Annotated in this window: 49 protein-coding genes, 1 tRNA gene and 1 pseudogene; 22 read left to right on the top strand and 29 right to left on the bottom strand. The window is 73.1% G+C overall.

Annotated elements, in window-relative coordinates; translation table 11 throughout:
* The first annotated feature begins 200 nt into the window (after positions 1-200).
* From ACIPYS_RS35290 to ACIPYS_RS35280, 3 genes are all read left to right on the top strand, one after another.
* Entirely contained in the window at positions 201-3,167 is a 2,967-nt protein-coding gene (locus ACIPYS_RS35290; RefSeq protein ID WP_400753998.1) for an AfsR/SARP family transcriptional regulator, read from the top strand.
* Positions 3,168-3,814: 647 nt separating this feature from the next.
* A complete protein-coding gene (locus ACIPYS_RS35285) occupies positions 3,815-4,543 on the top strand; it encodes a class I SAM-dependent methyltransferase (RefSeq protein WP_400754034.1) in 729 nt (242 codons plus the stop codon).
* 110 nt (positions 4,544-4,653) lie between these two features.
* The gene (locus tag ACIPYS_RS35280; protein WP_093860721.1) at positions 4,654-6,531 is read left to right on the top strand and encodes a SpoIIE family protein phosphatase; all 1,878 of its coding nucleotides are present in this window, start codon (positions 4,654-4,656) and stop codon (positions 6,529-6,531) included.
* A 57-nt stretch (positions 6,532-6,588) separates the two neighbouring features.
* On the opposite strand, the gene ACIPYS_RS35275 is transcribed toward ACIPYS_RS35280, so the two are convergent.
* Positions 6,589-8,793, bottom strand: a complete 2,205-nt coding sequence (locus ACIPYS_RS35275; protein ID WP_400753994.1) for an MMPL family transporter — start codon at positions 8,791-8,793, stop codon at positions 6,589-6,591.
* Positions 8,794-8,953: 160 nt separating this feature from the next.
* On the opposite strand from ACIPYS_RS35275, the gene ACIPYS_RS35270 reads away from it, so the two are divergent.
* The gene (locus ACIPYS_RS35270) at positions 8,954-9,577 is read left to right on the top strand and encodes a TetR/AcrR family transcriptional regulator (protein ID WP_400753991.1); all 624 of its coding nucleotides are present in this window, start codon (positions 8,954-8,956) and stop codon (positions 9,575-9,577) included.
* A gap of 61 nt (positions 9,578-9,638) precedes the next feature.
* Here ACIPYS_RS35270 and ACIPYS_RS35265 read toward each other — a convergent pair whose 3' ends face one another.
* Positions 9,639-10,592, bottom strand: coding sequence for a LysR substrate-binding domain-containing protein (locus ACIPYS_RS35265; protein ID WP_093860724.1), 954 nt, complete (start codon positions 10,590-10,592; stop codon positions 9,639-9,641).
* Between the two features lie 192 nt (positions 10,593-10,784).
* Here ACIPYS_RS35265 and ACIPYS_RS35260 point away from each other — a divergent pair, with 192 nt between their 5' ends.
* Entirely contained in the window at positions 10,785-11,336 is a 552-nt protein-coding gene (locus tag ACIPYS_RS35260) for a peroxiredoxin (RefSeq protein ID WP_030397082.1), read from the top strand.
* Between the two features lie 3 nt (positions 11,337-11,339).
* Positions 11,340-11,882: an alkyl hydroperoxide reductase gene (locus ACIPYS_RS35255; protein ID WP_093860725.1), complete on the top strand. Its 543-nt coding sequence runs from the start codon at positions 11,340-11,342 to the stop codon at positions 11,880-11,882.
* A 75-nt stretch (positions 11,883-11,957) separates the two neighbouring features.
* On the opposite strand, the gene ACIPYS_RS35250 is transcribed toward ACIPYS_RS35255, so the two are convergent.
* From ACIPYS_RS35250 to ACIPYS_RS35235, 4 genes are all read right to left on the bottom strand, one after another.
* Entirely contained in the window at positions 11,958-13,415 is a 1,458-nt protein-coding gene (locus ACIPYS_RS35250) for an AI-2E family transporter (protein WP_093860726.1), read from the bottom strand.
* A gap of 465 nt (positions 13,416-13,880) precedes the next feature.
* The gene (locus ACIPYS_RS35245; protein WP_093860727.1) at positions 13,881-14,651 is read right to left on the bottom strand and encodes a transglycosylase SLT domain-containing protein; all 771 of its coding nucleotides are present in this window, start codon (positions 14,649-14,651) and stop codon (positions 13,881-13,883) included.
* A 465-nt stretch (positions 14,652-15,116) separates the two neighbouring features.
* On the bottom strand, positions 15,117-16,451 hold the full coding sequence (locus ACIPYS_RS35240) for a PhoH family protein (RefSeq protein WP_093860728.1): 1,335 nt from the start codon (positions 16,449-16,451) through the stop codon (positions 15,117-15,119).
* 271 nt (positions 16,452-16,722) lie between these two features.
* Entirely contained in the window at positions 16,723-17,517 is a 795-nt protein-coding gene (locus ACIPYS_RS35235) for an isoprenyl transferase (protein WP_078880489.1), read from the bottom strand.
* Positions 17,518-17,935: 418 nt separating this feature from the next.
* Here ACIPYS_RS35235 and ACIPYS_RS35230 point away from each other — a divergent pair, with 418 nt between their 5' ends.
* Positions 17,936-19,549 (top strand): chitinase, encoded by a 1,614-nt coding sequence (locus ACIPYS_RS35230; RefSeq protein WP_400753982.1) that lies wholly within the window; start codon positions 17,936-17,938, stop codon positions 19,547-19,549.
* 132 nt (positions 19,550-19,681) lie between these two features.
* Here ACIPYS_RS35230 and ACIPYS_RS35225 read toward each other — a convergent pair whose 3' ends face one another.
* Positions 19,682-20,401 (bottom strand): prepilin peptidase, encoded by a 720-nt coding sequence (locus ACIPYS_RS35225; RefSeq protein WP_093860730.1) that lies wholly within the window; start codon positions 20,399-20,401, stop codon positions 19,682-19,684.
* Positions 20,402-20,552: 151 nt separating this feature from the next.
* Between ACIPYS_RS35225 and ACIPYS_RS35220 the strand changes: the two genes are divergently transcribed.
* Both ACIPYS_RS35220 and ACIPYS_RS35215 read left to right on the top strand, forming a co-directional pair.
* Positions 20,553-21,323 carry a hypothetical protein gene (locus ACIPYS_RS35220; RefSeq protein ID WP_400753978.1) on the top strand — a complete coding sequence of 257 codons (771 nt, stop codon included), beginning with the start codon at positions 20,553-20,555 and terminating at the stop codon, positions 21,321-21,323.
* A 111-nt stretch (positions 21,324-21,434) separates the two neighbouring features.
* Entirely contained in the window at positions 21,435-22,649 is a 1,215-nt protein-coding gene (locus ACIPYS_RS35215) for a pyridoxal phosphate-dependent aminotransferase (protein WP_093860732.1), read from the top strand.
* 181 nt (positions 22,650-22,830) lie between these two features.
* Here the strand turns inward: ACIPYS_RS35215 and ACIPYS_RS35210 are convergent, their stop codons facing one another.
* Positions 22,831-24,657, bottom strand: coding sequence for a phosphoenolpyruvate carboxykinase (GTP) (locus ACIPYS_RS35210; protein ID WP_093860733.1), 1,827 nt, complete (start codon positions 24,655-24,657; stop codon positions 22,831-22,833).
* A 284-nt stretch (positions 24,658-24,941) separates the two neighbouring features.
* Between ACIPYS_RS35210 and ACIPYS_RS35205 the strand changes: the two genes are divergently transcribed.
* Positions 24,942-25,616: a hemolysin III family protein gene (locus tag ACIPYS_RS35205; protein WP_400753973.1), complete on the top strand. Its 675-nt coding sequence runs from the start codon at positions 24,942-24,944 to the stop codon at positions 25,614-25,616.
* On the opposite strand, the gene ACIPYS_RS35200 is transcribed toward ACIPYS_RS35205, so the two are convergent.
* The gene (locus tag ACIPYS_RS35200; RefSeq protein WP_093860735.1) at positions 25,587-26,126 is read right to left on the bottom strand and encodes a hypothetical protein; all 540 of its coding nucleotides are present in this window, start codon (positions 26,124-26,126) and stop codon (positions 25,587-25,589) included. The genes ACIPYS_RS35205 and ACIPYS_RS35200 overlap by 30 nt on opposite strands.
* Positions 26,127-26,434: 308 nt before the next feature.
* Here ACIPYS_RS35200 and ACIPYS_RS35195 point away from each other — a divergent pair, with 308 nt between their 5' ends.
* Positions 26,435-28,090 (top strand): MFS transporter, encoded by a 1,656-nt coding sequence (locus ACIPYS_RS35195; RefSeq protein WP_400753969.1) that lies wholly within the window; start codon positions 26,435-26,437, stop codon positions 28,088-28,090.
* An 8-nt stretch (positions 28,091-28,098) separates the two neighbouring features.
* A complete protein-coding gene (locus tag ACIPYS_RS35190) occupies positions 28,099-28,755 on the top strand; it encodes a TetR/AcrR family transcriptional regulator (protein ID WP_400753966.1) in 657 nt (218 codons plus the stop codon).
* Between the two features lie 64 nt (positions 28,756-28,819).
* Here the strand turns inward: ACIPYS_RS35190 and ACIPYS_RS35185 are convergent, their stop codons facing one another.
* Complete coding sequence (locus tag ACIPYS_RS35185) at positions 28,820-29,692, bottom strand: hypothetical protein (protein ID WP_093860737.1); 873 nt, start codon at positions 29,690-29,692, stop codon at positions 28,820-28,822.
* 8 nt (positions 29,693-29,700) lie between these two features.
* On the bottom strand, positions 29,701-30,369 hold the full coding sequence (locus ACIPYS_RS35180; RefSeq protein WP_093860738.1) for a papain-like cysteine protease family protein: 669 nt from the start codon (positions 30,367-30,369) through the stop codon (positions 29,701-29,703).
* Positions 30,370-30,632: 263 nt separating this feature from the next.
* On the opposite strand from ACIPYS_RS35180, the gene ACIPYS_RS35175 reads away from it, so the two are divergent.
* Positions 30,633-31,565 carry a hypothetical protein gene (locus ACIPYS_RS35175; protein WP_093860739.1) on the top strand — a complete coding sequence of 311 codons (933 nt, stop codon included), beginning with the start codon at positions 30,633-30,635 and terminating at the stop codon, positions 31,563-31,565.
* Positions 31,566-31,611: 46 nt separating this feature from the next.
* Here ACIPYS_RS35175 and ACIPYS_RS35170 read toward each other — a convergent pair whose 3' ends face one another.
* From ACIPYS_RS35170 to mca, 5 genes are all read right to left on the bottom strand, one after another.
* Complete coding sequence (locus tag ACIPYS_RS35170; protein WP_197698766.1) at positions 31,612-32,376, bottom strand: sterol desaturase family protein; 765 nt, start codon at positions 32,374-32,376, stop codon at positions 31,612-31,614.
* A 120-nt stretch (positions 32,377-32,496) separates the two neighbouring features.
* Positions 32,497-33,369 (bottom strand): GNAT family N-acetyltransferase, encoded by an 873-nt coding sequence (locus tag ACIPYS_RS35165; protein ID WP_400753961.1) that lies wholly within the window; start codon positions 33,367-33,369, stop codon positions 32,497-32,499.
* 71 nt (positions 33,370-33,440) lie between these two features.
* Positions 33,441-35,507, bottom strand: a complete 2,067-nt coding sequence (locus tag ACIPYS_RS35160) for a thioredoxin domain-containing protein (protein ID WP_400753958.1) — start codon at positions 35,505-35,507, stop codon at positions 33,441-33,443.
* Positions 35,508-35,550: 43 nt separating this feature from the next.
* Positions 35,551-35,742 carry a hypothetical protein gene (locus tag ACIPYS_RS35155; RefSeq protein ID WP_030307612.1) on the bottom strand — a complete coding sequence of 64 codons (192 nt, stop codon included), beginning with the start codon at positions 35,740-35,742 and terminating at the stop codon, positions 35,551-35,553.
* 49 nt (positions 35,743-35,791) lie between these two features.
* Positions 35,792-36,697, bottom strand: coding sequence for a mycothiol conjugate amidase Mca (gene mca / locus ACIPYS_RS35150; protein WP_093860742.1), 906 nt, complete (start codon positions 36,695-36,697; stop codon positions 35,792-35,794).
* A 239-nt stretch (positions 36,698-36,936) separates the two neighbouring features.
* Between mca and ACIPYS_RS35145 the strand changes: the two genes are divergently transcribed.
* Together ACIPYS_RS35145 and greA are read left to right on the top strand one after the other, a co-directional pair.
* Positions 36,937-37,347 carry a DUF4307 domain-containing protein gene (locus ACIPYS_RS35145; protein ID WP_093860743.1) on the top strand — a complete coding sequence of 137 codons (411 nt, stop codon included), beginning with the start codon at positions 36,937-36,939 and terminating at the stop codon, positions 37,345-37,347.
* Positions 37,348-37,650: 303 nt separating this feature from the next.
* Entirely contained in the window at positions 37,651-38,151 is a 501-nt protein-coding gene (gene greA, locus ACIPYS_RS35140; protein WP_093860744.1) for a transcription elongation factor GreA, read from the top strand.
* A gap of 137 nt (positions 38,152-38,288) precedes the next feature.
* Here the strand turns inward: greA and ACIPYS_RS35135 are convergent, their stop codons facing one another.
* The 3 genes from ACIPYS_RS35135 to ilvA form a co-directional block, all read right to left on the bottom strand.
* A complete protein-coding gene (locus tag ACIPYS_RS35135; protein ID WP_093860745.1) occupies positions 38,289-39,146 on the bottom strand; it encodes an ABC transporter permease in 858 nt (285 codons plus the stop codon).
* Between the two features lies 1 nt (position 39,147).
* Positions 39,148-40,173 carry an ATP-binding cassette domain-containing protein gene (locus tag ACIPYS_RS35130; protein WP_231978602.1) on the bottom strand — a complete coding sequence of 342 codons (1,026 nt, stop codon included), beginning with the start codon at positions 40,171-40,173 and terminating at the stop codon, positions 39,148-39,150.
* A 120-nt stretch (positions 40,174-40,293) separates the two neighbouring features.
* Positions 40,294-41,505, bottom strand: coding sequence for a threonine ammonia-lyase (ilvA, locus tag ACIPYS_RS35125; protein ID WP_400753951.1), 1,212 nt, complete (start codon positions 41,503-41,505; stop codon positions 40,294-40,296).
* A 122-nt stretch (positions 41,506-41,627) separates the two neighbouring features.
* Here ilvA and ACIPYS_RS35120 point away from each other — a divergent pair, with 122 nt between their 5' ends.
* On the top strand, positions 41,628-42,107 hold the full coding sequence (locus ACIPYS_RS35120) for a MarR family winged helix-turn-helix transcriptional regulator (protein ID WP_400753948.1): 480 nt from the start codon (positions 41,628-41,630) through the stop codon (positions 42,105-42,107).
* A gap of 65 nt (positions 42,108-42,172) precedes the next feature.
* Here ACIPYS_RS35120 and ACIPYS_RS35115 read toward each other — a convergent pair whose 3' ends face one another.
* Positions 42,173-43,330, bottom strand: a complete 1,158-nt coding sequence (locus ACIPYS_RS35115) for a cystathionine gamma-synthase (protein ID WP_093860748.1) — start codon at positions 43,328-43,330, stop codon at positions 42,173-42,175.
* A gap of 132 nt (positions 43,331-43,462) precedes the next feature.
* On the opposite strand from ACIPYS_RS35115, the gene msrA reads away from it, so the two are divergent.
* Both msrA and ACIPYS_RS35105 read left to right on the top strand, forming a co-directional pair.
* Positions 43,463-44,134, top strand: a complete 672-nt coding sequence (gene msrA / locus ACIPYS_RS35110; RefSeq protein WP_400753944.1) for a peptide-methionine (S)-S-oxide reductase MsrA — start codon at positions 43,463-43,465, stop codon at positions 44,132-44,134.
* Positions 44,135-44,266: 132 nt separating this feature from the next.
* Complete coding sequence (locus ACIPYS_RS35105) at positions 44,267-44,635, top strand: cupin domain-containing protein (protein ID WP_400753941.1); 369 nt, start codon at positions 44,267-44,269, stop codon at positions 44,633-44,635.
* A 75-nt stretch (positions 44,636-44,710) separates the two neighbouring features.
* Here the strand turns inward: ACIPYS_RS35105 and ACIPYS_RS35100 are convergent, their stop codons facing one another.
* From ACIPYS_RS35100 to ACIPYS_RS35075, 6 genes are all read right to left on the bottom strand, one after another.
* Entirely contained in the window at positions 44,711-45,226 is a 516-nt protein-coding gene (locus tag ACIPYS_RS35100) for a DUF1203 domain-containing protein (RefSeq protein ID WP_400753938.1), read from the bottom strand.
* Between the two features lie 122 nt (positions 45,227-45,348).
* Positions 45,349-46,185, bottom strand: a complete 837-nt coding sequence (locus ACIPYS_RS35095; RefSeq protein ID WP_400753935.1) for a hypothetical protein — start codon at positions 46,183-46,185, stop codon at positions 45,349-45,351.
* Positions 46,182-46,742, bottom strand: coding sequence for a SigE family RNA polymerase sigma factor (locus ACIPYS_RS35090; RefSeq protein WP_400753932.1), 561 nt, complete (start codon positions 46,740-46,742; stop codon positions 46,182-46,184). Before ACIPYS_RS35090 ends, ACIPYS_RS35095 begins: the two co-directional genes overlap by 4 nt.
* Before the next feature lie 143 nt (positions 46,743-46,885).
* Positions 46,886-48,202, bottom strand: a complete 1,317-nt coding sequence (locus ACIPYS_RS35085) for an Ig-like domain-containing protein (protein ID WP_400753929.1) — start codon at positions 48,200-48,202, stop codon at positions 46,886-46,888.
* Positions 48,203-48,375: 173 nt separating this feature from the next.
* On the bottom strand, positions 48,376-48,714 hold the full coding sequence (locus tag ACIPYS_RS35080; protein WP_093860752.1) for a hypothetical protein: 339 nt from the start codon (positions 48,712-48,714) through the stop codon (positions 48,376-48,378).
* A gap of 504 nt (positions 48,715-49,218) precedes the next feature.
* A complete protein-coding gene (locus ACIPYS_RS35075; protein WP_093860753.1) occupies positions 49,219-50,622 on the bottom strand; it encodes a cystathionine beta-synthase in 1,404 nt (467 codons plus the stop codon).
* Between the two features lie 219 nt (positions 50,623-50,841).
* Here ACIPYS_RS35075 and ACIPYS_RS35070 point away from each other — a divergent pair, with 219 nt between their 5' ends.
* From ACIPYS_RS35070 to ACIPYS_RS35060, 3 genes are all read left to right on the top strand, one after another.
* Positions 50,842-51,963 carry an SGNH/GDSL hydrolase family protein gene (locus ACIPYS_RS35070; protein WP_093860754.1) on the top strand — a complete coding sequence of 374 codons (1,122 nt, stop codon included), beginning with the start codon at positions 50,842-50,844 and terminating at the stop codon, positions 51,961-51,963.
* 62 nt (positions 51,964-52,025) lie between these two features.
* A complete protein-coding gene (locus ACIPYS_RS35065; protein ID WP_093860755.1) occupies positions 52,026-53,246 on the top strand; it encodes an acetyl-CoA C-acetyltransferase in 1,221 nt (406 codons plus the stop codon).
* Positions 53,247-53,537: 291 nt separating this feature from the next.
* Positions 53,538-54,503 carry a hypothetical protein gene (locus ACIPYS_RS35060; protein ID WP_400753923.1) on the top strand — a complete coding sequence of 322 codons (966 nt, stop codon included), beginning with the start codon at positions 53,538-53,540 and terminating at the stop codon, positions 54,501-54,503.
* 194 nt (positions 54,504-54,697) lie between these two features.
* On the opposite strand, the gene ACIPYS_RS35055 is transcribed toward ACIPYS_RS35060, so the two are convergent.
* The 3 genes from ACIPYS_RS35055 to ACIPYS_RS35045 all read right to left on the bottom strand — a co-directional run bounded on the left by ACIPYS_RS35055 (position 54,698) and on the right by ACIPYS_RS35045 (position 56,337).
* On the bottom strand, positions 54,698-55,102 hold the full coding sequence (locus ACIPYS_RS35055; RefSeq protein WP_093860757.1) for a hypothetical protein: 405 nt from the start codon (positions 55,100-55,102) through the stop codon (positions 54,698-54,700).
* A gap of 103 nt (positions 55,103-55,205) precedes the next feature.
* Positions 55,206-56,117, bottom strand: coding sequence for a Bax inhibitor-1/YccA family protein (locus tag ACIPYS_RS35050; protein WP_093860758.1), 912 nt, complete (start codon positions 56,115-56,117; stop codon positions 55,206-55,208).
* A gap of 138 nt (positions 56,118-56,255) precedes the next feature.
* Positions 56,256-56,337, bottom strand: a tRNA-Leu gene (locus ACIPYS_RS35045).
* Positions 56,338-56,638: 301 nt separating this feature from the next.
* Here ACIPYS_RS35045 and ACIPYS_RS35040 point away from each other — a divergent pair.
* Positions 56,639-56,842: pseudogene (locus ACIPYS_RS35040) on the top strand (hypothetical protein); the annotation flags it as partial.

Below are 56,842 nucleotides of genomic sequence, written 5' to 3'. Positions count from 1 at the left end.
GTCATCAAATGTCGTGTGCCCCACCGGTTCGGCGCGGGCACGGAGTCAGTATCGTAGGGTTGATTAAATGTCCGATAAACATCGTGCGGCTGACCGTGCCGTCCGGCAGAGTCGGCCCCCCGCCTAAGCTGAAGCCACCACAACGGCGGAACCGCCGAGCGCCCTACCGGGAAATCGACACCAGGCCATCGGGGGACTACATGGAGTTTCGGGAGACGCCGCCTGCTCCGGCGCTGCGCTTCCAGGTACTCGGTCCGGTCCAGGCCTGGCTCGACGGCAGGCAACTCGCCCTCGGCTCCCCGCAGCAGCAGGCCGTCCTGACCATGCTCCTGCTGCACGCCGGCCGCCCGGTCACCACCCAGGACCTCGTCGACGGGCTCTGGGGCGACCGGCCGCCCACCCAGGCCGTCGCCGCACTGCGGACCTACGTCTCCCGGCTGCGCACGGTCATCGAGCCCCGCCGCGAGGTGCGCCGGCCCGCCGAGTTCCTGGTCTCGGTCGCCGACGGCTACGCCCTGCACATCCCGGCCGAGGCCCTCGACGTCATCGTCTTCGAGAACCTCGCCGTCGAGGCCGCGACCGCCCGCGGCGCAGGGGACCTCGACAACGCCCACCAGTTGCTGGTGCGCTCGCTGGCGCTGTTCGCCGGCCGGCCGCTCACCGGTGTCCCCGGCCCGTACGCGGACTCCCAGCGGCTGCGGCTCGCCGAGCGCCAGGTCTCGGTGGCCGAGGAGCGCTGCGCGGTCGCGCTCGACATCGGCCTGCACGCCGAGGTGGTCGGCGAGCTGAACGCGCTCACCGCCGAACACCCGCTGCGCGAGCGGCTGCGCGAACTGCTGATGCTCGCGCTGTACCGCTGCGGCCGGCAGGCGGAGGCGCTCGGCGTCTACACCGACACCCGGAAGCTGCTGATCGACGAGCTGGGCGTCGAACCGGGCACCGGCCTCTCCGCGATGCACTCCCGGATCCTCGCCGCGGACCCGGCGCTGGTGCTCCCGGCAGCCCCCGCGCCGACGCCCACCGCCCGGGAGGAGAACCCGGCGCCCCCGCCGGCACCGGCCCAACTCCCGGCCGACGTCTCCGACTTCAGCGGCCGGGCGGAGATGGTGGCCGACCTGTCGGCCGTCCTGATGAGCGCCACCGGCCAGGCCGTGGTGGTCACTTCGCTGGCCGGCATCGGTGGCGTCGGCAAGACGACCCTCGCCGTGCACGTCGCCCACCGGGTCCGCACGGAGTTCCCGGACGGGCAGCTCTACGTCGACCTCCGCGGCGCGGGCGCCTCACCGGCCGACCCGGCCGTGGTGCTCGGCGACTTCCTGCACGCGCTCGGCGTCACCGAGAACCCCGACTCGCTGGAGCAGCGCGCCGCCCTCTACCGGTCGCTGCTCGCCAGCCGGCGGATGCTGATCCTGCTCGACAACGCCCAGGACGCCGAGCAGATCCGTCCGCTGATCCCCGGGGTCTCCAGTTGCGCGGTGCTCGCCACCAGCCGCTCCCGGCTGGCCGGCATCCCCGGCGCGCACCTGGTGGACGTCGAGGAGCTGACCCCGGAGGAGGCGCTGGCCCTCTTCTCCACGATCGTCGGCGAGCAGCGGATCGCCGCCGAGCCCGAGGCCGCCATGGCCGTGGTGACGGCCTGCGGCTTCCTGCCGCTGGCGGTCCGCATCGCCGCCGCCCGGCTCGCCAGCCGCCCCCGGTGGAGCGTCTCGGACCTGGCCCGTCGGTTAGCCGATCAACGGCGGCGCCTGGACGAGCTCCAGCTCGGCAACCTCGCCGTGGAGACCACCATCGGACTCGGGTACGGACAGCTGTCCCCCACCGAGGCCCGGGCCTTCCGCCTGCTCGCGCTGATCGATTCGCCCGACTTCCCGCTGGCCGCGGCCGCCGCGCTGCTGGGCACCGACGAGCGGACGGCCGAGGACGTCGCCGAGGCGCTCGTCGAGGCCAACATGCTGGAGTGCTTCACCCCGGGCCGCTACCGGTACCACGACCTGCTGCGGCTCTACGCGCAGCGCCGGAACGAACGGGCCGGCGACACGGAGCAGCAGCACGCCGCGGTGCGGCGGCTGCTGAACCTGCTGCTGCCCACCATGTACAACGCCGCCCGGGCGATCGAACCCGACGACCAGCTGCCCGAGCCGCTGAGTCCGCCGGACGGTCCCGGACTTCCCCTGCCGACCAGCGACGCCGCCCGGGAGTGGCTCCGGACCGAGAACGCCGTCCTGCTCAGCTCGGTGGAGACCGCGGTCTGCGGGCCGAGCGAGCTGCGACGGCCCGCGGTGGACCTGTTGATCCTGCTGTACAGCCTCGGTGCCGACCCCACCCAGGGGCCCCGGGTCCGCTCGATCCTGGAAGTGGCGGACCGCAACGCCCAGGCGACCGAGGACACCGCCGGACTCGCGCGGGTGCACTTCGCGATCGGCACCCTGCAGTCCGTCACCAACGACTTCCAGGGCGCGGAGCGTTCGCTGCGGCGGAGCCTGGAGTTCCAGACCAGCGGCGACATGACGGTCCTCCGTTCCGCCGCCACCAACACCCTCGGCATCATCCTGAGCATCGGCAACCGCCCCGCCGAGGCGCTGCCGTTCTTCGAGCAGGCGCTCGCGATCAGCCGGGTGGTCGGCGCGCCGATCGGCGAGGCCAGACTCATCAGCAACATCGCCCGCGTCCAGCAGCGGCTGGGGATGACCGAGGTCGCCGTCAGCTCCGCCAGTGAGGCGGTGGCGGCCGCGCGGGCCTCCAAGAACGGCCCGTGCCTGGCCGACACGCTCTACCAGCTCGGTGTCGTCCTCGCGTCCGGCGAGGCGGTCGACCATCTGCGGGAAGCGCACAAGCTGTACCAGGCCCAGCAGAACCCGCTCTGGGAGGGCTACACCCTCGCCCGGCTGTCCTCCTCCCTGCTCTCCGCCGGCCAGCAGGCCGAGGCGGCGGAGACGGCCGAGGAGTCGCTGGCGATCGGGCTGGAGATGGACTCCGCCTACTGCCAGGGCCTGGCGAACGCCGCACTGGGCGAGGCGCTGCTCGGCCTCGCCCAGCCGGCACGCGGACTGGCGTGCCTGCGCGAGGCGCACGCCGTCTTCACGCGGCTCGGTGTGCCCGAGGCCTCCCCCGTGGCGGACCTCATCTCCCAGCAGCACACCGAGCCCTTCCCTCCCCCCGCGCCGTAGGGCCCCGTTCCCCCGTACTTCCCCCCTGGGGTCCTCCCCGTGAGCGTTCGGTGCTCCCGCAGCCCCCCGGCTGCGGGAGCACCTTCAACGCTTCCCCGGCGCTGGACTCCACTGTGCACCGGACCGATTGACGTTCGATAAACGTCGGATTGTCGGCCCTCGGGCCGACGTTCTCGCAGGTCAGCGGGGTCGCATCGGCGCGCCGCGCGGCGTGCGCGCCCCGGACGCACCCCCTCCGCCCGCGCCGCGTGCTTCCGGGGAGGGGGGTCCTGTCGGCCAACCGCCACGAGTTGGCCGAAAACGGACCCCACGGCGGAGTGATCACGCATATTCTCGGATTCCAGTACACACACAAGTGCACTTCTCCGGTGGAGCATCCGGCAAAAGGCAGCGCGGCGGCGCTCCCGCAGTGCAGAGTGTCCCTGTGCAAAGAGTCTGTGCAAAGTGTCAGAGTGCAGTCAGCGTGGCAATGCAGTCAGTGTGACGCGGGGAGCGTGACGTACCGCCACCGGCAGCGGGCCGGCGGGGCAGCGCGGGCGCCGGGAGGAGACGGCGGTCCTGCCTCGCGCCTCGACCGGCCGACCGGAGGCCCGGCCGAAAGGTGCCTCTCAATCGTGACGACCGGACAGATATCGGATCCGTTCCCCATCGACGAGGACGCGGGCGGCGGTCCCGACGTCCTGCGCCGCCGGGCCGCACGCGCCCTGCAGGCGGTCGCCTTCGACACGATCGGCACCGGTTACGCGGAGGCGTTCCCCTCCAAGCACGGTCAGCTGGCCTGCGGGCGCCGGCTGCTGGCCCGGCTGGAGCCGGGTGCCCGGGTGCTGGACGTCGGCTGCGGCAGCGGCGAACCGACCGTCCGCCAGCTGGTCGCGGCCGGGACACGGGTCACCGCCGTCGACCTGTCGGACGTCATGCTGACCCTGGCCCGGGAGGCCCACCACCCCGGCCCGCACCCCCCGGCCCTGCACCGGATCGACATGTACGACCTCGCGACCGAACGCGCCGACTCGGCCTGGAACCTGCCGGAGCTCGGGCCCGCCGGGCGGGGCACCTTCGACGCCGTCACCGCGTTCTTCTCCCTGATCCTCCTCCCCCAGGACGAGATCCCGACCGTGCTGGCCCGGCTGCGCGCCCTGCTGCGTCCCGGCGGACTGCTGGCGCTGGGTATGGTCGAGGCGGACCTGGACCACGTTCCGCTGCCCTTCCTCGGGCGGGAGCTGCGGATCAGCGGGTACCTGCGGGAGGATCTCGAACGGGTCCTGCTGGACGCCGGGTTCGTGATCGAGGAGCAGGAGGGGCGTCCGTACGCGCCGGCCAGCACCACCCTGCCGCCGGAGGAGCAGCTCTTCCTCCGCTGTCGGCGGGTCGGCTGACGGCCGGTCGGCACCCGCCGGACCCCGGCGGCGCCGGCGGACCGGAGCACGACCGCACACCACAGAGCAGCAACAGGCCCCAGACCGTACCGATCCCAGGACAGGCACCCGTGCGCGACCAGCTCAAACCCGAGGCCGGACAGCCGCCTGCCCTGCCCATCCCGCGCCGACCGCCGTCACCCCCGCCACCACCGGCCCCGGCCGGCGGCCGGCAGCCGGAGCAGTTGCCCGGGCCGCCGGACCGGGTCGCCGAGCGCCTCGCCTACCTCGACTCCGCGACCCGGCGGATCAACAGCGCGCTCGACCTGGCCGCCACCCTGCGCAACGTCGGTCGGGTCCTGGTCCCCGCCCTCGCCGACGCCGCCGTCGTCCATCTGCGCGACCCGCTGCCCAACGTCGAACGCGAGCCCGGCTTCCCCGAGCAACTGCGGATCCACCACAGCCAGGGCACCCGGCTGGGCCGACGCGGCCGCCCGGCAGGCGACGACCAGCGCGACCGCTACGGGGACCGCTACGGCAGCCGGTACGGCGCGCGTTCCACCGCCGACCCCGGCCCGGCCACCCCGGTCACCCGCGGCGGCGCGCTCGCGCACACCCTGCTCAGCCGACGCCCCGCCGAACCGTTCGTGCTCGGATCCGCCGAGGACAGCGGCAGCGCCCGCACCACCGAGCTGCTGCGCGAGCTGTACGGCGCCCGGGGCCTGGCCAGGCTCAGCCCCGGCACCTCGGTGCTCGCCCTGCCGCTGCGCGGCCGCAAGGCCGTGCTCGGCCTGCTGGTGCTGATCCGGCGCCCGCAGGACAAGAGCGGCCGGCCGGGCTTCGACGCCGCCGACACCGCCACCGCCACCCACCTCGCCACCCAGGCCGGGCTGGCCGTGGACACCGCGCTGAGGTACGCCCGCGAGTGGGAGATAGCCAACGAGCTCCAGCGCAGCATGCTGCCGCTGCGCCTGCCCCAGCCGCACGGCGTCCGGCTCGCCCAGCGCTACCTGCCCGGGGAGCGCGGCGCCCAGGTCGGCGGCGACTGGTACGACGCGGTACCGCTGCCCGGCAACCGGGTGGCGCTGATCGTCGGCGACGTGATGGGCCACTCGCTCACCTCGGCCGCCATCATGGGCCAGCTGCGCACCAGCGCGCAGACCCTGGCCGCGCTCGACCTGCCGCCGCACGAGGTGCTCTACCACCTGGACGAGCAGGCCCAGCGGCTCGGCCGGGAACAGCACCTGGCGACCTGCGTCTACGCCGTCTACGACCCGATCGCCAACCGGGTGGTGCTCGCCAACGCCGGCCACGTGCCACCGGTGCTCGTCCAGCCGGACGGCACGGCCGAACTGCTCGACCTGGAGGCCGGGGCGCCGATCGGCGTCGGCGGGGTGGACTTCTCCTCCGTCGAACTGCCCGCGCCGCCGGGTTCGGCCCTGCTGCTGTTCACCGACGGTCTGGTGGAGACCCGCAGCCGGCCGCTCAGCGACGGTCTGGAACTGCTCCGCGCCCGGCTGTCGGGCACCCTGCGGCACGCACCCGAGCACCTCTGCCAGGAGGCGCTGCGGATCCTGCCGCCGGGGGACCGCGGCGACGACATCGCCCTGCTGGCCGCCTGCTTCGACGGCATCCCGGCCGGGGACGTCGCGCACTGGTACCTCCAGCCGCGCAACGAGACGCCGGGGCGGGCACGCAGGCTCGCCGCGCACACCCTGCGCCGCTGGGGGCTGGAGGAACTCACCGAGGCGACCGAGCTGATGGTCAGCGAGCTGGTCACCAACGCCGTCCAGCACGCCACCCGCCCGGTGACGCTGAGCCTGGTCCGCACCACCCGGCTGCGCTGCGAGGTCGGGGACGACAGCCCGCTGCTGCCCCGGCCGCGCCGGACCGGGCCGGAGGACGAGCGCGGACGGGGCCTGCAGATCGTGGCCCGGTGCGCCGAACGCTGGGGAGCGACCCGGCTGGGCACCGGCAAGGTGGTCTGGTTCGAGCAGCGGCTGCCGTGACGGACGGGGGCCGCCCCGGCAGCACCCTGCCGTGGCGGCCCCCGGTCCGTCGGACGCTCAGACCCGCTCGGGCTGCTTCGCCCCCGGGTCGGCGGCGGCCGCGCCGGCCGCCGGCTCCAGCCGGGCCATCAGCTGTTCGCCCTCCATGTCCACCCGCGGCACCACTCGGTCCAGACTCTTCGGGAACCACCAGGCGGCCCGCCCGAACAGCGTCATCGCGGCCGGCACCAGGGCCATCCGGACCACGAAGGCGTCCACCAGCACCCCCACCGCGAGCGCGAACCCGATCGGCTGCACGATCGGGTCGTGGCCGAAGACGAACGAGCCGAACACCGCGACCATGATCAGCGCGGCCGCCGTGACCACCCTGGCGCCGTTCCGCACCCCGGCCACCACCGCCTCGCGCGGCTCCGTGCCGTGCACGTGGTGCTCCTTCATCCCCGAGACCAGGAACAGCTCGTAGTCCATCGCGAGCCCGAACAGCACACCGATCAGCAGGATCGGCACGAAGCTGACCACCGGGCCGACCTTCGGCACGTCGATCAGCCCGTCCAGCCAGCCCCACTGGTAGACCGCGACGACGGCGCCGAGCGAGGCCGTGATGGAGAGCAGGAAGCCGGCCACCGCCTTCAGCGGCACCAGGATCGAACGGAAGGCCAGCGCCAGCAGCACCAGCGCGATGCCCACGATCACCGCGACGAACGGCGGCAGCGCGTCGCTCAGCTTCGCGGAGACGTCGATGTTGGCCGCCGTGGTGCCGGTGACGTCGATCCGCGCGCCGGTCTCCGCCCGGAGGGCGTCGCGCTGGTCGCGGATGTCGGTGACCAGCTGCCGGGTGTCGGCGTGGTCCGGGCCGGTGTTCGGGATGACCGGGACGAGCGCGGTGCGGCTCGGCCCGTCCATCTGCGGCGGGAGCAGTGTCCGGACACCGGGCAGCGCGCCGAGCCGCCCGGCCACGTCCTGGACCGCCTGCTCCGGCTGCGCCGCCCCGGCGGCGTCGACCACCACGACCAGCGGCGCGTTGAAGCCGGGGCCGAAGCTGTGGTCCACGAGGTCGTACGCGGTTCGGGCGTCGGTGCCCTTGGCCTGCGAACCGCCGCCCGGAAGGCCGAGGGTGAGGCTCGCGGCGGGCACGGCCAGCGCGAGCAGGGCGGTGAGACCCACCAGCAGTACGGCGAGCGGACGGCGCACCACGAAGCCCGCCCAGCGCTCGCCGAGCGTCGTGCGCCCGGTGGTCCGCAACGCGCGCCGCCACACCGGCAGCCGGTCGATGCCCCGGCCGGCGAAACCGAGCACGGCGGGCAGCAGCGTGATCGCCACCAGCACCGCGACCACCACGGCAGCCGAGGCGGCCAGGCCCATCACGGTCAGGAACGGCACCCCGGCGACGGCCAGCCCGGCCAGCGCGGCGACGACGGTGAGACCGGCGAACACCACCGCGCTGCCGGCGGTCGCGTTGGCGCGGGCGGCGGCCTCCTCCGGCTCCAGGCCCTCGGCGAGGTGGCGCCGGTGCCGGGACACGATGAACAGGGCGTAGTCGATGCCGACCGCCAGGCCGACCATCAGCGCCAGCACGGGCGCGGTCGAGATGACCTCGAAGGAGCCGGCCACGGTGAACACCCCGGCCATCGCGATCCCGACCCCGACCAGCGCGGTGACCAGCGGGAGCCCGGCCGCGACCAGCGACCCCAGGGTGACCACCAGCACCAGCCCGGCCACGATCAGGCCGATCACCTCGCCGCCGTCGACCTGGGCCATCTTGTTGTAGGCGTCGCCGCCGAAGGCCACCGTGACGCCCGCCGCGCGCGCCGGGTCGGCCGCCGCCCTGACGGCGTCGCGCTGCTGGTCGGTGATGTCGCCGAGCTTGCTGTCGAAGGAGACCAGGCCGAGCGCGACCGTGCCGTCCGGGGAGATCGCGCCGGTGGCGTACGGGTCGGGGATGCCCGCGACACCTGGCACGGCGGCGATCCGGGCGACCGCCTCGCCCACGGCCCGGGCGTTCCCGGGGGCGGCGATGCCGCCGGCCGCGTCGCTGCGGAAGACCACCTGGGCGGAGCCGTGGCCCTGCGCCGGGAAGGTGTCCTTGATCCGGTCCAGAGTGGCCTGGGCCTCGGTCCCGGGGACCTTGAACTCCTCGGTGGTGCTGCCGCCGAAGGCCGCGGCGCCGCCGCCGATCGCGATCAGCAGGGCGAGCCAGACGGCGAGGACGGTTCGCCTCCGGCGGAAGCAGAGGCGGCCCAGGCGGTACAGGTACGTGGCCATGCGTGCACCTTCGATCGGGTCGTGCGGGCAGGCGGGAGTGCGGTGCTCGGTCGTCCCGCTCACCGTACGCGCAACTTTGTCGCATGACAAAGTCGACCGACGCGAACATGCGACGAGATCATTCGATCCGGTTGTCCGAACATGGCGATACCCTGGCCCAATGGCTCATGTCCCGGCCGCCGAGCGGCGCCCCCAACTGATCCAGGCCGCGATCGACCTGATGGCCCGCGAGGGGATCGCCGCGGGCAGCACCCGCGCGATCGCGGCGGAGCTGGGCGTGGCACAGGCGACGGTGCACTACACCTTCGGCACCAAGAAGGACCTCTACCGGGCCGTGGTCGAGCAGCTGACCGCCGAGTTCATCGGCCAGGTCCGGGCCTCGGCACCCGAGGAGGGCCCGTTCGGCGAGCAGGTCAGGACGATGGTCCACGCCCTCTGGGACAGCGCCGTCGGCGAGGACGGCAAGTGCGCGCTGATCACCGAGTTCTCCGCGATGGCACTGCGCGACCCGGACCTGCAGGAGACCATGCGGGCGCTCCAGCACGAGATCGAGGACACCGCCGCCGCGCTGCTCACCGCGCTCGCTGCCGCGCACGGGCTGGCGCTGCCGGTGCCCGCCCGGGAGGTCGCGGTGTACTTCCTGGCCGGCTTCAACGGCCTGAGCGACCGCTACCTCGTCCTCAAGGCCGCCGGCGAGGACCCCGAGGCGGAGTCGCGCCGGGCGCTCGACCTGCTCGTCGCCACCACCGTCGGCCTCTGCCTCGGCGCGCCCGCGCGGTCCTGAGCATCCTCGCGGCCCTGAATCGCGGCGCGCCCTCGCGACCCCGACCCCGGCCCCGTCCCCGTCAGGACTGGACGATCCGGACCGGCAGTTCGGCCAGCACCTCCCGCAACGAGGCCGCGAAGCGGTCGTACTCGCCGCTGCGGGCCGAGCCCGGCCGGGCGGCGAGCCCGATCCGGCGGCCCGGCGCGGGCGCGGCGAAGCGGACGGCGGCCAGCCGGTCGGCGCGCCCCGCCTCGACGTCCAGCGCGGTGGCGGGCAGCAGGGTCACCCCGAGGCCGCCGGCCACCAGCTGCACCAGGGTGGACAGACCGGCCGCCCTGGTGGTCGAGCCGCCGGGGTCGACGCCGACCTCCCGGCAGATGTCGAGGGCCTGGTCCCGCAGGCAGTGGCCCTCCTCCAGCAGCAGCACGTCCAGGTCGAGCAGGACGTCCCGGGCAACGTCCACCCGGCCGGCGAGCTCGTGCTCGGGCGGGGTGACCAGGACGAAGTCCTCGTCGAACAGCGGGATGTCCCGGGTCGGCGAGGCGCCGCCGGCCGGCAGCGCGAGCAGCAGGACGTCCAGCCGCCCCGCGGCCAGGCCCTCCAGCAGCGAGGGCGTCCGCTCCTCGTGGACGTGCAGTTCCAGTTCCGGGTAGCGGTCGCGGACCAGTCGCAGCACGGTCGGCAGCAGGTACGGGGCGACGGTCGGGATGACGCCCAGGTGCAGCGGCCCGGTGAAGGGCCGGCGGGCGGCGTCCACCTCTTCGGTGAGCGCCTGCACGGAGGCGAGCACCCGGCGCGCGTGCTCCAGTACGCGCTCACCCAGTGGAGTGATCATGACCCGGCGCGTCGTACGCTCGACGAGCTGCGCGCCCAGTGACTCCTCCAGCGCCGCGACCGCCCCGGAGAGCGCCGGCTGGCTCGTACCGGTGGCCGCCGCGGCCTCCCGGAAGTGCCGGTGCTCGGCCACCGCGACGAAGGCCCTGAGCTGGGCGACCGTCGGCGAGCGGGGGCCGCGCGAGGTGGCGTTCCCCACAGTGGCGTCGGGTTTACGGGTGGGGGCCCCGCGACGGACGGGGCGGGAGGGGGGTGTGGGACTGTTGATAACTCTCTCCGATCAGTCACATCGAGTGTAGCTATTTCCCTGATCAGTCCACGATGTGGAATGGTGGAGACCGTTCCGCAAAACGGACAAACTCCCCTCGTCTCAACTTCAGGAGAAGCGAACGTGCTCACGATCGGTGACAAGTTCCCCGAGTTCGAACTCAACGCCTGCGTCGACCTGGACGCCGCGAACGCCTTCGCCGAGATCAACCACAAGTCCTACGAGGGCAAGTGGAAGATCGTCTTCTTCTGGCCGATGGACTTCACCTTCGTCTGCCCGACCGAGATCGCCGCGTTCGGCAAGCTGAACGACGAGTTCGCCGACCGCGACGCCCAGATCCTCGGCGTCTCCGGCGACTCCGAGTTCGTGCACCACGCCTGGCGCAAGGACCACAAGGACCTCCGCGACCTGCCGTTCCCGATGCTGGCCGACGTCAAGCACGACCTGATGCGCGCCTGCGGCGTCGAGGCCGCGGACGGCACCGCCCAGCGCGCCGTCTTCATCGTCGACCCGAACAACGAGATCCAGTTCGTCATGGTGACCGCCGGCTCCGTCGGCCGTAACCCCAAGGAGGTCCTGCGGGTGCTGGACGCCCTGCAGACCGACGAGCTGTGCCCCTGCAACTGGACCAAGGGCGAGGACACCCTCGACGCCCAGGCCCTGCTGGCCGGCTGACCCATGGCCCTCGACGACCTGAAGTCCGCCCTCCCGGACTACGCCAAGGACCTCAAGCTCAACCTGGGCTCGGTCATCGGCAACTCCGACCTCCCGGCCCAGCAGCTGTGGGGCACCGTGCTCTCCTGCGCGATGGCCACCCGCAGCCCCGCCGTGCTGCGCGAGCTGGAGCCCGAGGCCAAGGCCAACCTCTCCCCGGAGGCGTACAACGCCGCCAAGGGCGCGGCCGCGGTCATGGGGATGAACAACGTCTACTACCGGACGCTGCACCTGCTCTCCGACAAGGAGTACAGCAGCATGCGGGCCGGTCTGCGGATGAACATCATCGGCACTCCCGGCGTCGAGAAGGTCGACTTCGAGCTCTGGTGCTTCGCGGTCTCCGCGATCAACGGCTGCGGCCAGTGCCTCGACTCGCACGAGGCCGTCCTCCGCAAGGCCGGCGTCGACCGCGAGGTCGTCCAGGCCTCGATGAAGATCGCCGCCGTGCTCCAGGCCGTCGCCGGCGTCCTCGACTCCGAGGCCGCCCTGGCGGGCATCGACGCCTGACCCGGCACCACCACGAAACGGGCCCCTCGCCCGCGGACTCCGGTCCGCGGCGCGAGGGGCCCGTTTCGTGGTCGGTCAGGGGGTGGGGGGATGGGGGCGGGTGGCGGCTTCGCGGGCGGCTTCGATGGCGGTGAAGACCGCCTGGCCGGCCTCGTTGCGGCGGCGGAGGTGGGTGACCACGGTGTTGGTGACCGCGATCAGGGGGACGGCGACGATGGCGCCGCCGATGCCGCCGATGATCGATCCCGCCGCCACCCCGAGGACGACGCCGAGCGGGTGGACCCGGACGGCCCGGCCGAGGATCAGCGGCTGGAGGACGTGGCCCTCGATCTGCTGGACGGCGATCAGGACCACCAGCACCATCAGCGCCGTCCACGGTGTCGTGGTGACGAGCGCGATCAGGACCGCGACGGTGCCGGTGACCAGCGCGCCGACCAGCGGGACGAAGGCGCCGAGGAAGATGATCACGGCGAGCGGCAGCGCCATCGGCACACCGAGCAGCTGGATCCCGACGCCGATGCAGACCGCGTCGATGAACGCCACGCAGACGGTGCCGCGGACGTAGGCGGTGAGCGTGGCCCAGGCCTTGGGGCCGGCGCCGGCCATCGCGTAGCGGGAGTGCCTGGGCAGGCCGCGCAGCGCCCAGTTCCAGATCCGCTCGCCGTCGTAGAGCAGGAAGAAGGTGGTGAAGAACGCCAGCAGCACGGCGGTCAGCACCTCGACCGCGATCTGCGCGCCGGTGATGCTGGCCGAGGTGATCTGCTCGCTGTTGGTGCTGATCGCCTTGGTGATCTGGTTGGCGAAGTCGGTGATCTGCTGCTCGGTCAGGTGCAGCGGCCCGGTGATCAGCCAGTCCCGCAGCTGGTCGACACCGGCCTTGACCTTGCTGGTGACGGTCTCGAGATTGGTGGTCACCTGCCAGACCACGAACCAGCCGACCAGGCCGATGCCGGCCAGTCCGCTCATGAACACCCCGCCGGCGGCCAGTGAGCGCGGGACCCCGTGCCGGCGCAGCCAGGAGACGGTGGGCTCCAGCAGCGCGGAGATCAGCAGCGAGGCGAGCACCGCGAAGGCGACCAGTCGCAGCATGTCGACGATGTAGAAGACGACGTAGAGCGCGGCGCCGAGCAGCAGCAGCCGCCAGGTGGACTCGGCGGCGACCCGCAGGCCCCAGGGCACCGCCTCGGCGGGGGTGGCGGGCCGGCCGAAGTGGCCGTGCGGGGGCAGCGGGGCGGCGGGGGCAGGCGCGGGGGCCGCGGCGGCGGCGGGCGGTGCTGCCACCGGGACGGCCGCGGCGGGCGTACCGGACGGCCCGGCCGGTACGACGGCCGCCGCCGCCGCGGGCACAGCGGCCTCCCGCGGACCGGGCAGCGGACGGACGGCCGGAGCCGCCACCGGATCCACCGGGTGGAGGGTCTCGTGGAAGTCGGCCGCCATCGCGGCCCGTCGGCGCCGTTCGATGACGGCGGCCGCGCTCGCCACCACGGCCATGCCCTTGGCCACGGCCTTGAAGGCCTTTCCGCCCCGCGCCATGCTCGCTACCACTTCTCCCCGCCGGAGCCGCCCGGTGCGGCGGCACGCCGTGGGTCCCGCCACGGCCGTCAGGGATAGACGCTACCCGGCCGCGGTGCGGTGAGTCCGCCCGGCGAGCGCGATCCGCCCGGGTTCTTGCGGCGGGAGCCGCTCGGACGGGGGACGATTCCGGGGCAAACCATCATGTCCCCGGTGGTTTCAGGCACGGGACAGCGGGGAGGAGTCGGGCGGGAACCAGGAGCCGACTGTCGGCGGACCGGCCGGGCGGAGAGTCACCAGGACCCCTCCCCGTCCCCGCGTCCGCACCAGGACCGCACCGCCCGTGGCGCCATGGTCAGCGCCACCCGGGCGGCGCGGCCCGCTCCCCGGCCCGACCGGGCAACCGGGCCGGCAGACCCGCGGGTCCGGAAAAGCGAAACACCGCGGCCTCCCCGATCGTGATCGGGGAGGCCGCGGCGGGCGTTCCTAGTACCAGTGGTGCGACTGCCAGAACGACCAGGCGCCACAGGGGCTGCCGTAGCGGCTGTTCATGTAGCCGAGACCCCACTGGATCTGGGTGGCCGGGTTGGTGCGCCAGTCGGCACCGGCCGAAGCCATCTTGGAGCCGGGCAGCGCCTGGACCAGGCCGTACGCGCCGGAGCTCTTGTTGGTGGCGGTGTAGTTCCAGCCGCTCTCGCGCTTCACGATCTGGCTGAAGCACTGGAACTGCGAGTCGCTGCCGATGATCTGCTGGGCCAGCTCCTGCACCGAACCGGGGCTGACCGAGACCGGCGGAGTCGACGGGGCACTGTCGGTGGCGGCCATCGCCGAACGCGCCTTGGAGCGGTTGGCGGCGGCCTCGTCGGCCTTCCGCTTCTCCTCGGCGGCCTTCGCGGCCTTCTCCGCCTCGGCCTTGGCGGCAGCGTCGGCGGCCTCCTTGGCGGCGGCGTCGGCCTTGGCCTGCGCCTCGGCGGCGGCCTGCTGGCGCGCTGCCTCCTCGGCGGCCTTCTGCTCGGCGGCGGCCTTGGCCGCGGCGTCGGCGGCGGCCTGCTGGGCGGACGCCTGCGAGCCGATGTTGTCGCTGATGGTCTGCGCCTGGGCGCCGGAGGGGACTTCGGCAAGCAGCGTCGCGCCGGCGACGTCGACCGTCTGCGTCGTCTTCGCCTCGCTGCCCGCGCCCATACCGACCACGGCACCGACAGCGGTGACGGCGGTGGCGGAGGCGACGGCGACTCCCCGGACCGAGATCCGAGTCACATGGATTCCTTCCAGCATCGCCCACGCGTGACCGTACAGGCGCAACATGCCCCTTGGCGCTGCCCTCCGTACGGTGCTGGTCACGGGAGGTACTGACCCGGCGTCCGGTCGAGGTGAGGCGACCGGGCGTTGTGATCGGGCGGCGTACGGCTCAGGTCTTCAATTGTGCGTCCACTGACCGGAGTTGGTGGACCGTCCGGGCCGGACTCCCGGTCTCCCGGAAGCCCTGCCATGCCGTACGCGGGGCCTGACAGAACCCTCACCATGCCGCACCGGGCACTGTCGACGCAATTCCCTGTTGCGTGGCGGATGTCACATTCACCGTACTGGCGTTCACCGGACAGAAAGCACGCGATGTGATGAAAGGGACAAGGGCCCGCTCCCTCAAGAGCGGGCCCTATACCGGGAATTGACTGTTTCGTCCCTAACTGCCCATTGGATTCCGGTAAGTCCGGAAAGTCCGGATCAGGGCTGAACGTCCTCCAGCATCTCGGTCACCAGCGCCGCGATCGGCGAGCGCTCGGAGCGGGTGAGGGTGATGTGGGCGAACAGCGGGTGGCCCTTGAGCTTCTCGACCACGGCCACCACGCCGTCGTAGCGGCCGACACGGAGGTTGTCGCGCTGGGCGACGTCGTGGGTGAGGACCACCCGCGAGCCCTGGCCGATCCGGGACAGCACCGTCAGCAGGACGTTGCGCTCCAGCGACTGCGCCTCGTCCACGATCACGAAGGCGTCGTGCAGGGAACGCCCCCGGATGTGGGTCAGCGGCAGGACCTCCAGCATCCCCCGGGAGATGACCTCCTCGATCACGTCCGGCGTGGTGACGGCCGACAGGGTGTCGAAGACCGCCTGCGCCCAGGGGCTCATCTTCTCCGACTCGGAACCCGGCAGATAGCCGAGCTCCTGCCCGCCGACCGCGTACAGCGGCCGGAACACCATCACCTTGCGGTGCTGCTGGCGCTCCAGGACCGCCTCCAGCCCCGCGCACAGCGCCAGCGCCGACTTGCCGGTACCGGCCCGGCCGCCCAGCGAGACGATCCCGACCTCCGGGTCCAGCAACAGGTCCAGCGCGACCCGCTGCTCGGCGCTGCGCCCGCGCAGGCCGAAGGCCTCGCGCTCGCCGCGCACCAGGCGGACCCGGCCGTCGCCGGTGACCCGGCCGAGGGCCTTGCCGCGCTCGGAGGTGAGCACGAGCCCGGTGTGCACGGGCAGCTCGTCGGCGCCGGGGACGTCGACGCCGGCGTCGTGGCCGGCCGCGAACAGCGCGTCCACGTCGTCGGCGGCGGCGTGGAGCTCGGCCATGCCGGTCCAGCCGGAGGTGATCGCGAGTTCGGCGCGGTACTCCTCGGCGAGCAGGCCCACCGAGGACGCCTTGATGCGCAGCGGGAGGTCCTTGGACACGACGGTGACGTCGTAGCCCTCGGCCTGCAGGTTGCGTGCCACCGCCAGGATCCGGGTGTCGGCCTCGCCGCCGCCGGCCCGGTAGCCGACCGGCAGTATCGAGGTGTCCGAGTGGTTGAGCTCGACCCGGATGGAGCCGCCGAGCTCGCCGACCGGGATCGGCTCGTCCAGACGCCCGAACCGGATCCGGAAGTCGTCGAGCAGCCGCAGCGCCTGGCGGGCGAAATAGCCCAGCTCCGGGTGGTGCCGCTTGGCCTCGAGCTCGGTGACCACGACCACGGGGAGGACGACCTCGTGCTCCTCGAAACGGGTCATCGCCAGCGGGTCCGCCAGCAGCACACTGGTGTCGAGAACGTACGTGCGCCGGTCTGGTGTCCGGCGGCTCTTGGAACTGACCACTAGGCCTCCAGGGCGGATGACCCTGCGTCATCCGCGGCAAGCCGGCCCCGCTGCCCCGGTGGCCTCGGAGCCGGTCTGATCGGAGTATTCCCAGGCGGGGGGCGGTGCATTCGCGCCCCCGGAGAACTGACGGATCATTGCGGATGAACGTTTGGCCTCGCCCTGCCACCGGGTAGGCCAGCTCTTACGGCGGTCAATCCCGACGCCCGGCGGGCAGCGCTCCCGGTCCCCGGCGGACGGCGCCCCGACGCCCCGGCGGACGCCGCTCCCGTCAGAGCCCCAGCCGCCGGTTGCGCTGCTCGAAGGCGCGCAGCGCCCGCAGGAAGTCCACCTTGCGGAAGGCCGGCCAGTACGCCTCGCAGAAGTAGAACTCGCTGTGCGCGCTCTGCCAGAGCAGGAAGCCGGACAGCCGCTGCTCGCCCGAGGTGCGGATGACCAGGTCCGGGTCGGGCTGCCCCTTGGTGTACAGGTGCTCGGCGATGTGCTCGACGTCCAGGACCTCGGCCAGCTCCTCGATCGAGGTGCCCCGGCCGGCGTGCTCCTGGAGCAGCGAGCGGACGGCGTCGGCGATCTCGTGCCGCCCCCCGTAACCGACCGCCACGTTGACCGTGATGCCCTCGATGCCCGCGGTCTCGTCGGCGGCGCGCTTCAGGACGTCGGCGGTGTGCTGCGGCAGCAGGTCCAGCGCGCCGACCGGGTGGACCCGCCAGCGGCGGGCGGCGGCCAGACCGGTGACGGCGTCCTCGATGATGCCGAGCAGCGGGACCAGTTCGTCGGCCGGGCGCGAGAGGTTGTCGGTGGAGAGCATCCACAGCGTGACGACCTTGACGTGGGTCTCGTCGCACCAGCCGAGGAACTCGCTGATCTTGTCGGCGCCGCGCTGGTGGCCGTACGCGGTGGAGCCGCCGGTCGCCTTGGCCCAGCGGCGGTTGCCGTCGAGGATCACTCCGATGTGGTGCGGGGTGCGGGCGAGGTGCACCTCGACCCGGCGACCGTAGAGGCCGTACATCCCGTCCAGCAGGACGCGCAGACCCGGCGTGCGTTCGACGACATCGCGCAGACCCATGGTTTTCGGCCCCTCCGTGCTCACTTCAGCGGGTGCTTCAGAACCCCCGGCGCAGCCTACTCCCGCGCTGTGGCGGCAGGGAAAGCCGCAGGTCGCGGGAGGGTCACGGTCCTGTGCGGACTCTGTCGCCGCGGGCCGGGCCCGGGTGGCCGGAAGACACCCGCGCGGCGCCCCGGGGGCGGCCGGGGGAACGCCCGGCGGCCGGATACGGAACGGTCTCTGCTTCCTTAAGGAATCCGTAAGCCGACGGTTCAATGCTTGACGACCCCCAATGGTCTAGTCCAGCTTTTGTGCCAGGGCGGAACGGCGTACCGGAACCGCCCCTCTCGAGGCAGTACTGCGGACCTCCCCTCCCCCACACGCGGCCGCCGCGCCCCCCACCGCGGCGGCCGCTCCTCCCCCACAGGAGCGCACCTCCATGGCCCGTACGCTGAACCGGCCCGCGTCGCACAAGCGCCGCCGCGGCCCCGTCCCGGCCCTCGCGGCCGGCGCCACCGCCCTGGCCCTGGCCGGCACCGGCCTCGCCCTCTTCGCCGGGGGCGCCAACGCGGCCGCCGGGAACCTCGTCGCCAACGGCGGCTTCGACGGCTCGCTGGGCGGCTGGACCTGTACCGGCTCCGCGAGCGCGGTCACCACTCCGGTCCACTCCGGCTCGGGCGCGCTGCAGGCCGCCCCGGGCGCGGCGGACACCGCCGAGTGCACGCAGACCATCAGCGTGCTGCCCAACACCAGCTACACCCTGAGCGCCTGGGTCCAGGGCCCGTACGTCTACCTCGGTGCGCGCGGCACCGGTGGCACCGACCCGAGCAGCTGGTCCAACCAGAGCAGCTGGAACCAGCTCTCCTCCACCTTCACCACGGGCGCGAACGCCCGCAGCGTCACCGTCTACCTGCACGGCTGGTACGGCCAGAGCGCCTACCTCGCCGACGACGTGGTGCTGAGCGGCCCGGGAGGCACCCCGAGCCCGACCGCCACCCCGACGGTCACCCCCACGCCGACGCCCACGGCGACCGCCACCCCCACGGCGACCACGACGCCGACCGCGACCGCCACCCCCACGGCGACCGCCACGCCGACCCAGACCGCGACGCCGACCCCCACGGCGACCAGCACCGGCAACCCCACCACCGGCCTGCCCAAGCACGTCGTCACCGGCTACTGGCACAACTTCGACAACAAGGGCAACAACCTCCAGAAGCTGAGTGACGTCCAGAGCGCGTACGACATCATCGCGGTGTCCTTCGCCGACGCCGTCGCCAACCGCCCCGGCGCCATCACCTTCAAGCTGGACGCCGAGCTCTCGGCCGGTCTCGGCGGCTACTCCGACGCCCAGTTCCGCGCCGACGTGAAGGCCAAGCAGGCGGCCGGCAAGAAGGTCATCCTCTCCATCGGCGGCCAGAACGGCGCGATCTCGGTCAACGACGCGGCCGCCGCCCAGGCCTTCACCGACAGCGCCTACGCCGTCATCAAGGACTACGGCTTCGACGGCATCGACATCGACCTGGAGAACGGGGTCAACGCGACCCACATGGGCAACGCCCTGCACAGCCTCCAGTCCAAGGTCGGCTCCGGCTTCGTCCTGACGATGGCCCCCGAGACCATCGGGATGTACTCCACCGCGGGCGCCTACTTCCAGCTGGCGCTGAACACCAAGGACATCCTGACCGTCGTCAACACCCAGTTCTACAACTCGGGCGGCATGAACGGCTGCGACGGCAAGGTCTACACCCAGGGCACCATCGACTTCATCACCTCGCAGATCTGCACCCAGATCCAGGGCGGCCTGCGGCCCGACCAGGTCGGCATCGGCGTCCCGGCCTCCACCAAGGCGGCGGGCGGCGGCTACGTCGCGCCGAGCGTCGTCAACAACGCGCTGGACTGCCTGGCCACCGGCAAGAACTGCGGCAGCTTCGTCCCGCCGGCCAAGTGGCCCACCATCCGCGGCGCGATGACCTGGTCCACCAACTGGGACTCCGTCAACGGGAACTCGTTCTCCAACACGGTCGGCCCGTTCGTCCACCAGATGCCGTAACCGAGGACCGCACCCCCCACGGCGCGCCTCCCCTTGAGGGTGGGGCCGGCGCGCCGACGACGGGCCCGCCGTACCGGACCGGTACGGCGGGCCCGTCCGCGTTCCCCGCGGCGGCGGACGGGCCGCCGCGCCTCAGCCGGAGTGCCCGAGCACCGCCACCAGGGTGCCGAGCAGCATGAACGGACCCAGCGGCACCTCCCGGCCGCGCACCGGCCGGCGCCGCACCAGGGCGACCAGCAGGACGCCGACCGACCAGAGCCCGGCCAGCAGCACGAAGGCAACCAGGCCGGACAGCGCGGCGGACCAGCCGTACCGGCCGAGCAGCGCCCCCAGGCCGAGCGCCAGCACGGTGTCCCCCGGGCCCATCCGCCCCAGCTGGACCGGGACTTCGAACAGCACCCCGGCCGAGAGCGCCACCAGCAGGCAGCGCAGCAGCGTCCCCGGACTGCCGTCCACCACTTCCAGCACCGTCAGCAGCAGCGCCAGGCCCGCCGCCAGCGTCCAGGTGAGCGGGTAGGGCAGCCGGTGCACCCGGGCGTCGGTGAAGCCGAGCACCACACCGGGGCCGGCCAGCCAGAGCAGCAGCACCGCGTCCGCCGGGCGGGCGGCGGTGAGCGCGGCGGCGGCCGCGGCGGCGGTGACCGCCTCCACCCGCCACGGGCCCGGGCCGAGGCCGGTCCGGCAGCCCGGACAGCCGCCGGTCGGCGGCAGGCCGCGCAGGGCGCGCCCGCAGGCCGGACAGGCCAGGCACCACGGCTGCTCCTCGGGCACGGCGTAGCGCACCACCAGCCCGCGCAGGGCCGGTGCCACCAGCAGCCCCGCCAGGACCGCCCCCAGCACGATCGCGATCACGGCTTGCCCCCTCCTCCTCCGGTGGCGGTACGATCCGGCGGGTTCCGCTCCGGAACCGACCGGACACCGTCCGCGTCCGACAATGACGGCGCCGCCGATCCCCGGATCCCCGGCGCCGCACCGACCACATCATCCACGGGGGAGAGACACCTTGACGAAGCTTCGGAACACTCTGCGCGCGGCCGCTCCGGTGGCCGCGCTCGCACTCGCGCTGACCGCCTGCGGTCCGGAGAACGACGACCCGGCCGTCACCGCCGCCCCGACCGGCGCCGCGCCCACCTCGGCTGCGGCGAACGCCCCGACGAGCGCCCCGGCGGGCGGGATCACCGCGGCCCCGACCGCCGCCGCCCCGACCTCGGCCCCCGCGGCCGGTGCGGCGGGCGGCGCGGCCGGCGGCGGCAGCCCGACCGCGGGCGGCCTGCCCTCGGCCGCGACCAGCGGCAACCCGATCGGCGGGGCGAGCGGCGGCGGCAGCAAGATCACCTTCGACAACCCGCTCGCGCCCACCGCCACCGGCAGCTACCTCGGCAAGACCAAGGCCGACGTCACCCCGGTCTCGGTGGTCAAGGGCACCGCGGCCGAGATCGCGCCGTACAACTGGAAGCCGGCCGACACCGCGGGGAAGACGCCGTACTACGTGACGGTCAACTTCACCAACCGGACCGGCGCCCCGCTGCAGGACGAGTACTTCATGATGCGGTTCAAGGTGCAGACCGAGCCCAAGGGCACCGGCATCCTGTCCGCCCCCACCGTCCTGCGGTCGATCCCGCAGTGCGACTCCGGCAAGAAGCCGGGCACCCTGGCCGACGGCGAGACCCAGCAGCAGTGTGCCGTCTATCTCGTTCCGGACGGCACCCCGCCGCAGTTCCTCGTCTTCGGTAGCGTTCTGGACACCCAGCCGCTGATCTGGAAGGCCGGCTGAGGCCTCCGCCTCCCGATCGAAGGGGTAGCGGAACAGTAGCGTCCGGGCGGTCCGGCGGGTGTCCCACGACATGCGCCGGGCCGCCCGTTCGTGCCCCTAAAGTAGGCAGGCATGCAGGTCATCCAGTCCAGCAAGCTCGCCAATGTCTGCTACGACATCCGCGGTCCGGTGCTCGAAGAGGCCATGCGGCTGGAGGAACAGGGCCACCGCATCCTGAAGCTCAACACCGGCAATCCGGCGTTGTTCGGCTTCGACGCGCCGCCGGAGATCCTCCAGGACATTCTGCGCAACCTCTCCTCCGCGCACGGGTACGGCGACTCCAAGGGTCTGCTCTCCGCCCGCCGCGCCGTGGTGATGAACTACGAGGAGCGCGGGCTGCACGGCCTGACGGTCGAGGACGTCTTCCTCGGCAACGGCGTCTCCGAGCTGATCCAGCTGGCGATGACCGCGCTGCTGGACGACGGCGACGAGGTGCTCGTCCCCGCTCCGGACTACCCGCTGTGGACGGCCTCCGTCTCGCTGGCCGGCGGCACCGCCGTCCACTACCGCTGCGACGAGCAGTCCGACTGGTACCCGGACCTCGCCGACGTCGAGGCCAGGATCACCGACCGCACCAGGGCGATGGTGGTGATCAACCCGAACAACCCCACCGGCGCGGTCTACCCGCGCGAGGTGCTGGAGGGGCTGGTGGAGATCGCCCGCCGGCACCAGCTGGTGGTCTACGCGGACGAGATCTACGACAAGATCCTCTACGACGACGCCGAGCACGTCCCGCTGGCCACCCTGGCCCCCGACCTGTTCTGCGTCACCTTCAACGGCATGTCCAAGTCCTACCGGGTGGCGGGCTTCCGCTCGGGCTGGATGGTGCTGTCCGGGGACCGCACCCGGGCCCGCAGTTACGTCGAGGGCCTGACCGTGCTGGCCTCGATGCGGCTGTGCGCCAACATGCCGGCCCAGCACGCGGTGGCCGCGGCGCTCGGCGGGCGGCAGTCGATCAAGGACCTGGTGCTGCCCGGCGGACGACTGCTGGAGTCCCGGGACGCCGCATACCGGCTGCTCAACGAGATCCCCGGGGTCAGCTGTGTGAAGCCGAGGGGCGCGCTCTACGCCTTCCCCCGGCTGGACCCGAAGGTCTTCAAGATCAAGGACGATGCCCGGATGGTGCTCGACCTGCTGCGGGCCGAGCGGATCCTGCTGGTCCAGGGCTCCGGCTTCAACTGGCCCGAACCGGACCACTTCCGGCTGGTCACCCTGCCGCGCGCGGAGGAGATCACCGACGCGGTGACCCGGATCGGCGCCTTCCTGAGCGGCTACACCCAGCCGTAGCGCGCCCGGGAGCGGGCTGGTCGGAACATCCGGAAAAAGCGCTACGGCCGGAGCCCCGGTCGGGCGATCTCCTTGGTCGGGGAAAGATCGTCCGTCGGGTCTCCGGCCGTCCTGTCGCTGACCGGTGCGCTCGTTTCGTGCGGCGCACCGGCCTCTCTACCGCTCCTGCTGAGGCTCAGGCTCAGCCGAGGCGGGCGACCAGGTCTCGGTACTCGTCCCACAGCTCGGTGGGCGTGTGCTCACCGAACATCTCCAGGTGGGCCGGGACGAGCGCGGCCTCCTGACGCCAGATGTCGGCGTCGACGGTGAAGAGCAGGTCGAGGTCCTCCTTCGACAGCTCCAGGCCGTCCAGGTCGAAGCCCTCGACGGTCGGCAGCACGCCGATCGGGGTCTCGACACCCTCGCCCTTGCCCTCCAGGCGCTCGACGATCCACTTGAGCACGCGGCTGTTCTCGCCGTAGCCCGGCCAGACGAACTGACCGTCGGCGTTCTTGCGGAACCAGTTCACGTAGTAGATCTTCGGCAGCTTGGCGGCGTCGGCCGAGGCGCCGATCTTCAGCCAGTGGGCGAAGTAGTCGCCCATGTTGTAACCGCAGAACGGGAGCATCGCGAACGGGTCGCGACGCAGCTCACCGACGGTGCCCTCGGCGGCGGCGGTCTTCTCGGAGGCGATGTTGGCGCCCAGGAAGACTCCGTGCTGCCAGTCGCGGGACTCGGTCACCAGCGGGACGGCGGTGGCCCGGCGGCCGCCGAACAGGATCGCCGAGATCGGCACACCCGCCGGGTCCTCCCACTCGGGGGCGATGGTCGGGCACTGCGCGGCCGGGACGGCGAAGCGGGCGTTCGGGTGGGCCGCCGGGGTGCCGGACTCCGGCGTCCAGTCGTCGCCCCGCCAGTCGATCAGGTGGGCCGGCTTCTCGTCGGTGAGGCCCTCCCACCACACGTCACCGTCGTCGGTGAGCGCGACGTTGGTGAAGACGGTGTTGCCCCAGAGGGTGTCGATCGCGTTGGCGTTGGTGTCGACACCGGTGCCCGGCGCGACGCCGAAGAAGCCGGCCTCCGGGTTGATGGCGTACAGGCGGCCGTCGGCGCCGAAGCGCATCCAGGCGATGTCGTCGCCGATCGTCTCGACCTTCCAGCCCGGGATGGTGGGCTGGAGCATCGCGAGGTTGGTCTTGCCGCAGGCCGACGGGAAGGCGGCGGCCGCGTACTTGACCTCGCCCGACGGCGGGGTGAGCTTCAGGATGAGCATGTGCTCGGCCAGCCAGCCCTCGTCACGGGCCATGGTCGAGGCGATGCGCAGCGCGTAGCACTTCTTGCCCAGCAGGGCGTTGCCGCCGTAGCCGGAACCGAAGGACCAGATCTCGCGGCTCTCCGGGAAGTGCGAGATGTACTTGGTGCTGCTGCACGGCCACGGCACGTCCGCCTGGCCCTCGGCCAGCGGGGCACCGACGGTGTGCACGGCCTTGACGAAGTCGCCGTCCTCGCCGAGCTGGTCCAGCACCGCGCGGCCCATGCGGGTCATCACGCGCATCGACACCGCGACGTAGGCGGAGTCGGTGATCTCGACGCCGTACGCGGCCAGCGGGGAGCCGACCGGGCCCATCGAGAACGGGACGACGTACATGGTGCGGCCCTTCATGGCACCGCGGAAGAGGCCCTGCTCGCCGCTGAAGATCTCCCGCATCTCGGCGGGGGCCTTCCAGTGGTTGGTCGGGCCGGCGTCCTTCTCCTGCTCGGAGCAGATGAAGGTGCGGTCCTCGACCCGCGCCACGTCCGTGGGGTCGGACGCGGCGTAGTAGGAGTTGGGTCGCTTGTCCTCGTTGAGCTTCTTGAAAGTGCCCTGGGCGACGAGCAGGTCCGCGAGGCGCTGGTACTCCTCCTCGGAACCGTCGCACCATTCGACGCGGTCCGGCTGGGTGATCTCCGCAATCTCGCGCACCCACGCCAGCAGACGCTGGTGGCGGGTCGGCGCGGCGCTGAGAGCAGCCGAGTTCTCGTTCGACACGATCGCTCCGTTTCACGCCATCCCGGCGGGGAGACGGCGTAGCGGGGGTTGAGGGTGCTTGCAGCGTAGCTCCGCACCTTGGACCGGAACGCGGCGAGAAGGCAAAATTGACGCATCTTTTACTACAGTAAGGATGATTACCAGCCAGTAGCACTGCCTCCCGGGAGCCTTCGACCCCCCGCCGACCCCTGTGCCAATGCTCCAAAACGTCCAAGTCGTGATGAGCGCCACTTCCTACGACTGAGTAACCTACGGATCCGTAGGTAGCGGGTAGCATGCGGCTCATGACTGCTGAGCTCCTGCAGGGCGCGGAGCGCGCGCCGCTCAAGCCGAAGTGGCGCGGCTGGCTGCACGCCGGGATGTTCCCCGCCACCGTGGCCGCCGGGATCGTGCTGATCTGCCTGGCCGAACCCGGGCCCGCGAGAGTCGCGTGCGCGATCTACTCGGCCAGCGCCTGGCTGCTCTTCGGGGTCAGCGCGGTCTACCACCGGTTCACCTGGGGCCCGCGCGGCGACGCGGTCCTGCGCCGGCTCGACCACGCGAACATCTTCCTGATCATCGCCGGCACCTACACGCCGTTCACCATCCTGCTGCTGGACGGCGCCGCCCGGCAGGTGCTGCTCTGGGCGGTCTGGGGCGGTGCGCTGGCGGGGATCGCATTCCGGGTCTTCTGGGTCGGCGCGCCGCGCTGGCTGTACACGCCGGTGTACATCGCGCTGGGCTGGGCCGCCGTGTTCTTCCTGCCGGACTTCCTGCACACGGGCGGGGTCGCGGTGATCGTGCTGATGATCGTCGGCGGGGTGCTCTACAGCATCGGCGGCGTGGTGTACGGACTCAAGCGGCCCGACCCGTCACCGCGCTGGTTCGGCTTCCACGAGGTGTTCCACGCCTTCACCCTCGGGGCCTTCATCACCCAGTACGTCGGCGTCTCACTGGTGGCCTACAGCGCGGCCGGCTGATCCCGGCGCCCCGTGACGGGCGGTCGACCGGTCGTGCGACCGGACGGCCGCCCGTTCCGCCGTCCACTCCCGCACCGGGCGCTCGTGCGGCGCCCGGTCGTGGGACCCGCGTTCGCGCGGCCCGCGCTCGTACGAGCCCTCGCGACGGCGCTCGCGCGACCGGTCGTGGTGGTCGTGACGGTCGTGCGCGTAAGGGGTCCGCGACTGGCGCCCCGCCTGCCGCGCGTCGATCGCCTCGCGGGCCCGGCGGCAGCGCTCGCAGTGCGCGGCGTCCACCGTGCCGCCCGCCGTCCGATGACCCTTGGGCGCCGCCCTTCGGTCCGGCTCGGGCAGCTGGCGGAGCAGCCGCCAGCGGCGGCCCACGTAGACCATCAACAGCAGCACCTCGACCCCGGCGACCAGCAGCACCAGCGCGGCGCCGTTGATCAGATAGGCCGCGACCACGGCCAGCGCCGAGGCAACCACCACTGCGGCGCCCCAGATCTGAGCACCCGACTCCCGATCGGCCATTTCGGCTTCCCCTTCCTGCGCCGGGCTCGTGGTCGGCCCGTGCCGCCCCACCCCTTCTCCGCTCTCGGCACGCACCGGCCCGCACTGACCGACGGCCACATGGTATCTACCGACAGTCACCCGTAACCGCCCAAAGGCGGCGAACGACAGATCAACGTTGCGTCAATTCCCCGTGCGGAACGCGCACTTCCAGGACACATCACGGAGAGTAGTCGACTCGGAAGGCCGGTCGGGCATTGACGGGAGCCATCTTTTGAGAGTTACTTTCATTTGACAGCGACTCCTCTTCGCAGGCCCCGGAGGTTCCCGTGTCCACCCCGCCCACCGACCAGGCCGCCCCGCCCGGGCCGGACCCACGGCGCTGGCTCGCCCTCGTCGCGGTCGCGCTCAGCGTCCTGGTGATCAGCTTCGACATGACGGTCCTGAACGTGGCCCTGCCCACGCTCGCCTCGCAGCTCCGGGCCACCACCGGGCAGCAGCAGTGGATCGTCGACTCCTACACCGTGGTCTTCGCCGCCGTGATGCTCCCGGCCGGGCTGGTCGGCGACCGCTTCGGCCGCCGCTTCACCCTCACCCTGGGCCTCGCCCTGTTCGGCCTCGCCTCCGCCGTCGGCATGCTGGCCGACAGCCCTGGCACCCTGATCGCCGCCCGGGCCGCGATGGGCCTGGCCGGCGCGCTCGTCATGCCGATGTCCATGGCGGTGATCCCCGGCCTCTTCCCGCCCGCCGAGCAGCGCCGGGCCACCGCGATCCTGGCCGCCGCGCTGGCCGTCGGCACCCCGCTCGGCCCGCTGATCGGCGGCTTCCTGCTCCAGCACTTCTGGTGGGGCGCGATCTTCGCGATCAACCTGCCGCTGGTCGTCATCGGCATCACCGCCTGCACCCTGCTGCTGCCGGAGACCCGCAATCCGGCCGCGCCCCGGATCGACCTGCCCGCCACCCTGCTCGGCGCGGGCGGCCTGGCCTCGCTCACCTACGGCATCATCGAGAGCCCCGAACGCGGCTGGAGCGACCCGCTGGTGCTGGGCACGGTCGGCGGGGCGCTGGTCGCCCTCACCGCGCTGGTGCTGCGCAGCCGACGGCAGCGGGACCCGATGCTCGATCTGACCCTGCTCGCCGACGGCGGCTTCCGCTGGTCGACGGTGGCCGCGACGCTGGTGTCGCTGGTGCTGTTCGGCGCCTTCTTCGTCCTCCCGCTGTACTTCCAGAGCGTGCTGGGCGCCGACGCCTTCGGTACCGGCCTGCGGCTGATGCCGATGATGCTCGGCCTGATGGTGGCCGCCCGGCTCAGCGACCGGCTCGTCGCCAGGACCGGCCCCCGGTCGGTGATCGTCCTCGGGCTGGCCCTGCTGGCCGGCGCGCTGCTCCTCGGCAGCCGCACCGAGGTCGCGGACGGCTACGGCCTCGCCGCGGTCTGGCTCACCCTGCTCGGGGTCGGCATGGGCCTCTCCCTGATCACCGCGCAGGCCACCGCCCTGCTCACACTGCCGCCCGCCCGGGCCGGCGTCGGCTCCGGGCTGCTGCAGACCTTCCGGCAGGTCGGCGGCGCGATCGGGGTGGCCGTCTTCGGCAGCCTGCTGGCGGACTCCTACCGGGGGGCACTGGACACCGGCGGACTCGGGGACCATCTCGCCGAGCTGGCCGGGCGCTCGGTGGTCGCCGCCGACACGGTCGCCGCCTCGACCGGCGACTCCGCCCTGGCCGCCTCGGCGCACGGCGCCTATGTGCACGGGATGACGGTCGTGCTGCTGGTCTCGGGGGTGATCGCGGCGCTGTCGGCCGTCCTGGTGGCGCTGCGGATGCCGGCCGCCGAACCGACCGGGGCCGCCACCGAACCGACCGGGGCCGCCGTCGGACAAGCCGGGGCCGCCGCCGAGGACGCCGGGGCCGCCGGACCGGCCGGGCCCGCCCGGGAGCCCGGCGGGCCGGGCGAGGCCGTCGCACCCGCGACCGATCGCGGATAATCGAAGACATGAGCGCACCGCAGTCGGCAACGGCACCTCCGGCCGGACCGGACAACCCGATCCAGGCGATGCTGGAGGCGCCGCTGTCGCTGCGCGAGCGGAAGAAGCTGAAGACCCGCCAGACCATCCGGCGCGAGGCGTACCGGCTGATCGCCGAACAGGGCTACGAGAACACCACGGTCGACCAGATCGCGGCCGCCGCCGAGGTCTCCCCGTCCACCTTCTTCCGGTACTTCGCCACCAAGGAGGACCTCGTCCTCACCGACGAGTACGACCCGGCGATGATCGACGCCCTGCTCGCCCGCCCCGCCGACGAACCGTTCCTGCGGTCCTGCCGGGAGGCCCTGATCGGGCTGCTGCGGCAGCTGCTGGAGCACGAGCGCGAGGAACTGCTCGTCCGGATGCGGCTCACCAAGGACGTGCCCTCGCTGCGCGCCCGGATGATCGACACCGGCAACGAGCCGCAGCGGCTCTACCTCACCGCGCTGACCCGGCGGGCCGGACTGCGGGAGCCCACCTTCGCGATGCGGATCACCGCCGCCGCGATCGGCGCCGCCACCACGGAGACCGTGCTGCAGTGGGCCGAGGGCGGCGGCACCGCGGACATCGCCGAGCTCGTCGACCACGCCTTCGCGGTCCTGGAGCACGGGTTCACCGAGGCGTGACGCACGGCAGGACCGGTGGCCGGGCTCGATGCCCCGCCACCGGTCCGCCGTCCGGGCCGATCCGCTACCCGCGCGGATCCGCCGGGCGCACCACCGCCCGCCGCCGCAGCGCCAGGCCCGCGCCCGCGAGCGCGGTGACGCCCAGGGCCGCGACCGCCGTCACGGCCGGCAACGCGCTGCCGCCGTTCACCGACGTACCGGCGGCCCGCTGGGCGCCGGGCTCGTAGCCGCCGCCCTTGCCCGCCCGGTCGTAGGCCGAGCCGGGCAGCTTGTCGCCGTACCGCTGCCGGACCAGCCCCTGGTACGCGGCCAGGCTCACCCCGGCCTCGCCCACCGAGCGGCGCGCCTCGTCGTCCAGCGGCAGCACCCGGCCGTCCCGCAGCACGTACCAGGCGTTGATCTGCGGCTCGCGGAAGGCCGTACCGCCACCGCCGGCCGCCGCCCGCGCCGCGTAGTCGCTCTCGTCGCCGCCGGTGGCGATGTTGACGACCCGCCAGCCGCCGTTCTGCTTGACCGTCCAGACCGAGGCGACCTGGCCGTCCGCCGCGACCACCTTGCTCGCGGTGAACTCGGCCCGGGCCACCGGGGCGCCCGGCGAGCCGGACACGAAGTCCGCGTCCAGCAGGTAAACCGGCACGGTGTCACCGGCCAGCCTGGGCGCGGCCGCGACCGCGCCCGACGCCTCCTCGGCCGCCCCGACCGTGAGCTGCCCGGTCGACGGGGCACCCTTGCGGGCGAAGAACCGGCCCACCTGGTCCAGCACCGCCGGACTCTGCACCGTGCCGCGGGCCTGGGCCAGCTCCGCCGCGGGCACCGGCTCGGGCACCCCGCCGGGTCCGGCCGCGGAGGCGGCCGGGGCGAGGGCCAGGCCGAGGCCGGCGGCCAGCAGGACGACCGTCGCGCCGCGGACGGCCGCGGCATCACGCATGCTGCTCATGTCGCCCCTCACGCGCCGATCCGGTACAGGGAGTGGGTCCAGGAGAACGTGCCGTTCGACACGTAGTAGTTGTAGTCCGCCCAGTTGTAACGGGTGTTGGACGGCCACGGGTCGCCCCAGTAGACCCAGTTGTTGGAGGTGTCGAACCCGTAGACCACGTGCATGTGGCCGCCGCCGGAACTCCACTGGATCCGGGTCTCGATCGGCCGGTTGGCGTTCACCTCGGTCTGCACCGTGCTGTAGCGCAGATAGCCGGTGACGTAGGAGCCCGGGTTGATGCCGACCCAGCTCAGGCCGTTCTGCACATCGCCCAGCGTGGCCTGGCTGTTGGGGCAGCTCGAGTTGGTCGAACGGCCGAACGCGGCGTTGCAGAACTGGTTCTGGCTGTAGGTGTAGCCGTACCAGGTGGCGATGGTGTTGCCGCTCGCCGCCCAGCACCAGTTGCTCTGCTGTTGCTGCTGCATGGTGATGTTGAGCTTCTTGAAGGTGCCGGCCAGATCGGCCGTGGCACCCGTGGCGGCGGGCTGCACCCGCTGGGCCCGGTTCTGGACGGAGGCGGACGAGGCCGTGGGGGTGGCCTGGGCCGGGGTGACGGCCGCGACGCTGAGCGCCGGGCCGAGGACGCCGAGTGCGAGCACCGAGACGGTGCGGCGCAGGCGTGTCCGTGCGACTGACATGGGGGATTTCCTCCTTGCGACAGGCAGAGGAGTCGAGAGGTGTGGGGGTGCGGTCCGGATCGCGCCACCGAGCATCGCGCTGTTGACATGGCCGGTCAACGCCTCCCGGCGCCCCTTCCGCCGGGTGTGAACGCACCCGCCCCGTTGTGAACGCCGGCCCGGGAACCCCTGCCAGTCACGCCCCGACCGGTGACAAACCCCCCTCCACATGTGAATATTCACGACCGACCGGGCCCGCCCCGTCCGCCACCCGAGGAGGCCGCATGCAGCGGACCGACCACCCCGACCTCGCCACCGCGCTGCGGACCGGCCCGTTCCACCTCGCCCTGCGCACCGCCATCGCCGTCCGGGGCCTCGCCCTGCACCGGGTCCGCGACCACCTCGCGCTGCGCGGCGTCCACATCGGGGTCACCAGCCTCAGCTACTGGCAGCAGGGCCACCGCCGTCCCGAGCGGCCGGAGTCGCTGCGTGCCGTAAGAGAGTTGGAGCGGGTCCTGGACCTCCCCGCGCACTCCCTCACCAGACTGCTGGGCCCCCGGCGCGGCGCACCCGCCGAGCCGGCCGGCCCGCCCGTCCGCCCCTACCGCGACCTCATCAGCCCGGCCACCGCCGTCGACGACCTGCTCACCGAGCTGTCCAGCCCGCGCGACACCGGCCTGCACACCATCACCCACATCGAGCGGATCCGGATCGGCCCCGACCGCCAACTGCTGCGCCGCGACTCCCAGCACGCCCTGCGCGCCCACCGCGACGGGATCGACCGCTACCTCGCCATCCACCAGGGCGACCCCGGCAGCGACATCACCCGGGTCGGGGTGCGCGCCGAGGAGAACTGCCGCCCCGGCCGCATCCGCCGCGACCAGGCGCACGACCTGCTGGTCGCCGAACTCCTGCTGGACCGGCGACTGCGCGCGGGCGACACCCATCTGCTCGGCTACGGCTTCGACGACGCCCTGTCCCCCACCCCCAGCTGCGAGTACGTCCGGGGCTTCAACTCGGGCGCCGGCCAGTACGTCCTCCAGGTCACCTTCCACCCGGCGGCGCTGCCGGTCCGCTGCCACCGCTTCGCCCGCCGCTCCCCCGCCGAACGGCCCTACGAGACCGAGGAGCTGACCCTCGACGGCCACCACTGCGTCCACCTGGTCGCGACCGCCCTGCGGCCCTGCATCCTGGGCATCAGCTGGGACTGGGAGTAGGACGTGCGGCGCCGGCCGCGGCCGTTCCGGCCGACAGTCCGGCCGGCTACCGGTCGTACCGCCCGGGGTCCGCCGCCAGCCGGCGGGCGTCGTAGCCGGGGTCGACGGTACCGAACACCCGGTCCCAGACCGTGGTGTAGAAGCCCAGGTTGACCGAGGGGTCCCGGTGGTGGCCGACATGGAACATCGGCAGCGCCACCCAGCGGAACACCGCCAGCCGCCGGACCCGGACCGGGAACGGCTCCACCCCCAGGTGCCCGAGCAGGCCGAAGACCAGATTGACGCCGATGTAGCCCGCCAGCGCCGCCGCCGACATCCCCGGCCAGAGGCAGAGCACCGCGATCCACGCCCCGCCGAAGCCCAGCACCTCCAACGGGTGCAGCACGAAGAGGGTGGCCGGGCGCGGGTCCGGGTAGGCGTGGTGGAGTTCGTGCGCCAGCCGGTAGAGCCGGCGGCGGTGGGCCAGCCAGTGGCCGCCGTACATCAGCGCGTCCATCACCAGCGAGAACAGCAGCAGATCGGCCAGCGCCCGCGGTCCGGTGTCCGCGGTGAGCCGGATCAGGTCGGCCCGCCACAGTAGCCAGCCGGCCAGCCCCAGGGCCGAGTTGAGCAGCACGGCGACCACCGTCAGCAGCCGTTCCCGGCGGTCCGGAGGCGCGGGGGCCGGGGTCAGCCGCCGGTCGCCGAAGCGGCGGACCAGCCAGCCCCCGGCCAGCAGCGCCACCGCGAACAGCGCGAGGTTGCCGGCCAGCGCTCCGACCGCCACCTCCAGCGGCCCCAGCCGGGCCGCCCGTGCCAGTACCGCGTCCACCGTCGCGCCCCCTCCGCCCGCCCTGCCCCCACCGGTCCGACGCCTCCCCGGCACCGGTGGTTCCCGGACCCCGCGACCGGCCCCCGCGACCGGCCTCCGCCCGCCGCCCACCGGCGGGCCTCAGTCGCCGAAGGCCAGCTCCACGCAGTCCTCCACCGGCCGGTAACCGATCTGCTGGTAGATCGAGTTGCTGGTCGGATTGGCGAGGTCGGTGTAGAGCAGCACCTCGGCCGCCCCCCGGGCGAGGGCGGCGGCCGAGGCGGCCGCCGTGACGCCGCTGGCGTAGCCCCGGCCCCGGGCGTCGGCCGGGGTGTAGACGGGGCCGATCCGCGACATCCCGGCGATCACCGCGCTGGCCCCCGCCACCGCGACCGGCCGCCCGCCGTCCTCCCACAGGTGCAGCTGACCGGCAGCGGTCCGGTCGTCCACCACCGTCGCGAGGTTGGGAATCCGGATGTCCACCTCGTCGGCGAACTCGCCGAACCAGCGGATCAGCAGCTCACGGTCGTCCGCTCCGGCGAGCCGGGCCCGACCGGACGGCGGACGCGGCGGATCGGTCAACTCGCCCAGCCGGTAGAGCCGTTCGTTCGTCCTGACGGTGCTCGTGGCACCGGTGGCACCGGCCCAGGCGGCCCCGAAGGCCAGCGTCGCGCGCGCACCGCCGGCCACTCCGGTGAGTGCCGCGGACCCGGCCGGCCCGGCGGCCGGCTCGGCGACCAGCTCGGTGGCCAGCTCGGCTGCGGCAGATTCCGGCATCAGCCCCAGCCGCGGGGTGAACGGCGGCGTCCGCAGGAAGGCACCGGCGACCGGCCCGGCCGGCTCGGCGCTCCACCAGCCGAACACCGGCACGCCGTCGCCGTAGTAGTGCGGGCCGCGCGCCGTCAGCCGGTCGGTGATCGTGAGCAGGACGGTGTTCTCGGCCGGGTGCGCGGCGAGGAACCCGCCGGCCCGGGCGCGGAAGTCGTCGAGGGAGCTGCTGATGGTCCAGGGCATGTCCCATCCTCCCCCGGCTCCCGCGCCTCCCACCACCGCATTTCCGCTGCCGCTCGTACGCGGCCGCTCCCCTACTCGCCGGGCACGTCCTGAAGCACGCCCAGCCGGTCCGCGAGGACGGCCGGGTCGGTGGTGGGGGCGTCGCAGGTGAAGTGGCGGCAGACGTACGCGGCGGGCGCGCCGTCGACCAGCGGCCGGCCGGCCAGCAGCGGGACGTCGTCGCTGCCCGCGCCCGGCTCCCCGAACGCGACCACCGCGCCGGGAGCGGTGCCCAGCAGCGCGGTCCGGTGCAGCGCGACCGTCGCCGGGTCGCCGGCCGGGCCGATCACCGCGACCTCGCGCGGCCCGTCGGCCAGTGCCTCGGCGGCGGCCAGGCCCCAGCCGACGAACCGGGGCGCGCGCGGGGCCAGCGCCCCGACGATGCCGAGCGCCCGCTCGGCGGCGGTCCGGTGGCGCTCCGAGCCGGTGTAGGCGGCGTAGCCGAGCAGCGCGTTGGCGGCGGCGGTCCAGCCGGACGGGGTCGCGTTGTCGGTCGGGTCCTGCGGACGCCGGATCAGCTCCTCGGCGTCGTCGGCGGTGTCGTAGAGGGCGCCGGTCGACTCGTCGGCGAAGTGCTTGAGCACGGTGTCGAGCAGCCCGCCGGCCAGCTGGAGCCACTCCGCCTCGCCGGTGACGGCGTACAGCGCGAGGAAGCCCTCGGCGGTGTCGGCGTAGTCCTCCAGCACACCCGCGTTGGCGCCGGGTCGGCCGTCGCGGGAGGTGCGCAGCAGCCGGCCGTCGGGGGTGAGGTGGACGGCGAGCAGCAGATCGGCGGCGCGTTCGGCGGCGGCGACGAGGTCGGGCCGGTCCAGCAGGGCGCCGGTCTCGGCGAGGGCGGCGATCGCCAGGCCGTTCCAGGCGGCGACCACCTTGTCGTCCCGGGCGGGCGCCGGTCGCTCCGCGCGGGCCGCCAGCAGGCGCGCCCGGATCGCCTCGTACTCGGCGTGGTCCTCGGGGTCGGCGAGGAGCTGGAGCACGGAGGTGCCGTGCTCGAAGGTGCCCTCGGCGGTGACGGAGAACAGCCGGGCGGCGGTGGCCGCGTCGGCCGGACCGAGCAGGTCGACCAACTGGCCCGGTTCCCAGACGTAGTAGGCGCCCTCGCTGCTGGCGCCGGTCTCCTCGTCGAGGCTGTCGGCGTCCAGCGCGGAGGCGAACGCGCCTTCGGGGGTGCGCAGTTCGCGCAGCAGGAAGTCCGCGGTGGAGAGCGCCGTCCGGCGGGCCAGCGGGGAGCCGGTCGCCCGCCACAGGTGCAGGTACGCGCGGAGCAGCAGCGCGTTGTCGTAGAGCATCTTCTCGAAGTGCGGTACCACCCACCGGGCGTCCACCGCGTACCGGGAGAAACCGCCGCCGAGCTGGTCGTGGATGCCGCCGCGGGCCATCGCCTCGCCGGTGCGGACGGCCATCTCCAGCGCCGCCGCGGACCCGGTCCTGGCGTGGTGGCGCAGCAGGTACTCGATCACCATGGCCGGCGGGAACTTCGGCGCCCCGCCGAAGCCGCCGTGCCGCTCGTCGAAGTCACGGCCGAGCCCGACCAGCGCCTCGTGCAGCCCGGCCTCCCCGGGCGGCGTGTGCACCCCGCTGCCGACCGCGTAGACGGAGGCCCGCTCGGCCAGGTCGGCCCGGATCCGCCCGGCGACCTCGCCGACCTCGTCCCGCCGGTCCCGCCAGGCCGCGTGCACGCCCTCCAGCACCTGCCGGAACGAGGGCATGCCGTGCCTGGGCTCCGGCGGGAAGTAGGTGCCAAAGTAGAACGGCTCCTTCTCGGGCGTCAGGAAGACGGTCATCGGCCAGCCGCCCTGCCCGGTCGCCGCCTGGACCGCCTCCATGTAGACGGCGTCGACGTCCGGCCGCTCCTCCCGGTCGACCTTGACGGCGACGAAGCGCTCGTTGAGGTACGCCGCCGTGCCGTCGTCCTCGAAGGACTCGTGGGCCATCACATGGCACCAGTGGCAGGCGGCGTACCCGACGCTCAGCAGGACCGGTACGCCGCGGCGCTCCGCCTCGGCGAAGGCCTCCGGTCCCCACGGCCACCAGTCGACCGGGTTGTCGGCGTGCTGCTGCAGGTACGGCGAGGTGGCGTCGGCGAGGCGGTTCGGCATGCCCCCATCCTTGCGCATCGGCGCCCGGGAAGGGGGCAGGACCTCACTCCTTCGGGGCCTCCGGCTCCTCGGCGAAGTCGACCTTCTTGAACTGGCGGTTCATCGACTTGGCCAGGAACCAGGTGGCCACGCCGAGGGCGGCGAAGACGACGAAGCCCAGCAGGCCGGGGGTGACCTTGGCGTCGTCGACGGCGAGCTCGGCGGCGAGGTGGGTGAGGTTCACGGGGGCACTCATATCTCTATGGTGGCCCGGCTCACGGGGAGCCGGGCCGTCGGGGGGTGCTTCAGTCCCGCGTGTCGGCCGACTCGGCCGTCAGGCTGGGGGTACGCAGACCGGCGAACAGGTCGTCCTCCGGCAGGTCCACGTCGACCAGGGTACGGGCGAGCTCGTAGTCCTCGGTGGGCCACACCTCGCGCTGGACCTCCAGCGGCACCCGGAACCACGGGCCGTCCGGGTCGATCTGGGTGGCGTGCGCGATCAGCGCGCGGTCCCGGGTCTCGAACCAGTCGTCGCAGCGGACCCGGGTGGTGATCTCGCGCTCCTTGCGGCCGCTCTTCTCCCAGCCGGCGATCCACTCGCCGTAGGGGGACTCGTGGCCGTTCTCGCTGAGGTACTTGTGCAGGGCGCGGATCCGGCCCATCGGGAAGCCGTGGTTGTAGTAGAGCTTCAGCGGCTGCCAGGGCTCGCCGGCCTCGGGATAGGCGTCCGGGTCCCCGGCGGCGTCGAAGGCCGCCATGGTGATCTTGTGGGTCATGATGTGGTCGGGGTGCGGGTAGCCGCCGTTCTCGTCGTAGGTCGTGACGACCTGCGGCTTGAACTCCCGGATCAGGCGGACGAGGGGTTCGGCCGCCTCCTTGACGTCCTGGAGGCCGAAGCAGCCCTCGGGCAGCGGGGGCAGCGGGTCGCCCTCGGGCAGGCCCGAGTCGACGAAGCCCAGCCAGGCCTGCTTGATCCCGAGGATCGCGCGGGCCTCGTCCATCTCCTTGCGCCGTACCTCGTGGATGTTCTCCTCGATCTCCGGCTTGCCCTGCAGCTTCGGGTTGAGGACCGAACCGCGTTCCCCCCCGGTGCAGGTGGCCACCAGCACGTCCACCCCCTGGTCGACGTACATGGCCATGGTCGCCGCGCCCTTGCTGGACTCGTCGTCCGGGTGTGCGTGCACCGCCATCAGTCGCAACTGCTCAGTCAACGCGTGCGTTCCTTCCACAAATGTCCGGGCGTCCCGCGTTGTCCGGTCCGCCCGTCGTCCGAGCCGCTCTCGGGGCCGCGTCACCGCGGGACCGGCCGCGGCGTACGGCGCGACACGGCCGAGCCCCGCCCCCGCCGGACCGGCCGCGGGCGTGCCCCTCCTATAGTGACGGACTGGAGGAGCCCCGCATTCCCCCGCACCACCCGCGCGGCCTCCTCCCCACGAGAGGACTGAGCCCCATGAGTGCTGGCACCCGGACCCCGCAGCTCCCCGAGGGGCGCTACGGGCGGCGCGGCGACCGCGAGACCGACCGCCGGCTCAAGGTGATCGGCGCGGTCTGCGGGGTGCTGGCGCTGGGCCTGATCGCCTGGCTGGGCAGCTCGTACCTGATCCGGGAGACCCGGATCAACGGCACCGTGCCGACCTTCCAGGCGGTCTCGGACAGCGAGCTCCAGCTGCACCTGGCGGTGCGCAAGAGCGAGGGCACGGCCGGCAGCTGCACCGTCCGCTCGCAGGGCGAGGACGGCGCGGTGGTCGGGGTCGCCGACTTCCCCGTCCCGGCGGCGGGCACCGGCTACGACGCGGTGGTCAGCCTGCGGACCACCGCCCGCGGCACCACCGCCGAGCTGCTGGGCTGCACGCCCGCGTGACACCCGCCCGGGAATTCGGTGGCGGCCGCCCTGCTGGTCGGCGCATATTCACCCGGGCGGGCGGGCATCCGTAGGGGAGTCCCGCGCACCGGTCCTGTACATCCCGGCGCAACGCCGCCGTCAATGACGCGCCAACGACCCTCCCGATTGTCGGCAGGAGTTGTTAGGCTCGTGGTTTCGCCCCTTCCGCACCAGCTGGTACGGGAGCGGGCGTTGCTTTGTAGTTAAGACCGTTATCAGCACCCACCTACGCGCTGACGACTCACACCCTCAGCACAGCCCCAGCACCTACGAGGAGCCCCCGTGACCCAGACCAGCGAGAACGTGACCTGGCTCACTCAGTCCGGCTACGACCAGCTCAAGGCCGAACTGGATCACCTGACCGGCCCCTGGCGGATCGAGATCGCGCAGAAGATCGAGGCCGCGCGTGAGGAGGGCGACCTCAAGGAGAACGCCGGCTACCACGCGGCCAAGGAGGAGCAGGGCAAGTACGAGCTGCGGATCCGCCAGCTCACCCAGCTCCTGGAGCGCGCCAAGGTCGGCGAGGCCCCGGCCGACTCGGGCGTGGTCGCGCCGGGCATGGTCGTCACGGTCGCCTTCGACGGCGACGTGGACGACACCATGAAGTTCCTGCTGGGTTCGCGCGAGGTCGCCGGCGACGACGACCTGGAGATCTACTCGCCGCAGTCCCCGCTGGGCCGCGCCATCGACGCCAAGACCATCGGCGACGAGGCGACGTACGAGCTGCCGAACGGCAAGCAGGCCATGGTCAAGATCATCGAGGTCAAGCCCTACACCGGCTGATCCTCCCTCCGCCGCTCCGGCGGACATGCGAAGGGCGGCCGCGGCATCTGCCGCGGCCGCCCTTCGCGCGTCCGTGTCCGGGCCCGGCCCGCCCCTCGGCACCGGGCCCGTCCGCCCCCGCTGCCGGCCCGGCCCGCTCAGCCCGCGGCCGAGCGGTACTTGCGCACCGAGAGCCAGGAGAACACCGCGATGATCACCAGCGACCAGAGCACCGACATCAGCTCCGCGTGCTGCATCGGCCAGACGTCGTCCACCGGCCCGACCTGGTTGCCGAAGAGGTTGCGGCAGGCCTGCACGGTTGCGCTGAACGGGTTCCAGTAGGCGATCGCCTGCAGCCAGCCCGGCATCGAGCTGACCGGTACGAAGGCGTTGGAGATGAAGGTCAGCGGGAACAGCCAGATCAGCCCGGCCGAGGTGGCCGCCTCCGGACTGCGCACCGAGAGGCCGATCAGCGCCCCGATCCAGGAGAACGCGTAGCCGAGCAGGAGCAGCAGCCCGAACGCGCCCAGCGCGGACCAGAACCCGTGGTGGATCCGCCAGCCGACCAGCAGCGCCACCACCGCGAGCACCACCAGGGTGAAGGCGGTCTGGCAGAGGTCCGCCAGGGTGCGGCCGACCAGCACCGACGAGCGGGTCATCGGCAGTGAGCGGAACCGGTCCACCAGCCCCTTGGACATGTCCTCGGCGATGCCGGCCGAGGCCCCCGCCACCGCGAAGGTGACGGTCTGGGCGAAGATGCCGGCCATCAGGAACTGGATGTACGTCGAGGAGCTGGACTCCGTCCCGGGGATCTGGATCGCGCCGCCCATGACGTACGAGAACAGCAGGACGAACATCACCGGCTGCATCAGCCCGAACACCACGATCTCGGGGATCCGGGTCATCCGGCGCAGGTTCCGCTTGGCGACCACCCACGAGTCGTGCAGCACGGCGGCCACGCCCCGGCGCTGCTTGGGCACCGCCCCGCCGATGGCGTGCTCGGTGGCACTGGTCATCTCAGCGCTCCTTCCCGGCCGGCACGGCCCGTTCGTCCGCGCCGGAGCCGGAGGCGCGGCCCTTGCCGCCGCCCTCCTCCTGGTCGGCCTCGGTGTGGTGGCCGGTGAGCGAGAGGAAGACGTCGTCCAGCGTCGGCCGGCGCAGGCCGATGTCGTCAATCTCGATCGAACGGGCGTCCAGCTCGCGGATCACGTCCGCGAGCACCCGGGCGCCGCCGCTGACCGGGACGGTGATCCGGCGGGTGTTCTTCTCCAGCGCCGGCTCGCCCAGCGCGTAGCCGGACAGCGCGGCCACCGCCTCGCCGACCAGATCGGCCCGGTGCACCACGACCTCGATCCGCTCGCCGCCGATCTGCGCCTTGAGCTGGTCGGCGGTGCCCCGGGCGATCACCCGGCCGTGGTCGACCACGGCGATGTCGTGGGCGAGGCGGTCGGCCTCCTCCAGGTACTGGGTGGTGAGCAGCAGCGTGGTGCCCTGCTCGACGAGGGTCTCGATGACCTCCCACAGGGCGAGCCGGTTGCGGGGGTCGAGACCGGTGGTGGGCTCGTCCAGGAACATCACCGGCGGCCGGACCACCAGGGCGGCGGCCAGGTCGAGGCGGCGGCGCATACCGCCGGAGTAGGTCTTGGCGATGCGGTCCTTGGCCTCGGTGAGGTTGAACCACTCCAGCAGTTCCAGCGCCCTGGCCTTCGCCGCGCGGACCGGCATCTGGTAGAGCTCGCCGACCATCTGGAGGTTCTCGAAGCCGGTGAGGTACTCGTCGACCGCGGCGTACTGGCCGGAGAGGCCGATCAGGCTGCGGACCCGGTTCGGGTGCTTGAGGACGTCGACGCCGGCCACCGTGGCACGGCCGGAGTCGGGCTGGAGCAGGGTGGTGAGGACGCGCACGGTGGTGGTCTTGCCGGCGCCGTTCGGGCCGAGCAGCCCGAGCACCGTGCCCTCGGGGACGTCGAGGCTGACGCCGTCCAGGGCTCGTACGTCGCCGAAGGTCTTCACCAGGTTCTCGGCTTGGATGGCTGGCGCCATGGGCCTGTCTCATCTCCTCGGGAGGGACGGAAGGGCGGGGACGACTGCGCGGGACAACATGTGGTCTGTCCCACTCTGCCCCCGATCCCGGTGGGCCAGCGACTCCGGAGCCCCCCGCTCCTACGCGGAGACCACGAACCCCGCGTCCCGCAGCTCGCCGAGCACCGCCGCGCAGTGCTCCGGGCCCTTGGTCTCCAGATGAAGGTCCACCTCCACCTCGGTCAGCCCCAGCCGGGGGTCGACCCGCACGTGCGCCACGTCCAGCACGTTGGCGTCGACCTCGGTCAGCACTCCGAGCAGGCCCGCCAGCGCCCCCGGGCGGTCCGCCAGCCGCACCCGCAGCGAGAGGTACCGGCCTGCGGCCGCCAGGCCGTGCCGCAGCACCCGCTGCATCAGCTGCGGATCGATGTTGCCGCCGGACAGCACCGCCACCACCGGCCCCTCGAAGGACTCCGGCCGCTCCAGCAGGGCCGCGATCGGCGCCGCCCCGGCCGGCTCCACCACCAGCTTCAGCCGCTCGAGACCGAGCAGCAGCGCCCGGGACAGCGAGTCCTCGGACACCGTGCGGACCCCGTCCGCCAGGGTGTTGACGATCTCGAACGGCACGTCCCCGGGCCGGCCCACCATGATCCCGTCGGCCATGGTGGCGAACCGCTCCAGCGAGACCGGACGGCCCGCCGCCAGCGAGGGCGGGTACGCGGCGGCGGCCGCCGCCTGCACCCCCACCACCCGGACGTCCGGCCGCAGCGGCTTGACCGCCGCCGCGATCCCGGCCAGCAGACCGCCGCCGCCCACCCCGACCAGCACGGTCCGCACCTCGGGGCACTGCTCCAGGATCTCCAGTCCGACCGTGGCCTGGCCGATCACGATGTCCCGGTGGTCGAACGGGTGGATGAACACCGACCCGCTCGCCTCCGCGTACCGCTGCGCGGCCTGCAGCGCCTCGTCCACGGTCGTCCCGTGCAGCCGCACCTCGGCGCCGTACTCCCTGGTCGCCGCCACCTTGGGCAGCGGCGCGGCCAGCGGCATGAAGACGGTGGAGCGCACGCCGAGCAGCGAGGCCGCCAGCGCCACCCCCTGGGCGTGGTTGCCGGCGCTGGCCGCGACCACCCCGCCCGCCCGCTGCACCGGCGAGAGGCCCGCGATCCGGACGTACGCCCCGCGCAGTTTGAACGAGCCGGTGCGCTGGAGGTTCTCGCACTTCAGGTGGACCGGAGCGCCCACCAGCGCGGAAAGGTGGCGACTGCCCTCCATCGGCGTCGTCCGGGCCACCCCGGCGAGCATCTTCTGGGCGCCGCGGACATCGTCGAGGGTGATCGGCCAGCTGTGCATGACAGCAGCCTAGGGCTCTCCGGCGTCCCGTCCGGGGACGTCGGCCCTGTTCCCGGGCCCGCCCGGCCCGCGTACGCTGCTGCTTCTGAGCCTCTCTCACCGCATGACGATCGTGAGCCGCGATGACGACGACCTCGCCCCTGGCCTCCGACCTCACCGACCCCGTGCACACGCAACTCCAGTACCAGCTGGCGCTGTTCGCCCGCAGAATGGAGCAGGTCCGCGGATCCGACGGAGTGGCCGCCCTGGTCCGGGCCGCCTACCTGCTGCTGGAGCGGCTGGAACGGCTCGGCCCCGCCAACGTCAAGGCCCTGGCCGACGCGCTGGGGGTCGACTCCTCCACCGTCACCCGGCAGGTCGCCCCGCTGGTCGCGGCGGGCCTGGTCGGCCGGGTGCAGGACCCGGCCGACCGGCGTGCCGTCCGGCTCGCCCTGACCCCGCTCGGCGCCGACCGGCTGGCCGAAGTCCGGGCGGGGCGGACGGAGTTGACACGTCAGCTGGTCGCCGACTGGCCGCCCGAGGAGCAGCAGGTCTTCTGCGCCCTGCTGGCCCGCTTCAACCACTCGATGGAGTCGTACTCGGCGGGCCGGCAGAGCGCCTAGCGAGGCCGGACGGCCGGCGACCGGCGACCGGCGACCGGCGACCGGCGACCGGCGACCGGGAGGCGCTACTTGCCCAGCGCCTGCTGGAGATCGGCCAGCAGGTCGTCGATCGACTCGATGCCGACGGAGACCCGCACCAGGTCGGCCGGCACCTCGAGCGCCGAACCGGCCACCGACGCGTGGGTCATCCGGCCCGGGTGCTCGATCAGCGACTCCACACCGCCCAGCGACTCACCGAGGGTGAACAGCTCGGCCCGGTTGCAGACCTCGACCGCCGCCTCCTCGCCGCCGTTCACCCGGAACGACACCATGCCGCCGAAGGCCTTCATCTGCTTGGCGGCGATGTCGTGGCCGGGGTGCTCGGGCAGGCCCGGGTACAGCACCTGGCTGACCTTGGGGTGGCCGGCCAGCAGCTCGGCGACCTTCTCCGCGTTCGAGCTGTGCCGGTCCATCCGGACGCCCAGGGTCTTGATTCCGCGCAGCACCAGCCAGGCGTCGAACGGGCCGGAGACCGCGCCCATCGCGTTCTGGTGGTAGGCGACCTCCTCGGCCAGGCCGGCCTCGGCGATCACCAGGGCGCCGCCGACCACGTCGGAGTGGCCGCCCATGTACTTGGTGGTCGAGTGCACGACCACGTCGGCGCCCAGCGCGATCGGCTGCTGCAGGTACGGGCTGGCGAAGGTGTTGTCGACGACCAGCAGCGCGCCGGCGCCGTGCGCGATCTCGGCCAGCGCGGCCAGGTCGGTGATGCCCAGCAGCGGGTTGGACGGGGTCTCCACCCAGACCGCGCGGGTGTTGGGGCGCAGTGCGTCGCGGACCGTGGACAGGTCCTGGGTGTTGGCCACGGAGAACTCGACGCCCCAGCGGGTCAGCACCTTGGCGAAGAGCCGGAAGGTGCCGCCGTAGGCGTCGTTGGGGATCACGATGTGGTCGCCCGGCTTGAGGATCGTCCGCAGGAGCGTGTCCTCGGCGGCCAGGCCGGAGGCGAAGGCGAGCCCGCGGGAGCCGCCCTCCAGCGCGGCCAGGCACTCCTCCAGCGCGGTGCGGGTCGGGTTGGCGCTGCGGCTGTACTCGTAGCCGCCCCGCAGGCCGCCCACCCCGTCCTGCTTGTAGGTGGACACCTGGTAGATCGGCGTGACGACGGCCCCGGTCTGGGGGTCTGCTTCCTGACCCGCGTGGATGGCGAGAGTCTCGAAGCCCTGGGGAAGCTGGTGCTCGGTCATGCTCCGAGCGTAGTCGGCGAACGCCCGGCTGCCGCCCGGAAGGCGCCCGGCCGCCGGGGACTGTCCGGAATCCCCGGGCGGGCGACGGTGTTGGAACCTCCGCAACCCCTGTCGAACCCGTTGGAGCAGGCCGTGCTGTTCAACCGCCACAAGACCTCGCTCGTCCCCGCCGACCAGGCTCTTCCCGGCCGGGCGGCCCCCGGCTTCACGCTGCGCGATCCGCACACCGTCCTCGGCCACCCGCTGACCGGGCCGTACCCCGAGGGGCTCGAGGTCGCGGACCTGGGACTGGGCTGCTTCTGGGGCGCCGAACGGACGTTCTGGCGGCTGCCCGGAGTCTGGACGACGCTGGTCGGCTACCAGGGCGGCCACACCCCGAACCCGACGTACGAGGAGGTGTGCAGCGGCCTGACCGGGCACACCGAGGCGGTGCGGGTGGTCTTCGACCCGGCGGTGATCTCCTACGAGCGGCTGCTGAAGACCTTCTGGGAGGCGCACGACCCGACCCAGGGCAACCGCCAGGGCAACGACGTGGGCACCCAGTACCGCTCCGCGGTCTACACCCACTCCCCCGCCCAGGCGGCCACCGCGACCGCCACCCGGGACGCCTTCCAGCCGGCGCTGACGGCGCTCGGCCTCGGCCCGATCACCACCGAGATCGCCCCGGCCGGCCCGTTCTTCCCGGCCGAGCCGTACCACCAGCAGTACCTCTCGGACGCCAAGAACCCGAACGGCTACTGCGGTCTGGGCGGCACCGGCGCCAGCTGCCCGATCGGGGTGGCCAGGACGGGCACCCAGGGCTGATCCGCCGGGGTCCGCCCCTGGTCCGACGGGGGGTTCCGCCCCGGGCCCGACGGGCGCAGACTGGAGGGACCAGGAGGGCGGCCGCACCATCCGCCCCGGTGGTGCGGCCGCTCCTGTCCCGAGGAGCACCCCATGGCCGGTCTCATCCGCAGGAACTTCGACACCGATGCCGAGGAGGTCCGCCCGTTCGAGGCGGACACCGGCGAGCTGCGCCTGGTCCACCTGGACGCCGGGGGCGTCGGGCGGGCGGTGTTCCGGCCCGGCTGGCAGTGGTCCCGGCACGTCAAGCCGATCGCGAAGACGGACAGCTGCCAGGCCGCGCACGTCGGCTACATGATCTCGGGGCGGCTGAGGATCGTCATGGACGACGGCGAGGAGAGCGAGTTCGGCCCGGGCGACTTCATGGTCTGCCCGCCCGGCCACGACGCCTGGGTGGTCGGCGACGAGCCGGCGGTCGTCCTGGACTGGCAGGGCTACGGGGACTACGCCAAGCGCTCGTGAGCACCCCGGCCGGCACGGCCCCCGGCCGACCCGGCCCGGCAGGGGTCGGCCCCGCCGGGCCTCGCGCGGGGATGGTCAGCCCCGCCGGACCTCGTGCATGAAGCACCCGAACTCCACCGCCCGGACGTGCACCACGGCCACCTCCGGGTCGGCGAGCAGCACCGCCGCGCCCGCCTCGGCGGCCTCCGGCAGCACCACGGCGCCGCCGAGGATGTGCCCGCGCCGGTCGTAGGCCCGCAGCACCCGCTGCCCGCCGTGGAAGCCCTCCGGCCAGCCCTGCCCGGTCGCCGGGCCCGCGCACGGGCCGTCGTGCACGAACACCGGGCCGAGTTCCTCGTACGGGCCGGGCTCGGCCCCGGTCTCCGCGGCCCAGCGCCGCAGCGGCGCGTAGCTCAGCAGGGCGATCCGCTCCCCGGCCCCGGCCCGGGCCAGGCAGCAGCGCAGCGGGGCTCCGCCGGTCACGTCGACCGAGCGGACCGGCGGGCGTCCGGCGTCGTCGCGCACCAGCAGGGAGCGGTGCACGGCCGGGTCGATCGCCCGGACGGTCAGGACGGACGGGGCGGGCGGAGCGGGAGAAGTGGAGGTCGTCATGCCTCCACCCTCCCGCCGCCGCCCCCGGGAGTCCGGCGGTTTTCGGCCCTCGCGTTCGACCGCGTTCCACCGGCCCCGTCAGTCCCGTCATCCCGTCGGCGCCGTCAGTCCTGCCGGCCCCGTCAGCCTGCCGCCGGTGCGCCCGTGCCGCCGCCCGCGGTGGCCCAGGGGTCGGACCGGCGCGGAGCGATCAGGTCCGCGAGCCGCGTCCCGTCGGCGGCCCAGGCCGCGACCGAGGGGGCGGCGTCGGGCCCGGCCGGTCCGGAGGAGGAACGGGCGGCCCCGGGAACCACCGCGTAGTAGGCGCTCCAGCCGTTCGGCTCCGTGGTGGTGACCAGGGTGGCGAGGACCTGGACACCGTTGAGCTCGACCATGACCCGGGCCGCCGCCGGGCCCAGGTACAGGCCGGTCACCACGGTCCGCTCACCGTCCCCGAGGCTCTGAGCCCCGATGGTGGGCCGGCTGTGGTCGAGGTTGTCGCTGGTGGTGTCGCGGCAGCCGAACGGCTGCTCCCACGATCCGGTGGCCTGCTCCCACCTCTCGACGCAGGATCCGGTCGCGGTGACGCCCATCCGGTAGCCCTCGGCGATCGTGAGCCGCTTGCCGGGCTCCACCAGCTGGACCGGGGAGTCCGGCTGCGTCCCGGCCCCGGTGGCGACCGGCACCGCCGACGCCGCGGGGGCCGCGCCGGGCAGCACGGCGGCCGTCGTCGTGACCGCCGCCCCGGCCGCGCCCGTCGCGCCGCCGGCCGGCCGGGGGTCGCCGAGGGTCAGCGCCGTCCCCCCGCAGACCAGGGCGACCGCCAGCGCGGCCGCCCCGGTGCCCAGCCGCCGCCGGGCCCGGCGGCGCCGCGCCCCGGCGATGACCGCCGCCGGTTCGGGTCGCCCCGCCCCCCAGGCCGTGTCCTCGCGGGTCAGCAGCTCGCCGAGCCGCTCCTCGAATTCCGTGCCGCCGTTCATACCGCCACCTCGATGTCGCTCGGGTCGTGGCCCGCCGGACCGCCGGTGCGGTCGGCGAGTTCGGGCCGTGCGCGCAGCTTCGACAGCGCCCGGTGCAGCGTGGACTTGACCGTCCCGGGCGCGATGCCCAGTTCGGCGGCGGTCTCGGCCTCACTCAGGTCCCCGTAGTACCGCAGCACCACGACCGCCCGCTCCCGCCGGGTGAGGGCGGCCAGCGCCTGGCGCAGCAGTGCCCGCTGGGCCTGCTGCTCGGCGAAGTCCGCCGGCACCGGCCGGTCGGGGGCGTGGGCGGTGGGCAGCTCGCGGTTGCGCGTCCGCCGCCACCAGTCGCGGTGCTGGTTGACGACGATCCGCCGCACGTAGGCGGCCGGGTCGTCGGCGTTCGCGGTGATCCTGGGCCAGTGCAGGTAGGCGCGTTCCAGCGCGGACTGCACGATGTCCCCGGCCCGGTGCGGATCACCGGTCAGCAGCTCGGCCAGCCTGATCAGCCGTGGCCCGATGCCGACCACGAACGCGCTGAACTCGGCGTCCAGGCGCTCCCTCTGCTCGCGTTTCACACCCCCCTGACTCCTCGGGGGGCGGGCGGGGTTCTGTCCGCACGGGCGGGAATTCGCGCGGGAGGGAGCCCCCGCGCGACCGGGGCACCCCGGGTGCCCCGGTGACGCCCGTGCCGCAGGTGACGCCCGCGGCGCCCGGGCCCTCAGACCGCGCTGCCGGCCTTCCACTCGGCCCAGCCCATGTTCCAGCCGTTGAGGCCGTTGGACGGGAGGACGGTCTTGTCCCCGGAGTTGGTGACCTCGACCACGTCGCCGACCATCGAGCTCTTGAAGAACTTGTAGCCGTCCGCATTGGCGTCCTGGCCGCCCTTGACGTCGCGCAGGCCGACGCAGCCGTGGCTGGTGTTCTGGCTGCCGAAGGTCGAGGCGGGCGACCAGTAGTTGCCGTGGATGAAGGTGCCGGAGGTGGAGAGGCGCTGGGCGTGCGGCACGTCCGGGATGTCGTACTCGCTGCCCAGGCCGACGGTCTGGGAGTTCATCCGGGTCTGCTGGTACTGCTCGGTGATCACCATCTTCCCGCCCCAGGTGCGGAACTCGGGCGAGCCGCCGGAGATCGCGTAGACGGCGCTGACCTGGCCGTCGGTGGTGACGGTGAGCTTCTTGGTGGCGAGGTCGGCGACGCTGGTCTGGGCCCGGCCGACGGTGAAGCGGACGTCCTTGGACTGGGTGCCGTAGACGCCCTTGGCGCCCTGGACGTCCTTGAGCCGGAGCTTGACGGTGACCTTGGTGCCCTTGGCCCAGTACTCCTGCGGGCGGAAGTCGAGGCGGGTGCTGGAGAACCAGTGCCCGACGATCTCGACGCCCGGTTCGGCCACCACGGTGATGGCCTGCTGGACGGCCTTGCGGTCGGTGACCGGCTTGCTGAAGTTGATCGAGACCGGCATGCCGACACCGACCACCGAGCCGTCCTCGGGGGTGAAGTAGCCCACGAAGGTGTTGGCCGGCGTCGCGGTGGTGAAGACGGCGTTGGCGTCCGCCTCCAGCTTGTCCTTGTCGACGGCGGCGGCGGTCACCGTGTACTTGGTGCCGCTGGCCGGGGAGGCGGCGGAGGTCCAGACGGTGCCGTCGTCGGACAGCGCGCCGGTCAGCGCCTTGCCGGTGGAGTCGGCGACCTTGACCGAGGTGAGGGTGCCGCCCGCGACGGCGACCCGGACCGGATCGCTGAAGCCGGCCGAGGTGGTGCCGTCGGCCGGGGTGACGGTGATCACGGCGACGGAGGTCTTCGGGGTGCTGGTGGCGCTCGCCGTCGGCTGTCCGCCGCCGGAACCGGAACCGCCGGAACCGCCGGTGCCACCGGCGCCCGTCGTTCCGGTGCCCGCGCCGCTGTCCGTGCCCTTGGTGTCGTTGCAGGCCGCCAGCAGCAGTACCGGGGCACCGACCAGACCGGCGAGTACGCCGCGCCGGCTCCAGCTGCTCGCGGCCGACCGGCCCTGACCGTCCCGTGCCGTCACGTCGCCCACTCCCTACTGCTTCATCCGGGCATTACGGATACAAAAACGCAATCCGTACGTTCACGGTTCCAACACCAACGGCTTGCGATCGTATGAGAAGACGAAACCAAGTGCCAAATATGGACAAAAAGCCCGGCCTGCGGACGGCAGGCCGGGCTTTCGCCGGACGTCGGGGGCGTGCCCTACTCGGCCGCCTCCTCCACCGCGTACTCGTCCCAGTCCCCGTCCTCGGGGTCGAAGTCGGTGTTCGCCGACTCCCAGGTCGCCGAGGCGAGCTCGACACCCGGGACGTCGCCGAGCAGCGCCACCGGGTCGATGAAGTGGGCGAGCGAACCCGCCGGGTCCACCTCGATGGCCTCGACGGACTGCGCGCGCTCCTCGTCGTCCAGGTACTCGTCCGCGGTCACCTGCTCGAGGGCCGCCGCCTTGAGGGCGCCCTCGTCGGTGATCTCGGCGATGAGCTCGATGCTGAGCCGGACGTAGCGCGGGCTGTCCTGGCCGGTCGTGTCAGTGCTGGTCATGCGCCGAGACTACGGGATCCCGCCAGCCGGGAGGCGCCGGAGAATGCCGGGAGACCGCCGGAAGGGACCCGAGAGAAGCAGCGGGGCCGGCCCCTCCTCGAAGGAGGGACCGGCCCCACCGCTTCCGCCCGACTCCCCCACCCGGGAGCCGTGCGGACGCGCCGAGCGGCGCGGACGTCCGGGAGCCGCCTCACCCTGGCAGCCGGCCGGGGCCGGGCAGGGGCGGGACGACGGCGTCTCCGCGGACAGGGACACCCGGCCGGGTCAGGACCGACCGTCGTGCCCGGGACGGACCGTGCCGCCGGGGAGCCGCTCCCGGCCGGTCGTTGTCGTCCCGTTCGGCGTCTTGCCGTGTGCACAACCATGCCGCAGTCGTGTTAAGCCCGTGCTGCACGGAGATGACGCCGGTGTACCGGTTCGCCCGGAAACGGAACCGGCGCCGTACGGTTCACCAGCCACCGGGTCGGGGGCGGCGGCTGACCGCGGACCGGCGCACGGCCGGGCTCAGTGGCCGGTGCGGCTGCCGGCCAGGAAGCCGAGCAGGTCCTGACGGGTGACGATGCCCTGCGGCTTGCCCTCCACCAGCACCACCGCGGCGTCGGCCTTCTCCAGCACCGTCATCAGGTTGGTGACGGTCTCGCCCGAGCCGACCACCGGCAGCGGCTTGGACATGACCTTGTCCAGCGTGTCGGTCAGCTGGATCTCGCCCGCGAAGACGCCCTCCAGCAGCAGCTTCTCCGCCACCGAGCCGATCACCTCGCCCGCCATGATGTCCGGGTGGCCGGCGCCCGGCGAGACCACCGGCATCTGCGAGACGCCGTACTCGCGCAGCACCCGGACCGCCTCGGCGACGGTCTCGTTGGGGTGCATGTGGACGAACTGCGGGATGCCCTCGTGCTCGATGGCGTCCTTGCGGGCCAGCACCTCGCCGATGTGCGCCTCGTCGGTGGCGGACGGCAGGAAGCCGTAGTCGGCCATCCAGTCGTCGTTGAAGATCTTCGAGAGGTAGCCGCGGCCGCCGTCCGGCAGCAGCACCACGACGACGTCGTCCGGGCCGAGCCCGCGCGCCACCTCCAGCGCGGCGACGACCGCCATGCCGCAGGAGCCGCCGACCAGCAGGCCCTCCTCCTTGGCCAGGCGGCGGGTCATCTGGAAGGAGTCCTTGTCGGAGACGGCGACGATGCCGTCGGCGACCTCGCGGTCGTAGGCGGTCGGCCAGAAGTCCTCACCGACGCCCTCGACCAGGTACGGCCGGCCGGTGCCGCCCGAGTAGACCGAGCCCTCCGGGTCGGCGCCGATCACCTTGACCTTGCCGCCGGAGACCTCCTTCAGGTAGTTGCCGGTGCCGGAGATGGTGCCGCCGGTGCCGACGCCCGCCACGAAGTGGGTGATCCGGCCCCCGGTCTGCTCCCACAGCTCCGGACCGGTGGAGTGGAAGTGCGAGGCCGGGTTGTCCGGGTTGGAGTACTGGTCCGGCTTCCAGGCGTTCGGGGTCTCCCGGACCAGGCGGTCGGACACGTTGTAGTAGGAGTCCGGGTGCTCGGGGGCCACGGCGGTCGGGCAGACGACCACCTCGGCGCCGTAGGCGCGCAGCGTGTTGATCTTGTCGGTGGACACCTTGTCCGGACAGACGAAGATGCACTTGTAGCCCTTCTGCTGGGCCACGATCGCCAGACCGACACCGGTGTTGCCGGAGGTCGGCTCGACGATGGTGCCGCCGGGCTTGAGGGCGCCCGAGGCCTCGGCGGCCTCGATCATCCGCATGGCGATGCGGTCCTTCACCGAGCCGCCGGGGTTGAAGTACTCGACCTTGGCGAGCACGGTGGCACTGATCCCCTCGGCGACCTTGTTCAGCTTGACCAGCGGCGTGTTGCCGACCAGGTCGATGATCGAATTGTGGTACCGCACGGGGGTCCTCCCGGTGTGTGGGCATACGAGTGCTGTCGGTACCGCAAGCCTAGGGCCGAAAGAGAGGCCCTGCGGCCGTACCGGGCGCCCCGGAGGGCCCGTGCGCACCACGAACGGCCCACCGCCGTCGTAGGCGGCGCCCCGGGCGGGTACTAGGGGTGTACACGCATCGGGAACGGCACCCGTCGGGGTGGCACGAGGACGCGAAGGGGGCACGGGGTGCCAGGAACACAGCAGTCGCGGGCCCGGGTGGCCCGGCGGATCGCCACCGCGGCGGCGTACGGCGGCGGCGGGCTCGGGGTCCTGGGGGTGGGCCTGGTCGGCCTGCTGCTGACCGAGAGCAAGCTGGCCGTCCAGGCCATCGGCATCCTGGACGGCGACCCGCCGAGGGCCGACGGCGTCTACGGCGAGGCCTTCGCCGACAGCGCGGCCGCGCCGCAGCCGCCGTTGGTCCTGGCCTTCCTGGGCGACTCCACCGCGGCCGGCCTGGGCGTGCTGCGGGCCCGGGAGACCCCGGGAGCACTGCTCGCCGCGGGCCTCGCCTCGGTCGCCGAGCGCCCGGTCCGACTGGTGAACGTGGCGTTCTCGGGCGGCCGCTCCGCCGATCTGGCCGGCCAGCTGGAGCAGGCCCTGTCGTGCCGCCCGGACATCGCCGTGATCATGATCGGCGCCAATGACGTCACCCGGCACAGCCCGGCCCAGCTCGCGGTGCGCCAGCTCGGCGAAACGGTGGCGGCGCTGCGCGCCGCCGGCTGCGAGGTGGTGGTCGGCACCTGTCCGGACCTCGGGACCATCAAGCCGGTCCGGCCGCCGCTGCGCTGGGTGGCCCGCCGGGTCAGCCGCCAGCTGGCCGCCGCGCAGACCATCGCGGTGGTGGAGGCGGGCGGGCGGACGGTCTCGCTCGGCTCGCTGCTCGGCCCGGAGTTCGCCGCCAGGCCGGAGATGTTCGCCGCCGACCGCTACCACCCGTCCGCCCAGGGCTACGCGACAGCCGCGATGGCCGTGCTGCCCTCGGTCTGCGCCGCGCTGGACCTCTGGCCGCAGGAGGAGGCGGGCGACGGGCCGGTCCCCGGCGAGGCGGTGCTGCCGGTGGCGGTGGCCGCGGCGGCCGCGGCCGACCGGGCCGGCAGCGAGGTGGAGGCGGTCGGCGGCGCGGACGGCGCGGCCGGACGCTGGGCGCTGCTGCGCCACCGGATCCGGGTCGGCCTGCCGGGCTCCTGGGCCGCCGGGGAACCGGTGGGCGCGCCGTCCGAGGGGGTTGCCGGAGGCCTGTCCGGGGGCCCCGGTCCGACCCCCGGCAACACGTCGGCCAGCTCACACACCGGGGCGGGTGACGACTGAGCTACCAGACGGTAACTTTCCTCCCGGACGCCTGTCCGCCGCCACTCAGCGAGGAGCCCGCCATGCCCGAAGCCGTCATCGTCAGCGCCACCCGTTCGCCGATCGGCCGGGCCTTCAAGGGCTCCCTGAAGGACGTCCGCCCGGACGACCTGACCGCGCACGTCATCCGGGCCGCGCTGGCCAAGGTGCCGGAGCTCGACCCGCGCGAGATCGACGACCTGATGCTCGGCTGCGGCCTGCCCGGCGGCGAGCAGGGCCACAACCTGGCCCGGATCGTGGCGGTGCAGATGGGCATGGACTACCTGCCCGGCACCACCGTCACCCGCTACTGCTCCTCCTCGCTGCAGACCACCCGGATGGCCCTGCACGCGATCAAGGCCGGCGAGGGCGACATCTTCGTCTCGGCCGGCGTGGAAACCGTCTCCCGGTCGGTCCACGGCACCTCGGACGGCATGCCGGGCACCATGAACCCGCTGTTCGACGAGGCGCAGGCGCGCACCGCACTGCGGGCCGAGACCGGTGGCGGCGAGTGGCACGACCCGCGCGAGGACGGCCTGCTGCCGGACGCCTACATCGCGATGGGCCAGACCGCCGAGAACCTCGCCGCACTCAAGGGCATCACCCGCGCCGAGCAGGACGAGTTCGGCGTGCGCTCGCAGAACCTCGCCGAGGCCGCCATCAAGGCCGGCTTCTGGGAGCGTGAGATCACCCCGGTCACCACCCCCGACGGCACCGTGGTCTCGACGGACGACGGCCCGCGCGCGGGCGTCACGCTGGAGGGCGTATCCGGGCTCAAGCCGGTGTTCCGTCCGGACGGCACGGTGACCGCCGGTAACTGCTGCCCGCTGAACGACGGCGCCGCCGCGCTGGTGATCATGTCCGACACCAAGGCCCGCGAGCTGGGCATCACCCCGCTCGCCCGGGTGGTCTCCACCGGCGTCAGCGCGCTGTCCCCCGAGATCATGGGCTACGGACCGGTCGAGGCCTCGAAGCAGGCGCTGAAGCGGGCGGGCCTGTCCATCGGCGACATCGACCTGGTCGAGATCAACGAGGCCTTCGCCGCCCAGGTGATCCCCTCCTACCGGGACCTCGGCGTCGACCTGGACCGGCTGAACGTCAACGGCGGCGCGATCGCGGTCGGCCACCCCTTCGGCATGACCGGTGCCCGGATCACCACCACCCTGATCAACTCGCTGCAGTGGCACGACAAGCAGTTCGGTCTGGAGACCATGTGCGTCGGCGGCGGCCAGGGCATGGCGATGGTCCTGGAGCGCCTCGTCTGACCTCGCGCCGTCAACCCGGAAGGGTCCAGACCACCCATTTGGAGTGACACAGCGTAATTGAGGGCCGGATCACACCGCGAGGTCGATCCGGCCCTCTTTTCTGTCATTTCCGGACCGGAAATCGACGGTGCGGAGCGGATCAACTCCGCTGCGTAGAGCGGTCCTACCTAACAATTTGGGGACAAGAGCGAAAGTCACCGACAAATTGGACATTGGCCACTGCGGTAACAGCACCGGATGGGGCAGTGTGGAGAGGTAACCCCGTTCCACTCCTCCCTAGGAGTACGTTCCGTGAGCGCCGTCTACACCGTCCTGCTGCTGATCCTGATCGCCGTGTCGACCGCCGTGCTGGTCCACCTCCGGGGAATCTCCCGCCGGTTGGACGCACGGGCCGCCGTCTCCCCCACCGTCGACGAGACCGCGATACGCCGGGCCGTCGCCGAGGCCCTGGCCGCCGACCGCGAGCGGGAGATCACCGAGGCCCGGGCGTTCTGGGCCGAGCAGGAGGCCCGCGCGGCCGAGGACGCACCGCTGTTCGACTCCCCGTTCGCCGGTGTCTTCAGCACCACCGACGAGTGGCCGCTCTTCTTCCCCCGCCCCACCGGGCCGAACGAGGCCGCCGACAACGCCGACCACCCGGGCACCATGGACCCGGAGTTCGGCGAGGCCCTGCGCTCGGCGCTGGAGGACCTCATCGGCGACGGCGGCCGGCCCGCCGGGACCGACCCCGAGGGCGGCGGCCCGCTGCGCCCCGCCCACCCGGCCGGCCACCCCGCCGGCGGCCACCCGGCCGGCGAGGGCACCGGGGACGCCCGGGCCCGCCGCGAGGCCGACCTGCTGGCCACCGGCCTGGAGGCCGGGCTGCTGGACGCCGAGGCCACCGTCGAGGAGGCCCCGGCCACCGCGCCCGACCCGCGCCGCCACCCCTCGCACCCCGACTTCGTGCCCAGCCAGACGCCGTCCCGGGAGTGGACCGACACCCGGCTGACCGCGTTGGCCGAGGAGGGCACCGCACTGGTCGACGTCCGCCCCGGACCGCTCGGCACCCTGGACGTCTACGCCTTCGCCGACGGCACCACGCTCTGTGTGGCCCCGGGCGACCGCGAGGCCGCGTACCGGCTGATCGACGCCGTCCGGGCCGGTGAGAACGTCCGGCTGCTCGGCGGCTCCCGGTTCTCCGGCTCCTACTCGCTGACCTTCTCCACCGACGAGGACGCCGTGTACGTGCTCGCCGACCGGGTGGTGGCCAGCATCTGACCCGGGCGCGCCGACCGGCGCGCGGACGCCGAGGGCCGGCCGGATCGAGGGGGTTACCGATCCGGCCGGCCCTCGGCGTTCCGCCGGTTCCGGTTCACGGCCACCGGGGCCGCGCGGGGCCGTCCGCGGCATCCAGGTCGTCCGGGTCGTCCGGGTCGTCCAGATCGCCCGGGTCGCCGGGGTCGCCGGGGTCGTCAGACCGCCGCCGAGGCCTCCGCAAGCCGTCGCACGGCCAGGGCCCGCACCGCCCCGGCCGTCACCGGCGGGCCGTCCGGCAGAGCCACCGCGGCGCCCTCCGGCAGCGCGGCCAGTGCCGCCGCCAGGTCGTGCCCGACCACCGCGAGCTGGTCGCCGACGGCGAACGCCCCGGCGTCTGGCAGCTCGCGCGCGTCCGGGCCGTCCGCCCCGCCGTCGGCCCGGACCGCCTCCGCGGCCTGTGCCGCCGCCGCCAGCCAGCGGGCCAGCGCCAGCCCGGCCGCGGCCCGCGAGGGGTGCCCGGGCACGGCGCCGAGCAGCCGGCTCTGCGGCATCGCGCGGAACCGGTCGGCCAGCGCGTCGACGGCCTCGGCCAGGGTCTTCTCATCGGGCGTCTCGGACATGCGGCGAGCATACGGGCCACCGGGGACGAAAGCCGCCGGGCCCCGGAGCGGTCGCTCCGGGGCCCGGCGGCAGTGGTGGTACAGCGGGTCGTACGGCTCGGGATCAGTCGTCGCCGCGCAGGATCGCGATCAGCCGCAGCATCTCGACGTAGATCCAGACCAGCGACAGGGTGAGCCCGAAGGCCGCCCGCCAGGACTCCTTCTGCGGCGCGCCCTGCGCGATGGCCTCCTCGATCGCCGCGAAGTCCAGCGAGAGGAAGAACGCGCCGAGCCCGATGCCGATCAGGCCGACCACGATGCCCAGCGGGCCGCTGCGCAGCCCCATGTCGGCACCGAAGACCAGCGAGGCGACCATGTTGACCAGCATCAGCAGCACGAAGCCCATGGCGATCGCGATGCCGATCCGGGTGTAGCGCGCGGTGACCCGGATCCGCCCGGTCTTGTACGCGATCAGCATCGCCGCGAACACCGCCGCGGTGCCCAGCACCGCCTGGATCGCGATGCCCTCCCAGATGGTGTTGAACACCTTGGTGATCGCACCGAGCGCGAAGCCCTGGAGGCCCGCGTAGAGCAGGATCAGCGGCGGGCTGACGCTCCGCTTGAAGGAGATCACCATGCCGACCACGAACGCGATCAGCGAGGCACCGCCGGCCAGGCCGAAGTTCCGCTCCGGCAGTGCGAACCAGGCGAGACCGCCGGCCGCCACCAGGGTGAGCAGGGTCATCGCGGTGCGCGCGACCACGTCGTCCAGCGTCATCCGGCCCGTCGCCGCGGGACCCGCGGAGGGCGCGTTGTACATCTCGACGAGCTGCTCGTCGGTCAGCGGCGCCCCGCCCTGGGGCTGCTGGCCGTAGGGGTTGTTGGCGTACGGGTTGTTCCCGTACGGATTGTTGCCGTAGGGGTTGCCTGCGTACGGGCTCCCGGCCGGCGGGGTCTGGGTGTTCCCGAAACCCGCGTAGCCGGACTCGCGGGTGAAGGACCCCTCCCGCGAGAAGACCGGGTTGCTGCTTCTCATTGCTCATTCCCTCCGTGGCGGCACTGCACCGCCCGCAGCACAAGGGTAATGGCTTGGCAAAGGAATCGGCATCCGCCGCGAGAAGGATTCGGGAGCTGACGTCCGGCGGGGACGCCGGTCGGCGTCCCCGCGAGTCGGTGCCCAGAGCCGGACTCGAACCGGCACGGCCTTTCGGCCAAGCAGTTTTAAGCTGCCCGTGTCTGCGTTCCACCATCTGGGCTTCTGCGGACCGCCCCGCGGCGGAACGGGGAGCAGCGCTCCACCCCCGTGCGGGCCACCCCTGAGCCTAGTCGCCCGGCATCCCCTTTCGCATGTTCCGAGGCGGGGAAGTTGTCATGTTTCCTTGCCATCTGACGAACAGTTCGTGATTTGGCCACTCGACCCGCTCGATCCGGCCACCGGTTTTCCGCTCAGGGTCGGTGTCATACCGCAGGAGGAGGGCGTCACCTGGGCGTACGCCCAGCGGCGGTCGGGCCAACCGTCCGCCGGAGCGACGAGGAACCATGATCACCGGAAGGAGCATGGAGGTACGGCCGGACGCCCCTGGAAGGGCCCCGGCCGGCCAGCCTCCGGAGCCGTACGGCCCGGTCCGCCACGCCCGACCCGAGGAGCACCCCGTGAGCACGTCGACCGCAACCGCCGTCCGCACCGGCCGGGCGGCCGCCCGCGCCACCGGCCTGAACAAGGTCTACGGGGAGGGCGAGACCCGCGTGGTCGCCCTCGAC

Source organism: Kitasatospora sp. NPDC089913 (assembly GCF_044748625.1).
In the GTDB taxonomy this organism is placed as follows: Bacteria; Actinomycetota; Actinomycetes; order Streptomycetales; family Streptomycetaceae; genus Kitasatospora.
This window is presented reverse-complemented; position numbering and strand designations above follow the sequence as displayed.

What these genes read in the sequence shown, in the direction of transcription:
- ACIPYS_RS35290 (WP_400753998.1), top strand. Translation starts at nt 201, where the DNA reads ATGGAGTTTCGGGAGACGCCGCCTGCTCCGGCGCTGCGCTTCCAGGTA.
- ACIPYS_RS35275 (WP_400753994.1), bottom strand. Translation starts at nt 8,793, where the DNA reads ATGGCCACGTACCTGTACCGCCTGGGCCGCCTCTGCTTCCGCCGGAGG.
- ACIPYS_RS35270 (WP_400753991.1), top strand. Translation starts at nt 8,954, where the DNA reads ATGGCTCATGTCCCGGCCGCCGAGCGGCGCCCCCAACTGATCCAGGCC.
- ACIPYS_RS35255 (WP_093860725.1), top strand. Translation starts at nt 11,340, where the DNA reads ATGGCCCTCGACGACCTGAAGTCCGCCCTCCCGGACTACGCCAAGGAC.
- ACIPYS_RS35250 (WP_093860726.1), bottom strand. Translation starts at nt 13,415, where the DNA reads ATGGCGCGGGGCGGAAAGGCCTTCAAGGCCGTGGCCAAGGGCATGGCC.
- ACIPYS_RS35235 (WP_078880489.1), bottom strand. Translation starts at nt 17,517, where the DNA reads ATGGGTCTGCGCGATGTCGTCGAACGCACGCCGGGTCTGCGCGTCCTG.
- ACIPYS_RS35230 (WP_400753982.1), top strand. Translation starts at nt 17,936, where the DNA reads ATGGCCCGTACGCTGAACCGGCCCGCGTCGCACAAGCGCCGCCGCGGC.
- ACIPYS_RS35215 (WP_093860732.1), top strand. Translation starts at nt 21,435, where the DNA reads ATGCAGGTCATCCAGTCCAGCAAGCTCGCCAATGTCTGCTACGACATC.
- ACIPYS_RS35205 (WP_400753973.1), top strand. Translation starts at nt 24,942, where the DNA reads ATGACTGCTGAGCTCCTGCAGGGCGCGGAGCGCGCGCCGCTCAAGCCG.
- ACIPYS_RS35200 (WP_093860735.1), bottom strand. Translation starts at nt 26,126, where the DNA reads ATGGCCGATCGGGAGTCGGGTGCTCAGATCTGGGGCGCCGCAGTGGTG.
- ACIPYS_RS35190 (WP_400753966.1), top strand. Translation starts at nt 28,099, where the DNA reads ATGAGCGCACCGCAGTCGGCAACGGCACCTCCGGCCGGACCGGACAAC.
- ACIPYS_RS35185 (WP_093860737.1), bottom strand. Translation starts at nt 29,692, where the DNA reads ATGAGCAGCATGCGTGATGCCGCGGCCGTCCGCGGCGCGACGGTCGTC.
- ACIPYS_RS35180 (WP_093860738.1), bottom strand. Translation starts at nt 30,369, where the DNA reads ATGTCAGTCGCACGGACACGCCTGCGCCGCACCGTCTCGGTGCTCGCA.
- ACIPYS_RS35175 (WP_093860739.1), top strand. Translation starts at nt 30,633, where the DNA reads ATGCAGCGGACCGACCACCCCGACCTCGCCACCGCGCTGCGGACCGGC.
- ACIPYS_RS35165 (WP_400753961.1), bottom strand. Translation starts at nt 33,369, where the DNA reads ATGCCCTGGACCATCAGCAGCTCCCTCGACGACTTCCGCGCCCGGGCC.
- ACIPYS_RS35160 (WP_400753958.1), bottom strand. Translation starts at nt 35,507, where the DNA reads ATGCCGAACCGCCTCGCCGACGCCACCTCGCCGTACCTGCAGCAGCAC.
- ACIPYS_RS35155 (WP_030307612.1), bottom strand. Translation starts at nt 35,742, where the DNA reads ATGAGTGCCCCCGTGAACCTCACCCACCTCGCCGCCGAGCTCGCCGTC.
- ACIPYS_RS35145 (WP_093860743.1), top strand. Translation starts at nt 36,937, where the DNA reads ATGAGTGCTGGCACCCGGACCCCGCAGCTCCCCGAGGGGCGCTACGGG.
- ACIPYS_RS35135 (WP_093860745.1), bottom strand. Translation starts at nt 39,146, where the DNA reads ATGACCAGTGCCACCGAGCACGCCATCGGCGGGGCGGTGCCCAAGCAG.
- ACIPYS_RS35130 (WP_231978602.1), bottom strand. Translation starts at nt 40,173, where the DNA reads ATGGCGCCAGCCATCCAAGCCGAGAACCTGGTGAAGACCTTCGGCGAC.
- ilvA (WP_400753951.1), bottom strand. Translation starts at nt 41,505, where the DNA reads ATGCACAGCTGGCCGATCACCCTCGACGATGTCCGCGGCGCCCAGAAG.
- ACIPYS_RS35120 (WP_400753948.1), top strand. Translation starts at nt 41,628, where the DNA reads ATGACGACGACCTCGCCCCTGGCCTCCGACCTCACCGACCCCGTGCAC.
- ACIPYS_RS35115 (WP_093860748.1), bottom strand. Translation starts at nt 43,330, where the DNA reads ATGACCGAGCACCAGCTTCCCCAGGGCTTCGAGACTCTCGCCATCCAC.
- ACIPYS_RS35105 (WP_400753941.1), top strand. Translation starts at nt 44,267, where the DNA reads ATGGCCGGTCTCATCCGCAGGAACTTCGACACCGATGCCGAGGAGGTC.
- ACIPYS_RS35100 (WP_400753938.1), bottom strand. Translation starts at nt 45,226, where the DNA reads ATGACGACCTCCACTTCTCCCGCTCCGCCCGCCCCGTCCGTCCTGACC.
- ACIPYS_RS35095 (WP_400753935.1), bottom strand. Translation starts at nt 46,185, where the DNA reads ATGAACGGCGGCACGGAATTCGAGGAGCGGCTCGGCGAGCTGCTGACC.
- ACIPYS_RS35080 (WP_093860752.1), bottom strand. Translation starts at nt 48,714, where the DNA reads ATGACCAGCACTGACACGACCGGCCAGGACAGCCCGCGCTACGTCCGG.
- ACIPYS_RS35065 (WP_093860755.1), top strand. Translation starts at nt 52,026, where the DNA reads ATGCCCGAAGCCGTCATCGTCAGCGCCACCCGTTCGCCGATCGGCCGG.
- ACIPYS_RS35055 (WP_093860757.1), bottom strand. Translation starts at nt 55,102, where the DNA reads ATGTCCGAGACGCCCGATGAGAAGACCCTGGCCGAGGCCGTCGACGCG.
- ACIPYS_RS35050 (WP_093860758.1), bottom strand. Translation starts at nt 56,117, where the DNA reads ATGAGAAGCAGCAACCCGGTCTTCTCGCGGGAGGGGTCCTTCACCCGC.